Here is a 55,909-nt window from a genome sequence, read left to right on the forward strand (position 1 = left end):
TCTCCCAGGTGTGCTGGTGCAGGGGGTGCATCACCGGAACGGCCCCGGCGACGAGGACCAGGAATTGTGGCCGGTAGCGATCCACGAGGGTCCAGGCCGCCGCGGGATCGGCCCCGTCCGCGACCTCGGGGCGAATGTTCTCGTGTGCCGTGGCCACCTCGTCGAGGGCCACCGGGTTCCGGGCGACGGCCACGACCTGCGCACCACTCTCCGCAAACGCGACGGCGACGCCGCGGCCCAGGCCCCGGCTAGCTCCGACCACCACCGCCGTCTTACCGGTCAAGTCCTTCATGCTCGTGCTCCTTGCTCGCATGGCTGTTGCTAGGTGAGATCCACGCGAGGCCGGATTTTCATCGGTTCGTGGCCGGACCGGCGGTGTGGCCCGGACGACCCGAGGGCGGCACCTCCCCGAGAGTTCCGCGTGGGTCCCGGTCGCCGTCGTGCCTGTCGGCCGGGATCGCACGCGGGCGGAGCCGCCGCGCCCCGGGCCGCTCCCGGGCCGGCGGCCGGCGAGGGGAACTGCTGTACGGGCCCGTACGGGGCGCGGCGTGGGTGACGCGAGTTGTCGCGCGCCGGACCGGACTGGGGTGATGTGCGCCGGGGCGGATTGACGTGGGTCAGCGGCCGGGGCGGATCAGGCCGGATTCGTAGGCGCAGACGACGGCCTGGACTCGGTCACGGGCGGCGAGTTTGTGGAGGATGCGCCCGACGTGGGTCTTGACCGTGCCGGTCGAGACGAGCAGCCGCTCGGCGATCTCCGCGTTGGAGAAGCCGCGTGCCATCGCGACGAGCACGTCCCGTTCACGCTCGGTGAGCGACTCCACCGCCCGCACGGCGGCCGGATCCGACCCCGGCGCCAGCATGTCCAACAACCGCCGGGTCGTCGACGGGGCGATCACCGCATCGCCGGCGTGCACGGTCCGCAGCGCGGCCAGCATGTCCTCCGGCGCACCGTCCTTGAGCAGGAACCCGCTGGCGCCGGCCCGGATCGCCGCCAACGCGTTCTCGTCCAGGTCGTACGTGGTCAGGACGACCACCTTCGGCGGCTCGACGAGCGCGGTGATGCGCCGGGTCGCCTCGATCCCGTCCATGATCGGCATCCGGACGTCCATCAACACCAGATCAGGGCGCACGCGCTCGGCCTCGGCGACCGCTGCCACGCCGTCCCCCACCTCGCCGACCACGGTCAGATCGGGCTGCGAATCGATGACCAGCCGGAACCCCGCCCGCACCAGCAGCTGGTCGTCGACGAGCAGCACCGAGATCACGGGGACGTCGGGATTCGTGCGCACACCTCGTGCCCTCCCCACCGCCCCGGTCCGGTCCGGATCGTGCCACCGTACGCCGCGACGCGCTCACGCATCCCGACGACGCCGTGCCCACTGCCGCCGCCCCCGGGCCTGCTGTCAACGCCGCCGCGGTGCCCACTGCCACCGCCGCCGCGTTGCCCACTGCCACCGCCGCCGCGGTGCCCACTGCCACCGCCGCCGCGTTGCCCACTGCCACTGCCGCCGATGGCGCCTTGCCCGTCGTCGGAAATGCGTAGTTGTAGTTCGTTGTGGGACCAGCGCACCTCGACCGCGGCGCGGGCCGCCGGCCCGGCGTGTTTCACCACGTTCGTGAGGCTCTCCTGGACGATCCGGTAGACGGCCAGGCCGAGACCGGACCCGACCGGGGCCGGTGGCGGGTCGAAGCGGAGGTCGACGTCGAGGCCGTCGGCGCGGACCTGCTCGACCAGCTGGGGCACGTCGTCCAGGCTCGGCTGGGGAGTGCGGGGATCGGGCTCCTCGCGGAGGAGGCCGAGGAGGCGGCGGGTCTCGCCCATCGCCCGGCGGCCGGTCTCGCCGATCGTGGTGAGCGCGGCCTGCGCGGCCTCGGGCGAGCCTGCGTAGCGGCCACCGTCGGCCTGCGAGATCACGATCGCGAGCGAGTGGGCGACGACGTCGTGCATCTCGCGGGCGATTCGGGTGCGCTCGGCCGACACCGCGAGCCGCGCCTTCTGGTCGCGCTCGACCTCCAGCGCCGCGAGACGTTCCACCCGGACCCGTTTCAACGCCCCCAGCGCCCAGCCGGTGAGCACGAAACTGGCCATCGCGGCGCCGAAGAGCGCATGGCTGCCCAGCGTCGCCTCCGCCACCGGAGGCCAGGTGGAAGCGCCGAGACCGGCCCCGATCAGACCGGCGGTCAACATCGCGCGGGAGGCCCAGCGGGGGCCGTAGGCGGCGGTGGCGTGGACCGCGAGCGGCACCGCCAGATCGGCGACCAGCAGCACGATGTGCGGGAGCAGCAGCCACTGCGCGAACGCGATGACCGTGACCAGCCCGGCGCACCAGACCGGGCGCGTGCGACGCAGCAGCAGAGTGCCGGCGAGCAGCCCGGCGAAGACCAGGTTCGACCGGAGGAGCAGGTCGACCGACCAGAGCAGCAGCGCCACTCCGGCGTCGGCCAGCACCGGACGCCGGCGCAGCCAGGATTCGACACGTTCGGTCACCACGGCATCGAGCCTAGTTTTCGGGAGACCCCGTTTTCGTCTGTCCACAGGCGTAGTTGGGCTCGGCCCGGAGGCATACAGTCGGCGCATGGCCGACCTCACGGATGTCGCGCGTCTCGTCACGCGTGAGCACGGGCTCGTCGTGGTTTCGACGTCGCGGGCCGACGGGAGCATTCAGTCGTCGGTGGTCAACGCGGGCGTGCTCGCCCATCCGGTGAGCGGCGACGAGGTCGTCGGATACGTGGCCATCGGCGGCTCACGCAAGCTCGCCAACCTGCGCGAACGGCCACAGACCACGGTGGTTCTGCGGGTCGGCTGGGAGTGGGTCGCCGTCGAGGGTAAGGCTCAGCTGATCGGGCCGGACGATCCGCTCGGCGGCGTCGACGCCGAGCGGTTGCGGTTGCTGTTGCGTGAGGTCTTCACCGCGGCCGGCGGCACGCACGACGATTTTGACGAGTACGACCGGGTGATGACGGCGGAGGGTCGCACCGCGGTGCTGATCACCCCGTCACGGATCTACGCGAACCGGTAGCCGCGATGCTGATCGGTGACATCGACGTTCATCCGCTAGCCGACGGGACGTTCCGTGCGTCGCCGGAGTATTTCGGCGACCACGTGCGCGCTGAGGGGCACGAGGACCTGTTCGGCTCGGACGGGTTCGCGTTCCTGCCGATCGGGTGTTTTCTCGTCCGCACCGGTGACCGGACGATCCTGGTCGACTGCGGGATGGGGCCGCAGATGCGCGAAAGCGGCCCGCGGCGGCTGCTCGTGGGTGGGCAGTTGCCGGTGGGGTTGCGCGCGCTCGGGGTAGCGGTGGCCGACGTCACGGACGTGATCTGCACGCACCTCCATTCCGACCACACGGGCTGGCTCTTCGACCGTTCGGCGGCACCGACGTTCGGCAACGCGACGATCTGGTTCGGGGCTCCGGAGTGGGACCACTTCGTGCTGGACCCCGCGGTCTGGATGTTCGACCACATCCGGGCCGGGTTCCGCGGATCGTCGCGGTTGCGGCCGGTGTCCGAGGACATGACGATCGCTCCCGGAGTGTCGGTCACGATGACACCCGGGCACACGCCGGGGCATCTGAGCGTGATCGTGGCCTCGGGCGGAGCACGCGCGTTCCTGCTCGGGGACGCGATCGTGTGTCCGGTTCAGCTGGACGAACCGACCTGGCAGTCGATCGGGGACGCGGACCCCGAAATGGCTTCGCGGGTACGTGAACGGTTGTTCCGGGAGCTGGAGGACCCGGCGACGCTGGGCGCCGGAGCGCATTTTCCCGAGTTGCAGTTCGGCCGTGTGCTGGTCGGCCAGGGCCGCCGCTGGCTGAGCTAGACCTGACCGAATCGGAACGGCCGGCTCGGGTGGCCCGCCGCCGACGGTGCTACGCGGAAGCGGTCCCGGTCGGACGAGCCGGAGCCCGACGTGACGGGACCGCTTTCCGCCGACTCAGCGGTAGTTGACGAACTGCAGCGGGATGCCGAAGTCCTCGTTCTTGAGCAGAGCGATCACGGCCTGCAGGTCGTCGCGCTTCTTGCCGCTGACCCGCAGCTGGTCACCCTGGATCTGGGCCTGGACGCCCTTGAAGCCCTCGTCCCGGATGGCCTTGGCGATCTTCTTCGCCTTCTCGCTCTCGATGCCCTGGACGATCGTCCCGGACAGCTTGTAGGACTTGCCCGACTGCTGAGGATCCCCGGCGTCGAACGCCTTGAGGCTGATGCCCCGCTTGACGAGCTTGTCCTTGAACACCTCGAGCGCCGCGAGCAGGCGTTCCTCGGTGTCGGCCTGGAACGTGACCGCCTCTTCCCCCGCCCAGCTGACCGACGCGTTCGTGCCACGGAAGTCGAACCGCTGGCTGAGCTCCTTGGCGGCCTGGTTGAGGGCGTTGTCGACCTCCTGCCGGTCGACCTTGCTGACGACGTCGAACGACGAGTCCGCCACTGTGTGCTGCTCCTCCCGGTTGTGTCGGGTACCTGATTGGTGCCCGGGCTAGGTCATTGGCTATCCTCCCTCTTGGCAGTACAGCAAGTGCAAGTCCCCAGGCGGGTTGCCCGAGTGGCCAAAGGGAGCGGACTGTAAATCCGTCGGCTCAGCCTACGAAGGTTCGAATCCTTCACCCGCCACGCCTGGGTGAAACGGCCTCTGGCCAGCGGAAACGCTGGGCAGGGGCCGTTGTCGTGTCCGCTGGCTTTGCGGCCGGGGCGGGCGGGAGGGTGTCCGGTTGTGTCCCACTGTGTTCCACCGGCTATCACTGGGGCCGGACGCACGGCGGACAACGTCCGGACGGCGATCGGCGGGTCGTGGGCGCCGTGGCGGCGTGTCGCGGGGCTGATTCCGGCCGGCATCGCATGCCCTGGGGAGGCCTCCGTCACCGCGCGGTGGAAGGCTGGGCGGGTGGCACTACCGGACTGGATGTCGTACGGGTCCAGAAGTGGTGTGCCGATCGGGTCCCCGAGCGCGCCCTGCATCAGGTCCGGGTGGAGTGCGAGGTGGCGGCCCGGCACCTGACGATCGTGGAACGCCGGGCGCCGTATACCGAGGACGACTCGCCGTAGACGACGCTGCCGGTCGCCCGCTTGCGCTACACGATGGCCGACCGGACTTGGCAGCTCTACTGGCGCGACCGCAATCTCCGCTTCCACGCCTACGACCTGTTCCCGCCGTCTCCGCACGTTGCCGAGCTCCTCGAGGAACTCGACCGCGACCCCTTGCATCTTCTGGGGATGACCCGGGAAGGGCGACTCCCGCTCATCGCGGGCCGCAAACGGCAAGGGGCGGCCGGGCGCGGAGTCTGGCCGACCGCCAGCGCAGCGCGGCCTCCGACAGAAGCGACCGTTGAGCCCGGCGTGAGCCCGTGGATTCCTGAAGCGACGTCCGCCGCCTGCCCGAAATGACGTTTATGTACTTCACGGCTAACAGAAGATCGCAGTAGATAGCACTGGTTAACAGACCCGCAGATTAAAAGTGCCAGCGGCCAGCGGCGGATTTGCCTACGGCGGACAGCTAGGAAACGGCCGCCGAGGAGGATGGTGGCGTTGGCTGAGTGTTTCGCATCGGCCGCAGGGAGAAGGTGCCCTTGCCGCGAGCGTAAAGCCGAAGGCTCGCGAATGAAACATCAACTCGTCGCATAACGAACATGCGATGCGCTAGGGTCGAAGCGTGATCTCTCCGTTGATCCCGAGGAAAGTAGCTGGTCAGGTCGCTGAGGCGCTCGTTGACACCCGGGTCGTGCTGATCAGCGGAGCACGCCAAGCGGGAAAGAGCACCTTGGTTCGCGTGGTGGCCGGGGACCATGCCGGCGAGAGGCGGGATCTCGACAAGCCTCAGGACCGGGCGGCTGCTCTCACCGACCCAGTCGGATTCGTCGAGACCGAGTCCCTCCTAGTCATCGACGAGATTCAGCGAGCTCCTGACTTGCTGCTAGCAATCAAGTCAGCCGTCGACGAGGACCCCCGCCCGGGGCGCTACCTGCTGACCGGGTCGTCCCAACTATTCGGTATGGCCGCCGCGCCGGACGCACTACCCGGCCGAATGGAGACGATCGAACTCTGGCCGTTCAGCCAAGGCGAGATCGACGGAACCCCGGACCGCTTTATCGACGCCGCGTTCGATCTCGGCGCGGACTTGCGTGTCGAGTCAGAGGCAACTCGCGCCGATTACACCCAACGCATCGTCCGGGGTGGGCTGCCCGAGGCGGTGAGCCGCAGCGACCCGCGTCGGCGTGCCCGTTTCCACGATGCCTACGTGCAGTCCCTCATCGATCGGGACGTCAGCCAACTCGCGGATATCCAGCGCAAAGACGAACTAAGGCGCCTGGTCCGCCTGCTCGCCGCCCGAACCGGCACGATCGTGCACGCCGACGGCAAAATCGGATCCGACCTTGGCCTGTCCCGACCGACGATCAGCCGCTATCTGCAGGCCCTGGAGGAGATTTTCCTCGTCAAACGAGTGCCCGGCTGGTCCCGGAACCTGGGAACACGCGCGACCGCGTCGTCGAAGCTGGTCTTCGTCGACTCTGGCATCGCCGCGCAGGAACTCTCCGTCGATGCCCGGGCGCTGCTGCGACCCGGCGGCCCCTTCGGTCCGTTGCTGGAGACCTTCGTGCTCTCCGAACTGGCACGCCAACGCACCTGGTCGGAGACGATGGTCGACCTCTATCACTACCGTGACCATTCGAAGTTCGAGGTCGATGCCGTCCTCGAGGACCGGCGTGGTCGGGTGGTCGGCGTCGAGGTCAAGGCAGCCTCCACTGTCGGCCCGGACGACTTCCGCGGCCTACGCCGGCTCGCGGACCGGCTCGCTGACGATTTCGTGCTCGGCGTTGTTCTCTACACCGGCACAGCAACGCTGCCCTTCGGCGATCGACTCCGGGCGATGCCGGTCAGCGCGCTGTGGCAAGCCAAGCCCGACGAATAGTCTGGCCAAACGACGGACGATCCGCGGACGACCACGTCCAGGCCCTCGCCAAAAATCGGCGGAGTTGCAGGTCAGCGCCGTGAAGTCAGATGAACGACGGAGGACTGTAAATCCGTCGGCTCAGCCTACGAAGGTTCGAATCCTTCACCCGCCACACACAGTACGAACGGCCCGCTAGCTGCGGAAACACGGCGGATTCCAGGGGTCGTCGCAACACCGGTGATTAGCTGGCTTCGGCCAGGAGCTTAGCGAGACGCTCGGCTGGGGTTTCCCAGCCGAGCGTCTCGCGTGGACGGCCGTTGAGTTCGACCGCGATGGTGTCGAGGTGGTCGCGGTTGTGGATGGCGAGGTCGGTGCTCTTGGGAAAGTACTGGCGGAGCAGTCCGTTGGTGTTCTCGTTCGAGCCGCGTTGCCAGGGCGAATGCGGGTCGCAGAAGTAGACCGGCATGTCGGTGGCGAGGCTGAACTGGTGGTGCAGGTGCATCTCGCTGCCCTGGTCCCAGGTCAGCGACCTGCGTAGATGCGCCGGAAGCGTGCTCATCGTGGCGATCAGACCGTCACCGACCAAGCCCGGAGTCCGGCCGGTGGGCAGGTGCACGAGCATCACGTAACGGGTGGCGCGTTCGACCACGGTGCCGATCGCGGACTTGTTGTCTTTGCCGATGATCAGGTCGCCTTCCCAATGCCCGGGCACCGCCCGGTCCTCGACCTCGGCAGGGCGTTCGCTGATCATCACCATCGGCGTGGCCATCCGCGGAGTGCGCGCCTGGGCCTGACGGCGGGGCCGGCGCATCGCCCTCCCGGTCCGCAACGCCGCGGCCAGTTCCCGGCGCAGTTCGCCGCGGCCCTGGACGTCAAGGGTCTGGTAGATCGTCTCGACAGACACGTGCATCTCCGGGCGGTCGGGAAGTCCCGCCGCAACCGTCGCATGATCTGTTCCGGACTCCACCGCAGATCCAGCCCGGCCTGAATGACCTGCCGTAACGCCAGGATCGTCGTGATCTTGCGCGCCTTCGGCCGCGGCCGGCGTGCCTGTGCGCGGGCGTGAGCGGCGTGCGGCCGGTACTGACCATTCGTCGGATGCCTGCGGCGGATTTCCCGGCTGACCGTCGAGGGCGCCCGGCTCAGCTCCGCAGCGATCGCGCGGCCGACGCCTTCTCCCGGAGCCGGTCGGCGATATGAAGACGTTCGTCCTCGGAAAGAAACCGGGACCGGCCAGACGCTGCCGGCACCTCGATCGGCGCCGCGGCCACGTTCCGTCCGGTCGGGTTACGGCCGTTACGCCAGCGCCGGCCCGTCTTCATGTTGATCCCGACGATCTTGCATGCTTCGCGACTACTCACGCCCTGACACACGAGCGCAAGGTAAACCTCACGCTCGCGCGTCAGACGACGACCCTGATTGATCGAACGATCCCGGACCTCAAACTCCATCGCACCCCCCAAGCAGGGATGTTGCAACGACTCCTAGAACCCAAGCAGCTAGCGGGCCGTTCGATTTCCGCTCGCTTGTGATAGCGGGCGGCAGGGTATCCGTCGCTAGCCGTCAGCAGCCGTCACTGGTTCCGGACGAATACCGGATGACGCACCAGCCGTCCGTGGGCCCCGCGTGTGGGCGTGTGTGGCCCCGACACGCCCGACGCTCGGCTCGAATAGCGCTCACCAGGAACCGAGCTGGCCACCCGGCCAGCGGCGCGAGCCACGGCCCCCGCCCGAGTCGCCTGCACGGTCCCTGTGCGGAGAACAGGACCACCCTGGCCACGCGCCGGCAGCATTCCTGAGCTGGGTAGGTTTCGGGTGAGACTGATGGTCGGCGGAGGAGCGCGGACGTTGAGTGAAGCCCGGATCGACCTCCGAGGCGGTCCCGCGAGCTACACCAACCTCACCGTCTACCGCGACAACAACCACCAGCTCCCAGCCACCGTCGAAAGGGACTGCCCAGGCTCTAGTTGACTCCTTGCCCTGTGAGGCCTTGGCCTCGCTGGAAGGATCAGCGTCATGCCCAAGCCGTTCCCGAAAGAGTTCCGGGCTGATGTCATCGCGGTCGCCCGTCAGGGCGACCGCACGATCGCCGAAGTCGCACACAGCTTCGGCATCTCCGAGTCCTGCCTCAACCGCTGGCTGAAGATCGCCAACCGCGAAGATGGCTCGGCCGGAACCTCCTCGTCGTCGGCGAAGCCGGCCACCGACACGGATCTCGAGGCCGAGAACCGCGAGCTGCGCAAGCGGACTAAACAACTCGAGCAGGAGAACGAGATCCTGCGCCGGGCGACGGCCTACTTCGCCCGGGACGTGCTCCCAAAATGATGTTTCCGCTAGTCCTCGACCTTGCCGCTGATGGTGTTCCGGTTGCGGTGACCTGCCGGACGCTGGGTTTCTCCAAACAGGCCTTCTATCAGTGGAAACGTCAGCCGGTCACCGACCGGGACTGGGCTGATGCGCACCTGATCAACGCCGCAGTCGATATCCACCACGATGATCCGGAATTTGGATACCGGTTCATCGCCGCCGAACTCGCCGGCCAAGGCGTGACCGCGAGCCGCAACCGAGTCAACCGGCTCTGCACCCAGCAACGCCTCTGGTCGGTGCATGCCCGCAAACGCGGCCGCAGCCGACGGCCCGGACCGCCGGTCCATGACGATCTGGTCCGACGCGAATTCACCGCGGCCGAACCGAATCAGCTCTGGCTGACCGACATCACCGAGCATCCGACCGCCGAGGGCAAGCTCTATCTCTGCGCGGTCAAGGACGCCTGCTCGCGGCGGATCGTGGGCTACTCCATCGACGCCCGCATGACCTCTGACCTAGCGGTCAACGCGTTGCGCAACGCCCTGGACCTGCGCGGCCGGGCCGAGGTGATCGTCCACTCGGACCGCAGCAGCCAGTTTCGGTCCCACGCCTACCTTCACGTCCTGCGCGCCGCTGGGCTGCGCGGGTCGATGGGCCGGGTCGGGACCTGCGCCGATAACGCCGCGATGGAATCGTTCTTCGCGCTACTACAGAAGAACGTCCTCAACCGGCGCCGCTGGCCCACCCGTCAAGAACTCCGGTTGGCGATCGTGACCTGGATCGAAAAGACCTACCACCGCCGCCGGCGCCAGAACGCTCTCGGGCGACTGAGCCCGATCGAATACGAGACACTCCACCAGACCGCTCACGCGGTCTGACTCCACCTACCGAGCCGAGTCAACCGAAGTCTGGGCAGTCCCAAATGCTCGTCGCCGACGGCGTCCTGGACTACAAACTCACCAGCGCCGTCACCACCCCGGACGGCTACCCGATCTACCGCTGTCCCACGAACTGGCGACTTGCGGTACGGCCGACGCAACCGATTCCGCCCGGACACGATCCGGTGGAGACGCCGGCAGCGCCGGCAGGCGAGGTCGCCCCCTTGGACGCGCTGCTCGCCGCGCTCGACCAAAAGGACATTCACGGCCGTCACTGAACAGCGAGACGCGGGCAGCCAGCCACCCGAGCGGGTCACCAGGAAACGCGCGAGCACCTCGCATGGCGACATCACCCTCGCGACAAACCGCGGGCCATCTCATCGACACAACCAACACGGGCGAGAACGCACTACTTTGCCGATGAAAGTGCGTTCGCCTGCGTGCGCCACTCGCCGACGGATGACCACGGATTACTCGTGTCCTGACGCGAGTAATCCGTGATCGATCTTGATATTCGGGTGCCGCCGTGCGATCCGACAGCTCTTCTGCCGCGATCCGTCACCCAGGAGCTGGGGGTTGTGGCGACCATGAGTCGGGTACCGACGGCGGCATAACTGGAACGGTAGTGGCATGCTCGGTCGGTGCGCTGGTGTTGATCTTCCATCGTCAGCTGGCAGGAATCTTCGAGCGGCGACACCGGACGACCGGGCCGCTGCGTCACTACCCCCGAGTGTTCTTCCTCTTCTTCGGCCTGATGTTCATCGCGATGGGCGTCTACTCCCTCATCCGCACTCAGTGAACCGACCGATCGGCCCGCCTCGAACACTGTCACTCGGCCGTCGTCCTGGAAGCCACACCTCTTACGCACTCGGGCATGGAGGGTCATCATTCCCGCCCGGCTGGCCACGCCCTGTCATGCCGCAGGGTACGCAGAGCACAGGCTGAGCGTTCACCGGCACGACCGGTCGGCTCGCCAGGAGTCAGCCGACGAGGCGCCCTCGAGATGGTGCTGCACTAGGTGACGGCCAAGTCGCCCATCCCCAGAACGAGCCGGATCGGCAACTCTTTATCGTCTTGGCCTAGGCCGACGCATACCTCGCGCCCTTCCCGATGCCACGACTGCACGTTGGTAACAAAGCCTGCGAGATCATTCGTCAGTGTGCGGCGCTCGTCGTCCCACCGGATGTGCAGCTCCGCCCGCTGCGGCACGCCCCAGTGCTCGGTCAGTGCGTCGACCAGCCGCACGCGCTCGGCGTCCAGGCGCGCCCATGCGGCGCTGGCGGCGGCGCCATCATCGTCCTCGTAAAAGTCGCCACTCACCTCGATGTCGACGATTTGGTATCCAAGCTCCGGAAGGGGTGTCGAAATCAGTTGCTGTGTTAGCGCGACAGCCGCGGCCAGGTCCACGCCGAAGAGGTTAGCGGTGGGACGCATCTTTACGCGCCGCGAGGTCGCCGGCATGCCGACGTCCTCTCATGCCGCGCCGGGTGTGGCGTCCCGTCTCTCGGAGAGACCTCATAGATCTTCCCACTCGTGAGGCTCTTGGTAGACGTGCCACCCGTGAAAGAACCACGCGGCGAGCTCTTGCAGGCGAGTCGTGCACGCCTCGTAGTAGCTGGCCGGTTCCGGACGCGGGAAGTCGACATGCGCCGTGTGTACCGGCACCCAGGTCGACACGTAGTAGAACCCCTCGGCGAGCCATCGATCCAGGTGTCCCCGATCGGCGTAGACGGCGCACACGGCGCGCATCGCTCGTTCCATATCGCCGAACCCGGCGCGGTCCCACTCTCGATCCGCGTAGAGCTTCAACATGAACGAGCCCGGCGCTGACTCGAACTCGCGACGGAGAATGCCTAACGCACTACTCACCACCCGAGCCTGCCAGACCGCCAATTCATCCGCGAGTGGCTGGAACCGGCCATCCGCTCCTGCCGCCGAGCGCTGAGTTCGGTACGGAAGTTGAACGCTGACGCCGAATGGTCGGTGGTGGGCTCACTCGCCGGTCAGACCACCGGACAGTTCGACAGCCACGATCGTCAGGGCCGCAGCGCATCTGGAAGCCGACTCACCCACACCGTTCGTGTAACGCGGCCGCAGAGCGTCGCCGATCGATATGCTCGCGTTGGGGCGCTGGCAGAAGGGCAATCAGGTAGTGACGGCGACGGCGGAGGAGTTCGATCGCAGCATCGATCGGTACCGGCCGGAACTACTGGCTCACTGTTACCGGATGCTCGGCTCGGTCCACGACGCGCAGGATCTCGTGCAGGAAACGTACCTGAGAGCATGGCGCGCGAGGGACCGCTACGACGCGAGCCGCAGCTCTCTGCGGACCTGGCTGTATCGCATCGCGACCAACGCATGCCTCACCGCGCTCGAGAGCCGCAGTCGCCGTCCGCTCCCCTCCGGCCTGGTCGCGGAGAGCGATCCACGCGGACCGTTGGTTCCTGGCGGGGAAGTCACCTGGCTGCAACCGCTACCCGATTTCCTGCTGAGCACAGGCGGGCGAGGCACTGCAAGTATCGACCGCGCCAGCCTCCGGCTCGCCTTCGTCGCCGCCGTGCAGCACCTATCCGCGCGGCAGCGCGCGGTGTTGATCCTGCGTGAGGTGCTCGACTTCTCCGCCGTCGAAACGGCAGACATCTTGAGAGTCACGACCGCCTCGGTCACCAGTTCGCTGCAACGGGCCAGGGCCCGGCTCAAGGACGTGGGGATTCTGGAGGAGCAGGTCACCGAACCGTCCGACGCCGAGCAGCGCGCCTGGGTGGACAGATACATGAAGGCCTTTGAGAACGCTGACGTCGAAGGTCTCAAGCAACTGCTCACCGACGACGTGCTCATGGAGATGCCCCCGATGGTCAACTGGTTCATCGGACGCGAGAACTACGGCGTGTTCATGGACTGGGTCTTCGCCAAGAACGGCAACCAGTGGCGCTTCCTGCCGGTCGGCGCCAACTCGCAGCCGGCATTCGCCGCTTACAACCGCGGCCCCAACGGGACGTTCGAACTGAACACACTGCAGGTCTTCACGGTCACGAAGGGCGGAATCTCCCGCAACTCGGTCTTCCGGGACGCTGAGGTTTTTGCCTCCTTCGAGCTTCCCGCCACGCTCGAAGCCTGACGGGCCGTCGCTCCGGGCGCGATGAGTTTCGGCCCTGCCGCCGGTATGTAGTGACGAGTTCGCCGGAACACCTGGCGAACCGGTCACAAGAGGAGAACCGGTGTCCGACAGCCGCGCGGAAGACGAGGCCGCCGTCCAGGCCGTATTGGTCGACTCCTACAAGGCATGGGAGGCCGGCGACGCCGAAGGCATGGTCGCCAACTACACCGCGGATGCGACCGCCATCATGACCGGCTCGCTCCGCGACAGCCGTGATGCGATCCGCGAGAACATGGCCCTGGCCTTCGAGGGGCCACTCAAGGGCAGCTCGACCTACAACAAACAGCTCAGCCTCCGCTTCGTCGGAGAAGACGCCGCAATCGTCGTCACCGAATCCGGCATTCTGTTCGACGGCCAGACGGAGGTTCCCGACGCAGGGAAGGTCAACGCAACCTGGGTGCTCGAGAAGCGGGAGGGTCAATGGCTGATCGCCGCGTATCACAACAGCCCTATGTTGACGCCTGTCCAGCAATAGCTTCTAAGCGCGACTGAGCAGTAGCCGGGCAGGCGCGACAACCGGGGTGGACGAGCAGCGGACGCCACTGCCTCGCAACGCACGGACTTTCTCGTGAATCCGCAGGTCCAGACAGCTGCGGTTGGAGCGACGCCGGCGCACTGTAAATCCGTCGGCTCAGCCTACGAAGGTTCGAATCCTTCACCCGCCACGCCTGGGGAAACGCCCGCTACCAGCGGAGACGCTGGTAGCGGGCCGTTTCGTGTCCGCTCGCTTCGAGGCATGAGGGCTGGGTGGGGTCTCCGGTTGTGTCCCATCGTGTTCCACGGGCTATGAGTGTGGCCGGACGTACGTCGGACAACATTCGGGGGCGTCGGCGCCGTTCGGGGCCGGTTCGGGCGGAGCGATCAGGCTCACATTCGCCGCTGGCGGCGGCCGACACGGCCTCCGATCCACGTTGCTCCGACACCACGTCCGGTTTAACCACTGCCGCTCGTCGGCATAGACGCAGTGATCGGGCCAACAGATCGAGAACTGCGGGAACCCGCAGCGCTGTTCGGCCGGGCGCAGGACTGCCCGACGCGATACCGACTCCTGCAACTTCGCCACTCCAGCCTGGGATGCCGCACCCCCGATCAGGATCCGTCGCTCGATGTCCGAACTACCGATCGACCTCACCAAGCCGCTCCCGGCCCACCCGCCGACCCGGCGGCAACCGCAGCTGCGGATCTTTCAGCCCAGCCCCCGCCAACTGCGCCTGGATTTCTCCGGTGACGTCGACCAATGGTCCGAGCCGCTGCTCAACGCCGCCGAAATTGCGGCGGCATCACTCCCCCGAGCCGACATCCCCATCGACCTCGGCGACGTCACCACGCTCGCGCACCTTCGACCTCCACCGCTTCGCCTACTGGCACCACAGCCCACGGGTAGTGTGCTTCAGCCGGTGGTCGCGGCGTGCCGATCCATTCGGCCGTCGCGGGTGTGCTCAGGATCGGCCCACCGGTCCGTTCGTCGACGGCGCGGTCGAGCGCTCGCCCGGCACGAGAGGACGCTCGAACAGGCCCGTCGCGGCCGATCGATCTCGGGCTGCCCGACGGCGACGGGCTCGACCTGGTCCGCCCGGTCGCGCACCATCCGGACCTGCACCGGCCGCGGCGCACACTGGTGCTCACCGCGCGGGACGCGGTCGCCGACCGGGTCGCCGGTCTCGACGACCCGCGTGACCAGCCGGCCGGTCCCTCAACGTCTGCGACGACCTGGTCACCGGTCGGCCGACGGCGTCACCGGGGCCCACCCGTCCGCCGTTCCGTCCCCTGCCGGGTGGCGCGTCCAGGTACACCGCGGGCCCGTCACCCTGGGGGAGTCCGCGACTCCGCGGCGCCGGTGAACGCCGCCTCGGCTTGCCTGAGCCGTGGCTGCGGACCGCGTTCGGGGGGCAGGGTGAGGGCCGTGTGGGCCGGCCGCCCGGTGCTCGGCGGCAGGGTGGTGAGGCTCCGGAGCCGGTTGTTGCGTTTCTCCAGAGCTTCGACGGTAGTGGGGAAGAGCGCCGCACTGCCGTCACCGACCTGCGCCTGGTTCAGTTCGACGAATCCGCGGACGTCGCGTTCGTAGGCGGCGAAGGCCGCGGTGTGCCCGCGATGGGTGGCCAGCGCGTCCGCGAGCATGTAGGCGCCGACGAGGGCGAGGCTGGAACCTTGTCCGGTCAGGAAAGAGGGGGCGTAGGCCGCGTCACCGAGGACCGCGACCCGGCCGCGGGACCAGCGCGGCATGTGGATCTGGCTGACCGAGTCGAAGAAGAAGTCGCTCGTGCGGCGCATGGCGTCGACCATCGTCGGGACTTCCCACCCGTCGTCGGCGAAGGTGGCGGCGACGAGGTCACGTTGCGCCGCGGGGTCACGAAGAACCTCGTACGGCGGTTGCGGGACGGCGAAGTTGAAGAACCCGTGCAACTCGTCGGCGTCCTGGACCGCGTAGAGCACCGCAGCCTTTCCGGGAGTGTTCCAGACCACCCCTTCGTGCGAGAGCCCGAAGGTGTTCCCCATGGAGAACACCGCGAAGCAGTAGCCCAGATAGCGGTGGAACTGCTGCTCGGAGCCGAACACGAGCTCCCGGGTGCTCGAGTGCATGCCGTCCGCGACCAGGACGATGTCGAAACTGCGCTGAGCTCCGCTGCGGAACGTGACGTCGACGCCGTGCGTGTGTTCGGTGAGCCCTTGGACGGAATCGTCGAAGACGAACTCGACGTCGTTCCGGACGGATTCGAACAACAGTCCCGTCAGGTCCCCGCGGCGCACCTCGAGATCGCGTCCCTCGACCCCACCGACCAGCTGCTGCGGGTGTATCTCCACGATCTCGCTGCCATCAGCGTTGAGGAACGTCAACCGGCGGGAGGCGATGTGTGCTTCCTGGAGTCGCGGAAGGATTCCCATCCGACGAGCTACCTCTATCGCGGTGCCGCGCACGTCGATCGGGTATCCACCGCCGCGGACACCGGTGGACTTCTCCACGACGGTCACGTCGTATCCGTACCGGTGCAGCCAAAATGCCACGGCGGGGCCCGCGATGCTCGCACCGGACACCAGCACCGTTCCTCGAGGTGCGGTTCCTACTGTCATTCGTCCACTCCTTGCTTCGTGCTGGGGGTCGAAACCCGGGTGATCACGCCGCGCGGCGCGCAAGGTCCACCGAGGGCGAGTGGGGGTTACGGCCGACGGCTCGCCAGAGCAGGACGACCAGCACCGTGGCGAGCGTGAACGCACCGGAAGCGAAGACGACGTAGCTGTACACACCGGTGGCCGAGTTCGACGTTTCGCCGTCGACAACCACGTGGGTGTGCGTGAGCACGGCCGCGCCGACGAAGTCGAGGACCACTGATCCGATCGAGACCGAGACCATGATCAGACCGGACACGACGCCCTGTCGTTCGGCGGACGCCAGGGTTCCCGCGGTGTTGAAGCCGGACGTCAGGAGTGCTCCGGCCGTGACACCCAGGGCGAGTGAGCAGAAGAGCGCGATCGCGAACTGCGAGGCCCCGAGGAACATCCCGATCGTCACTACCGTTCCGAGCACGACGACCCCGGCCAACGCCGGAATCGGCCCGAGGCGCGCGGCGAGCCATCCCGCCAGCGGACCTCCGAACATGATTCCGAGGCCCGCGCTCCCGAGCAGCAGGGCTATGGATCCCTCGCCGGCCAGTCCGTACCCGAGTCGCTCGTCCGGCGAGACGTCGCTGATGAGCGAGATGAGCTGAAGCATGCTCTGGAACGCGCCGGCTCCGAGGGCGACGACGAGGAGCGTGAGCGCCAGTGGCTTACCGAGGTTCCGGACGTCGATCAGGGGGTCGGGCTTTCGGGTCGAGGCGACGTACCACCAGGTCAATGCAGCGATGCCGCCGATGAGGAGAGCCAGCGGACCGGCGGAGAGCCAGCCGACGCCCGAGCCCAGGCTGATGTAACTGAGCACCCCCGCGAGGCCGCCGCCGAGCAGTACGGCGCCGCTGAAGTCGATCGTGCCTGGCGTCTTGATCAGCGACTCAGGGATCAGGACGTGGACGAACAACGCCATCGCGGCGGCGACGCAGGCCGCCAAGACGAACAGGATCTGGAAGCCGTACTCGTTGGCCAGTTGCTCGATGAGGAACCGGGAGGCGATGTTGAGCACCGCGGAGCCCGAGGTCACGATGCCGACCACGATCATTCCGATGCGCGGTGCGCACAGGCTCCGCACGATCGCAACGGAGAGGAACACGGCCGCCAGAGCCGCTCCCTGCAACATGCGCCCGGGCACGAACACCCAGATGGTGGGGGCCACGGCACACAGGAGGGCGCCCGCGCAGCTGATGAACAACGTCAGCACCAGAATTCTGCGCCTGCCGTAGATGTCGGCGCTCTTTCCCAGCAATGGGGACCACGCCACTCCGGCCAGCGTCGCGCTGGCGTTGAGCCACCCCGCCTGGTCGGTGTCGAAGTGGTCGAGCATCTCCGGAAGGACCACCAGCGGTGCCGAGATGGCCGCGTCGGCCACGAAGCTCACCATCGCCAGGACAGCCACCAGGCCGAGGAGCCGCGCGTTCCATCTGGAGTGGAGTCGGGCCTCTGCGGTTTCGGTCGTGCTCTGCTGCATGAACGACTCCTTGGTGCGGGCGCGCCGCGATTCCGACGCGGCTGCCTCTCATCGGCGGAACGGGGCGAGGCACGCGGTACCACCGTCGAGGGCCGCGGCCGCAGGCTGCACCGCGACCGGTGAGATGCTCGAACATCCAATAAGAAACTGCATAGTTTCTTATTCCGACGGTAGAGTCTTCGATAAGAAACGTCAAGGTTTCTAAGGAGAACTCGTGGAGCGACGGCGCGGGGAAGCGCTCGAAGCGGCGATCCTCGAAGCGGCCTGGGACGAGTTGAGTGAGCGGGGATACGCGAACCTGACCGTCGACTCCGTCGCGCGCCGAGCCGGCACCAGCAAACCGGTGGTCTACCGGCGCTGGGCGGACAAGCAGCAGCTGGTCGAGGCGGCCGTGGTCCACCGCAACGTCACTCACCTGATCGCTCCGGCTGACACCGGATCCCTGCGCGGCGACCTGGTCGCCACCCTCACCGAGATGAGCGACAAAGGCGGTGCGTTCCTCGGCCAACTCAGCGTGCTGCTCGCCGGCTACTTCACCGAGACCCGGACCAGCTTCGTCGACCTACGCGAGGCGATCCTCGCCGGACGCAGCTCCGGGCGCGACGAGATCATGAAACGCGCCATCGATCGCGGCGAACTCGACCCGGCCAAGCTCACGCCGCGGATCGCCTCGCTCCCGTTCGACCTGGTCCGGGCCGAGGCGATGATGACACTACGGCCGGTCACCCGCGAGGTCGTCGAGGAGATCGTCGACACGATCTTCCTCCCGCTGGTCCGTTGACGCGCCCAAGCCCGCCGTTCACCGCCCCGCCGCGTAACCCTGTGCACCACGCGGGTTCGCCGCCGCCTGGAGAACGCCGCTGTCCGGATCCCGGGTGACCACGGACAGCCGGCCCTGGCTCCACGGTCCGGAGAGCGTCACGTCGTGGCCGCGGCCGCGCAGTTCGTCGACGACCGCCTCGTCCACTCGGTCCTCGATCACCAGTCCCCCCGGCGTCCACGTCCGCGGCCAGAACGATGTGACGAGGGCCGTGGTATGGAACGCGGGCGCGTCGATCGCCTCCTGCGGATCGAGGCCGAACGCCAGAGTGCGCACCAGGTAGAGCAGTTGCCACTGGTCTTGCTGGTCACCCCCGGGGGTGCCCAGCGCGGCCACCGGCCTGCCGTCGCTCAGCAGCAGCGTCGGGGTCAGCGTCGTGCGGGGCCGACGCCCCGGCGTCAAGCGGGAGGGAGCGGCCCGGTCCAGCCAGGTCATCTGGAGCCGGGTGCCCAGCGCGAAACCGAGCTCCGGTACGGCGGGAGACGACTGGAGCCATCCTCCCGACGGTGTGGCGGAGATGAGGTTCCCCCAGCGGTCGACGACGTCGATGTGGCAGGTGTCGCCCCGGGTCTCCCCTGTCAGTTGCACGGTGGGTTCCCCCGTCCCGTCACCCCCGGTCTCGGGCCGATCGGTGCCGAGCGGCGGTATGTACGGCGGAACGCCGATATCGCCGGGCCTGAACGCGGTCGACGCGACCGGATCGATCAGGCCGGCCCGCTCTCTGCTGTACCGCGGGGACAGCAGACGACGCAGCACGGTCTCCGCATCCGCGGGCTCCAGATGCCCGTAGAACGCTTCCCGGTCGGCCATGGCCAGCTTCAAGGCCTCGGTGATCGTGTGGATTCCGACGGCGGTCGACGGATCGATCCGTTCGTCGTCGAAATGGTCGAGCATGGTGAGGGCCTGCAGCAGGACCGGGCCCTGGGACCACAGGCCCGCCTTCGCCACCGTGGCTCCCCGGAACTTCGCGGTGACGGCCGGCTCGAGGGACGGAACGAAATCGCTGAAGTCGGCGGCGGTGATCACTCCGGCGTGGTCGCTGCCGGAGGAGTGCCGATGCGGAACGGCTGCGAACTCGGCCACGGCGGCGGCCACGAAGCCGGTTCGCCAGGTGGACCGCGCGGACTCGATCCGTGCCGTTCTCGACTGGCCGGCCCCCGCGGCGACCAGCCGGCGCAGCGTACGCGCATAGGCGGGGTTCGTCAGGGTCGTATACGGCTGCGGGACCGTCCCCGAAGGCATCCACAGCGCGTACGACGTCGGCCAATGGGTGCGGAAGAGATCCTCGATCCTGAGCAGGACCTGCGCCAACTGAGGCACGACCGGGACGCCGCCCTCCGCGTAGTCGATCGCGTAGGCGAGGACGTCGGCGAGCTCCCACGTGCCGAACTCGGCGAGCAGCCAGAGCCAGGAGTCGACAGCACCCGGGACGGCAGCGGCAAGGGCACCGGCACCCGGCACGTGGTCCAGTCCCTCGGCCACGAAGTGCTCGATCGTGGCTCCCCGCGGAGCGTGTCCCTGCCCCACCAGCACCTGCGGAGACGGGTTCGACGCGGTGGCGAGCACGGCGACGAGATCACCGCCCGGCCCGTTGAGGTGCGGTTCGGCCACGTGCAGCACGAAGGCGCCCGCTGTGGCCGCGTCGAACGCGTTGCCGCCTCGCTCGAGCACGGACTGGGCCGTCGCGGAAGCCAGCCAATGCGTCGACGCGGTCATGCCGAAGGATCCGCGCAGTGTGGGACGAGTCGTACGGGGCGGCTGCAGACCGGCCATTTACGTCACTATCCGTTCTGTGCGCCGAGGGTGGAATCAGCGCGCGTGGTGGGCGGCGTGGTGGGCGGCCAGGACGTCGCCGCCGAAGTCGGCCTCGGGGTCCCTCCAGACGGCGTGAGCGTGGTTGGCCCCGCGCTGGACGTTGGTCCACTCGATGAGCAAGCGTGGGCCCTGCAGGCGGTAGTAGTGCGGTTCACCCGCCCTGGTCGAGCCGGCCCAGGCGAGGTGCACGGCCTCCAGCGCAGCCGAATCGTCGTAGCGACGCAGCGGGGACACCCCGTCCGGGACACGACCGAGGTAGGTGCCCAGCAGAGCGCGCAGCAGCTCCCGCTGCGCGGCGTCGAGTTCGGCGCCCGGCACGCCCTTGGGCGGCGGGGTGAGCGCCAGCGCTCGCCGGTTCGCGCCGTCGAGGCCGGTGGCCGGTTCCTCGGCGCGGTCCGGGCGGTGCGGGCCTGGGCGCCAGAGTTCGCCGCGCTTCAGCACGCGGTCGTCGATCGTGCTGCTGTTGCCCGCGACGACGTCGTTCGGGGCGCGGGGCAGCAGCACCGCGCGAGTGGCCAACTCCGGGTGCAGGGAGCGGACCAGTTCGCGGGCCAGGTCCTCGGCCGTCCCCAGCGGGCGTAGCGTCGCGCCGCCCAACAGCGGTGACGCCGCCGGATCAGCACCCAGGAAACACGGGGTCGTGGCGACGACCCGCCCGTCCACCACGAGGTTGTTGATCGAGACGTGGTGCCCGCCGAACCTCCATCCCCACGGCTGCCGTCCGCCGGCTTCGCCGAAGATCCGCAGGTAGTACAGGCCGGGATCGCGCGTCCGCTCCCTCCCCCAGTTCACCGAGAAGTCCTCGACGCGGTCGAGCACGTTCTCCAGACCGAGCACCGTGGCGACGGTCGTGTACCCGGCTTCGGACAGTCCGCTCGCGACCAGCTGCATCACCATCCGGTGTTGAGCGGGGCGCTGCTGATGGAACGTCAGGCCGCCGTGATCGGTGGGCGTGTAGAACCAGCGGGTGCGTTCGGCGTCGGCGTCGGCGCCCGGTGGCGGCCCGACCGCCACCCCACGCTGGTCCGCGTCCAGGGAATCCAGCCATCGCTGGGCGGCCTCCGCCATCCGGGTCGCGACCTCGCGCCCGGCGTCACCCATCGGTGCCGAGCCGACACGCGCGCCACGGCCGTGGATCGCTGATGCGCCGGAGATAGCCGGCCGTTCCGACCCGGTCTGGTCGCGACATCATGACTGCCTCTCGCCGACGCGATCTGTGACTGCAGTATGAATTGAGATAAGTCTATCGCATAGCGCCAGCGTCAGCTGTCTTTTCGGAGCGCCCGAGAACGATCAGAGGCCGGCGCGCACGGCGGGTCAGCCCGCCCGTACCCACCCGCGCAGCGCGCCGCAGTACGCCTCGGTCAGCCGCGTGACGACCTCCCGGCGGGACAGGTGCCCGTGCCGCAGGAGGTCCAGGACCTCGCGCGGATCGAAGATCATGTTGTTGAGGAACAAGGCGTACTCGAGCATGTCGTCCGGGAGCCCGATGTCGTCGAGCAGCCCCCGCACCGGGCCGGCCCAGGCGTCCCGCATGAGGGCGATGATCGGATTCCCGTCGTGGAGCCGCTCCAGGTAACCCCGTCGGGACCGGAGCTGGACCAGCGCGGGGCCGTGCTCGGAGAGCAGGTCCACCCACTTGTTCACGACGGCATCGAAGAGCGGCCGCCCCTGCGCGGTCGACGTCGCGGTGAATTCGTTGAGCTGCTCGACGACGCTGAGCACGTACGCCGCGAGCACCTCCTCCAACGAGGAGAAGTAACGGTAGGCGGTGGCCGGACCGATTTCCGCGCGGGACGCGACCGCCTGCATGGTGAGTTCGTCGGGCGCTTCCCGGGCGAGCTCACCCACGGCCTCGAGGAGGCGTCGACGGTTGCGGCGGGTGTCACTGCGCAACTTGCGCCCCTCGCGGGGGACGGCCTGGCGATCGGACACGGGCCTCCTCCGCCTCGTCGAAACGCAGGTAGAGGTTAGCGTCTCCGATGCCGGTCGACACCGAGGTGACCGACGATGCGGGCGAGCCCGGTCCGCAGGTCGTCCACGGAGGTCGCGAACGAGATCCGGAGGTGTCCTTCGCCCGAGGGTCCGTACTCCGCTCCGGCCCGAACCAGCACCTTCCGTTCGGCGAGCTCACGGACGACCTCCTCGGAGGGACGAGGGGCGTCGTACCGAAGGAAGCCGTAGAACGCGCCTTCCGGGGGAATCAGGTGCAGGCCGGGGACGCCCGCCAGGTGCGTGATCACGAGCTCGCGACGCTGCCGATACGTCTCGACCATGGCCTCCACCGCGCGGTCCGGCAACTCGAGGGCAGCCACGGCCGCGCGCTGGACCGCCGTGTTCACCGAGCCGTTGAAGGTCCGGTGCAGGTGAGCCGCCGCGTCCACCACCTCGCGCGGCCCGGTCAGGTACCCCACCCGCCAGCCGGTCATCGCGTACGTCTTCGAGAACGTCCCCACGCACACCGCTCGCTCCCGCAGCGATTCGATCGTCAGCACCGAACGCGCCACGTGGCCCGGGTAGACCAGCCGGTGGTACGCCTCATCACTGACGAGCAGAACGCCGGAGCCGTCGAGGAGGGCTCCGAGGGCCTCGAGCTCCTCTTCGCGGTGCACGATGCCGGTGGGATTCGATGGATTCGAGAAGATCATCATGGTGGCGCCGGGAAGCGCAGCGGCCAGCGCGTCGAGGTCCCAGTGCAGGTCCCGGCCGAGTGGGACGAAGTCGACGGTGCCTCCGGCGAGTACCACGAGGTCGGCGTAGAGCGAGTAGGCCGGCTCCGGGATGACCACGCGGTCGCCGGGGCCGACCATCGCGAGCACGATCGCCGCCAGCGCACCAGTGGCTCCGTGAGTGACCACGACGTCGTCCGCACTCCACGCCCGTCCCGGATACGCGGGCAACCGACCCGCGAGTGCGGTGCGCAACTCGGGCAGGCCCTTCTGGTCCGCGTAGTGGGTGTCGCCCGCGCGCAAGGCGGCCACAGCAGCCTCGATCACCGGCGTCGGCGTCGGGAGGTCCGGCTCCCCCATGGCGAGGGACACCGCACCCGGCGGGGCCGGCCCGAGAGCCGGCCGCCGCGAGAAGCGGCGCAATTCCTCGATCCGGGGAGCGGGCCGCGCCGCGGTCATCGAGCCACGACCGGGCCGTCGGGGCGGGCGGCGAGGATGCGCTGCCGGAGCGTCTCCTCGTACTCGCCGATGGCGCCGACCGCATCGACGACCTCCTGCACCCGGCGCCGCGGAACGACGACGACCCCGTCGGAGTCCCCGACGAGCACGTCACCCGCCGCCACGACCACGCCGCCGACCGCCACCGGGCCACCGATGACGCCGGGACCGTCTTTGAACGGTCCGGCCGGCGTGACCGCCCGAGCGTAGACGGCCAGGCCCATCTCGGTCAGCGCCCGGACGTCACGGATCGCACCGTCGACCACGGCGCCGACGACCCCGCAGTTGACCATGATCTCGCCGATGAGATCCCCGATCAGCGCGCGGGTCAGGTCGCCGTGTCCGTTGACGACCAGGACGTCACCCGGTCGGGCGTCGTCGAGCGCTCGATGAATGGCCAGGTTGTCACCCGACCGCACGTCCACCGGCAGGGCGCTGCCCAGTAGCGCGGTGGGCCCGGTGAACAGTCGGATGCCGCCGTCCATCACGGTCATCCGCTGCAGTGCGTCACCGACGGTGGCCGCCGGGACTTCCCCCAGACGTCGGAACTCCGCCGTTGCTGCGCGAGACCAGCTCGGAGCGACGGTCACTCGATCGATCGAGGCGGTGATGTACACGTGAGATCGCTCCTGGATAGGGTGGCGCGGTCAGACGCCGTGGGTCCAGAAGTCCTGCGCCGACCCGGTGAACGACGCCGGGTCTCCGGCGAGAAAGAATTCGTCCCATTTCGGTCCGTCGGAGAGCTCCCAGTGCTCGACCGCCAGACCCTCGTGAAAACGCCACGCCCCCATGCCGACGCGAGTCCACGTCCAGTCGCCGCGCGATGTGCGGAACGTTCCGTGGACGATGCCGTAGTGGTCGTCGGCGAGAATCTGATCGAAGCCGACCGGCTCGACGTTGGCGTCGGCGAGACTCGCCCGCCGCTTCACGTAGCGGCGCAGGAAGTCCTGTCCCCCCGTCGCGGCGAGCCGCACGCCGCCGGTGTGGATGACCAGGTCCGGAGACATCCGCTGCATGACTTCCTCGGTGTGCTGCCGTTGCCGACGGAGCCGCTCGTCGTCATCGAGGCTCGAGTCGGTCGTGATCGCCGCGCCACCCCGGTACAGGTCAGCCAGCCACACGGCGTTCGGATGGGTTTCGGACAGCACGTTGTCTCCTCCTTCTGAGCGGTCCGAGCGCGTCGATCAGGTCGTGGCGCGTCGGGAAGCTTCGATCATTAGACCAGAGGATGGTCTTATTTGAGAAGGATCTATCAGATGATGGGGCGGGCTCCGCGACGGAGGCTCTGATCCGCGGAATCCGCTTCGATGTCGCCTCGGGACAAGCCGTGGCCATCGGCCGCCCTCGACTACGCGACCGGGCTACATCCGGGCCTGACCACGATTCCGCTGCGCGACATCGCAACCGGTCAGGTCGTCCTCGCCACCCGCGCCAACGACCGGAGCCGCCTGGTCAGGGCGGGTGCGGGCTCGGCCGCCGCTGGGTCGTGCGACTCTGATCCGACGCTGGACGGGGATGAACTGCGGGCTGTCGCCGCGGTGTCCGGCGGTCACGATCGGCGCGAGGACCTCCTGGCCCTGCTCGCAGGCCAGATGCGTCTTGGTCGTCAAGACCCGCGGGAACGCCCGAGGCCATGATCTGCGGGTTCGTCGTGGACACCGCCGGGCGGTTGTTTCTGCAGGTCCCCGTTCCTGGGGGCGCCGGCGGCGTGCTGGTGGGCGCGGCTGGTGGTGGAGTCCACACTCACCGTCCACCCGATCCGGCCGGCCGCGTCGGCGGTCGGCTGCAGCGTCGCGAGGATTCGGTCCCCGGTGCCGTCGCGCTGCCAGCGGCGGAACAACCCGTAGATGGTCCGCCAAGGCGCATAGTCCGCCGGGACGCCACGGCGCGCCGATCCGGATCCGGTCGATGAGCTGTCGTTTCTCCCACTTCGGCGGACGACCCGAGGACGAACGTGCAGGCAGAAGGGGAGCCAGGACCGCCCACTGCGCATCGGTCGGGTCATGCCGCCTCGTCACCGCTACGAGGGCCGGGAAGCGTGTGCTCCCCGGCCCTCGGTGGTGGTGGTGTACGTCAGCTGCAGGGGTTGTAGTCCCAGCAGTCGTTGTACCGCTTCTTGTGGTGGCGACGACGACGCGGCTTGCACTCGTTGTAGTCCCAGTCGTTGCACTGGTTGTAGTCGTAGTCGTAGCAGCCGCTCATGTCGTCCAGCCTCCTGAGTAAGTAAGTGTGTTCCCCCTGCTGTGCCACTACCTTCCCGCGAACCCGCGCCCCGCTCGATCGGCCTCGCAACCGACGAAACGTTCGGTTGCGAACACTGGTGTCAGGTGACGAGGAGCCTCAGATCAGTTTCTCGACGACCGAGAGATGCCGGATGGACTGTCCGCCCTTGCGGTCGTCCCTACGCCCGTATCTCCTTCGGTGAGGTCGCCCGGCGCTCAGCAGACGTCGCGGGGATCGTCGGTGACGTCGCTGACCTGGGTGTGGACGGCTACGTTCGACCGGGCGGGCCCACCGAGCACGTCGGTGAGGGTTCGGGCCGTCGCGGTGTGGATCTGGTCCGCGACGCCGAGCACGGGGCTGCCGTAGGCCACGACGACCTGGACGGTGAGCGATTCCAGCTCGTGGTGGGCGTTGGTGTCGCAGGTGATCCGGGCCGCGGCGGCGTGCGGTACGGCGTCGACCGCTTCGTGCACGCGGGCGACGACGACGTGGTCGGCCACGGAGAAGTCACCGGTCTCGTGCCGGCCGCGGACGGGCGCGGAGAGGCGGATGGCGTGCCCGGCACGGTGCAGGACGTCGGTGCTGATGGCGGTCCAACCCGCATCGGTGTGCAGCCGCAACAGGTGGGTGGCCCGGGTGAGCGTGTCACCGCCCTCGTGGTCGGAGGTCAACGCCACTCCTTCAAGGTGATCACCAGCGCGGCGCGGGCTCGTTCGAGCAGTCCGCGTACGGCATCGGGAGTGACAGCCATGACGGTCGCTATCTGGACGTAGGTGAATCCTTCGATCTCCCGCAGGAGCCAGACCGACCGTTGCCGCGGCGGCAGCATCCGCAGGGCCAGATCGAGGGCGACGAGAAGATCGTGTCGCTGGTGGGTTCCGGCCGGGTCGGCATCACGCGCGGGAAGCCGGTCGATGACGTCGTCGACGTCGACGTGACCGCGATGCCCCACCTCGGGCGCGTGCCGGTAGTGCGCATACACCCGTCGACGAGCAAGCGTGAACAACCACGTCTGAAGCGCGGCGTCGCCGCGGAAGCCGCCCCGGCCCTTCCAGGCGTCGAGGAACGTCTCCTGCAGGATGTCCTCGGCATCGGACGGATTGTCGAGCAGCCGGAAGATGTAGCGGTAGAGCCCGGGTCCATACCGGGTCACGACGAGGGCGAAGGCTTTCCGGTCGCCCAGCCCGGCGCGCCGGGACAGTACCCGGTCGGGCGTCCGGACGCGGTCCGCGGCCGGCCGCGCGTGCTGATGTATCGACTGCGCCGACAACGGCTGCGCCTCGTCTCCAGGCTCGGGGCGCGCTGGATGCCCGCGTCGCCCGGGCTCACCGGATTCCGTCTAGTGATCTAGCTCACCCGATTCTGACCGTGAGGTTGTTGCATTTCGGCTCTCTAACTAGGTGACACATCGTCGCGAGTCGACGGTGGGTTCCGCCGGTCGCTGTCGTGACCGGTGACGTACCCGAAGGAGATCCCATGACGGAGTCGACGACCATCACCCCGACGAAGACGAACGACCGGCCCGGGAACCTGGCCACCCGGGACCAGGGTCTGCAGACCACGCAGGGCACCACCTCGATCGCGGACACCGTGGTGTCCAAGATCGCCGGGATCGCCGCGAAGGACGTCTCCGGCGTGTACTCGCTGGGTGGTGGGGGATCGCGGGCCATGAGCGCCGTGCGCGAACGGATCCCGGGCGGCCGGGTCAACCACTCGCAGGGTGTGTCGGTCGAAGTCGGCGAGACGCAGGCCGCGGTCGACATCGACATGGTCGCCGAGTACGGCGTCGCGATCGCGGATCTCGCATCCGGCGTGCGGCGCAACGTGATCGCGTCGATCGAGCGGATGACCGGCCTGGACGTCACCGAGGTCAACATCGCGGTCGCCGACATCCACCTGCCCGAGGACGACGAGGACGACGACACCGACCGCACCCCGCGGGTGCAGTGAGCACGCCCGTCCCGGCCATCGAGGGGTGGTCCGGGACCGTCATCGATCAGGTACCGACGGCGGCTGACGACCTCGCCGTCCTCGTCCGGGCCGTTCCCGGTGTGGTGCGACTGCACCCGGGCCGCTTCGGTGAGGTGGCGACGTACCTGCCCGGCCGACGGGTGACCGGGATCAAACTGGGCGATCACCGCGTCGAGGTCCATGTCGTGCTGGCGGTGGACGCGCCGATCAGACGCACCGCGCAACTGATCCACGACGCGGTCACCCCGCTGGTCGCCAGGCCGGTCCACGTCTTCGTCGAGGACGTCGCGGCCGACTGATTCGCCGCGGGTCGGCGGTTCCGGTCACCCGGTGCCGTCGACCGCCGCTCCACCAGCCGTTTCTTCGCGCCATCCGATCGGGAGTTGACCATGTCCTATTCCGCCGTCGGCCTGTTCGCCGGGCTCCTACTCGCCTTGATCACCGCCACCGCCGGGTTCGCGTGGTTCCTGCTCGCCGTGTTGTTCGCGGCCGTCGGCTACGCCGTCGGCGCTCACCTGGAAGGCCGGGTCAACCTCACCGGTCTGGTCCCGGGACGTAGTCGTGGCTGACCGCCCCGTCGCCGGCCCCGCTTCCGCCGACGACGAGCCCGGGGGGCGCGGCCGCCTGGTCATCGAGGACCGTGCCGTGCAGCGCATCGCCGAGGCCGCCGCCACGCGGGTGGTCGGCGTGGTTCCGGCCGCGCAGAGCGTCGGCGCGCTGAGTTCGGCGTTGGGGCGCGCCTACCCGCGGGTGGACTGCGACGTCGCCGCCGGTCGGGTCCGCGCCGACGTCGAGATCGTCGCCCTCTGGCCGACCCCCGCCGCCCACCTGGGTGAACAGGTCAGAGACGCCGTCACCGACCAGCTCCATCGGCTGGCCGGACTGCAGGTGGACGCCGTCGACGTCACCATCGCCGACCTCGTCCGGGTGGCGGCACCCGCGCGCAGGAGAGTCCGATGACCATCGCACCCGAACCAGCCATGCGCGCCGCGCGGCAGCAGACCGGGGCCGGGCGCATCGGCGCCGTCGGCCCCGTGTTCGCGATCCTGCTCACCGCGACCGGCGTGGTTCTCCTCCACGACGCGCTCTCCGAGGTCGACAGCGCGCCCGGCCGGACCTGGCTGGCGGCGCTCGCCGACGGCCTCGACGGGTTCAGCGCGCAGTGGTGGCTGATTCCCGCCGGGGTCGCCGTCGCGCTGATCGGCATGTGGTTGATCGTCGCCGCGCTGCGGCCACGGTCACGCCGTAGCCTCGCGGTCGTGTCCGAGACCGGGGTGTTTCTCCGCACCCGCGACGTTGCCCGGCTGGCTTCCGCCGCGGCCGACGACGTCGACGGCGTGCTGGCCGCGCATTCCGTGGCCGGCCGGCGATCGGTCACCGTCACCGTCGACTCGGACGTTCCCGGCATCGCCGACCGTGTCCGGGAGACGGTCGACCGGCGACTGGACGCACTTGTCGAACCGATGGCCGTGAAGGTCCGGGTCCGTTCGCACTTCCAGCCTCGGAAAGGCGACTGATGCGTCGCTCCGTGCTTGCTCTCGACCGCGTGATGGCCGCTCTGCTCGGGCTCATCCTCTTCGTCGCCGGAGTCGGCGCTGCCGCCTGGTACCAGGGCGGACTGCGTCGGTGGTGGCCGAGTTCCCCGGGGACCCTGTCGTCGGCCGGCGTCGACGACGTCCTCGATTCGGGGTGGTGGCCGTGGGTCGCCGCGGGCGCCGGCGCCCTCGCCGTTCTGCTCGGCCTGTGGTGGCTGCTGGCGCACCTGCCGCGGCGTGGCCCTGGCCTCCTCGTGCTTCCGGGCTCCGGCCGGCCCGGGCGCCTGCTCATCGATCCCAGCGGTCCGGCCGAAGCCGCCGCCGAGGTCCTCGCCGACGCTCCGGGGATTCGCGCGACGCACAGCAAGGTGCGCCGCGACCGCGGAGAGCTCGTCGTCACCCTCACCGGGACGATCGACCCGCGGGCCGACCTGACCGAGGTCGTCGCCGCCACCGATGCCGTCGCCACCCAGCTCCGGACGGTCCTCGGACGTGACGACGCCCGGGCCCGCATCCAGCTCTCCGTCGCCCGCCGCGCCCGCCGCCCGGCCCGCGTGCACTGACCCGCCTCGACCCCCGGCCCGCGTGCACAGACGCGGCTCAACCGCCGGCCCGGATCGACAGCCGGCGCCAGTGTCGCTCGTCGTAGCGGTAGCGCTCGGTGGTGCGCAGGAACGTGTGGATCGCCGGGAGAAGCTGGCCGGGCGCGGTCTCGTGCGGATAGTGCCCGGCCGTCGCGATCTCCAGCGATCGCGCGTCGGGCAGCCGCTGGACGAGCGTCCGGTGGTGGTGCGTCGGGATCGTGCGGTCGCGGCCGCCCCAGGCGACCAGGACCGGAAGCTCGGCGAGAAGACCGAGCTGACGGCTCGCGCTGACCGTCTGACCTCGCCAGTCGATGACCGAGCGCGCCGTGCGCAGGAACGCTTGACGGTGACCGGCCCGGGCCATCCCGCGGACGTCCTCGGCCACCGCGCGAGCGTCCTGGCGAGCGATCATGCCCGGCACGACGGAGATAACGGGCAGGACCCGGCGGGTCACGCCGGCCGGGATCCGGCCGAGGCCGGCCACCACGGCCGCGGCGCCGGGCAGCGTCGCGGCGCGCAGCATCGGTGTCACCTCGGCCCCCAGACCTCCGCTGCTGATCAGCACGAGCCGGTCGACGCGCTCGGGGAACTGGTAGGCGAACTGCAGCGCGACGCCGCCCCCGAGGCTGTGCCCGACGAGCGTGGCCCGGGAGTACCCCAGCGCGACGAGCAGGTCACGCAGCGCGGACGCGTGGGCGCCGAGGGAGTAGTCACCGGCGGGCGGATCGGACTGCCCGTGGCCGGGGAGATCGACGGCGATCACGGTGTGAGTGGCCGCCAGCGAGTCGATCAGGTGGCGCCAGGTTCGCCGGGTTCCCCCCAGCCCGTGGACCAGCAGCACCGGTTCGCCTATTCCGGCTGTGGTGTACGCGAGGGTGCCGGCGGGCGTCGCGATGCGACCGTCCGCGCGGTCGCCGGGCATCGTAGAAATGATCACTGAGGAACTCTCTAGGTGGTTTCGCAGTTCCGAATGATTTCGGGCCGGGCGAGAAGATGAAAATGATTTGATCCACAGAGGATTGGCGGGATTACCGCCGGGCATCTCGCGGTGGCACGAGAAAACAATTCGTTTTCGTATTTCTTACTTGGAGTGCAATGACTACCGCTAACCCCACCGGTTCCTACGCGGCCGACACCGCTGTCGACCGGACCCCGCACACGCGGCGTCTGAGTACCGAGACGAAGGCCTCGTTCAAGACCAGCGAACTCGTCGCCTATGTGGTCGCCGTCCTCGGCGTGCTGATCGCTTCGCAGGTCGTCGGCAGCGACGACGGGCACAGCGACTCCTTCCGCGCCGACCGCGCCTGGCTGTTCATCGTCATCCTGACCGTCGGTTACATGGTCAGCCGCGGGCTGGCCAAGTCCGGCAGTCGCGACCCCTACGACGCCAAGTAATTCCGGCGTCCTCCCGGAACTCGGCCCGACGGTTTTCACCGTCGAGCCGAGTGCATGGTCAGGTCCGTTCGAGCAGGCCGGTGCGCAGATCGGCGATCGTCCGGGTCAGCAGACGGGAAACGTGCATCTGCGATACGCCGATTTCCTCGGCTATCTGCGTCTGGGTCATGTCGTCGACGAATCGCAAGCCAAGAATTCGTCGCTCGCGGTCCGGCAACTGCGCCATCAGCGGTATCAACGACTGATGATTGTCGACGACGGCGAACCCGTACTCCTCGACGCCGATCATTTCTCCGACGGACACGCTGTCGGGGTCGGTTCCGACGGGCCGGTCGAGCGACGCGGCCACATAGGAGTTGCCCGCCGCCATGCCGTCGACGACGTCCTGCCTGGAGACGCGCAGGTACCCGGCAAGATCGCCCGAGGTCGGGAAACGGCTGTTGCGCTGGGAGAGTTCGACGGTCGCGGCGTTGATCGCCATCGACATCTCCTGCAGGCGGCGCGGCACCCGGACCGACCACCCCTGGTCCCGGAAGTGGCGCCGGATCTCGCCCGTGACCGTCGGAACCGCGAACCAGAGAAATTCCGTTCCGCGGGCCGGGTCGAACCGATCGAGGGCCTTCACCAACCCCAGCGACGCCACCTGCAGGAGATCGTCGGACTCCGCGCCACGCCGATCGAATCGGCGTGCGATGTGACGGGCCAACGGCAGATGGATCACGATCAGGCGTTCCCGAACGAGCAGCCGTTCCGCCGAGCCGTGCGGAAGCGCGGCACAGTGAAGGAACAGCGGCTCGACGCTGGAGTAGGTTCCGTAGTCGTAGCGGTCGATCGGCTCGATCGGCGCCCTCCGGCGCGCGATGTCAGCGTCCAGGCTCATGGGTGACTCCTCGGCGCAGCCACACCTCACCCGGCAGACCGGCGGCGTGACACGAAGACAGGACACGGCCGCGGGGTCTGGACGACCACTACCGGTAACTCCCGGCGGAGACAACTACACCTGCCGTACCCGCACCACCGGTGCGACAACCATCCCGCCCGACGACGATCGTGACCGCTGTTCAGGTGGAGAGAAGGACCGAGCGGGGCACCGACCGCCGCAGGGCGCCGGTTCGGAGGACGAGGTCGGCACTGGGCGAGGATCGCCAGACGACCAGTTCGCCGTCGGCGGGCATCGCGTGGGAGAGGCGGCCGAAGAAGTTCAGCAGGGCCGAGCCGGCGAACGTCACCCCCGCGAGGTCGATCAGGACACCCGGCGGTGTATCGGCGGCCAACCAGTCGACGGCCTCGGACAGCAGGCCCGCTACGGCCGTGTCGACCTCACCGACCAGACTCACCCGTGCTCGACGGGTCCGGCCGGGAGGACGCCATGCGGAGACCGTGAGGCCCGCATCGGATCCCTGAAAATTGTTGCCGCGCGCGAGCATCGCTTCGCCTCCGACCAGAACGAAGAATGCCGGGGGCTGGGGCAGCGGACATCAGAGGGCCCGCGCATCTCATGCTACGGCCGATGATGCCGGGCAACCAGTAGACGAGGGCGGCGAGTACTCTCGAATTAGGACCGGTGCCTTCGGCCCTCGCTGCCCCGGCCCTCGGTGGTCGACTCGAGACACCGAGAGGACGCATCGTGCCCGACCAGAATGGTCCATTTCCGAGTTCCTGTCCTGCGCTTCCGTGTGAAAAGCGTGGTTGAGCGGGAAAGCGCAATCAGAAGACTCATCGATGCTCAACCCCCGGTCGCCGGGGCGAGAGGAACCCTGCTGCGCATCTGCCGGGCCGCCACGGGCGTGCTCGCGGCATCGGGAGCCGGGGTGAGCGTGTTCACCCCGGGGGACGTCCGCGGCGTGTGCGCTGCCTCCGACCCACGGAGCGAACGCCTCGAGGAGCTGCAGTTCGTGTTGGGGGAAGGCCCGTGCATCGACGCGTTCGAGAGCCGCCGCCCGGTCCTCGTCACCGACCTCGTCGCGTACGCGGAGGCGCGCTGGCCGATGTACACGCCCGCCGTGTACGAGCGCGGTGTGCGGGCCGTCTTCGCGTTTCCCCTCCAGATCGGCGGGGCACGACTCGGCGTCCTGGACGTCTTCCGTGATCAGGAAGGCGCCCTCTCCGCCGAGCAGCTCACCGACGCGTTGACGTTCGCCGACGTGGCGGTCGCGATGCTCCTCGACGAGCACGACGACTCCAACGGTGGTGTCGGTCAGGGCGTCATCGATGCGGTCGATTCCCGGGCGGAGCTCTTCCAGGCCCAAGGGATGGTGATGGTGCAGATCGGCGGCACGATCAACGAAGCCATGGTCCGCCTGCGGGCATACGCCTACGCCGAGAACCGCGCGCTGAGTGAGATCGCCCGTGACGTCGTCGCCGGGCGGCTGAGTTTCGACCAGGACGAGTCATGACCCATGAAATTCCACCCCCAGAAGCCGGGAGGCAGACATGACGACCGTTTCCGCCGAGCGGTTGGCGTCGGTTTTCGTCGAGGTCGCCGACACCCTGGTCGAACAATTCGACCTGCTCGAATTCCTGCACATGCTCACCGACCGCACCGCCGACCTCGTCAGCGCGGCCGCGGTCGGAATCGTCCTGGCCGACAAAGACGGCCGGCTGGAATTCATGGCTGGCTCCGACGAGAACGTCAAACTCCTCGAACTCTTCCAGCTGCAGACCCAGGAAGGCCCCTGCCAGGAGGCCTACCGCCTGGGAAAACCAGTGGTCAACGTCGACCTGAGCCAGGCGACCCCCCGATGGCCGCGGTTCGCACCCCAGGCCGCCGCCCTCGGATTCCGGTCCGTCCACGCCTTCCCGCTACGGCTACGTAACCACACCATCGGAGCGCTGAACGTCTTCGGCGGCGCCCTCGGCGGCCACTTCGACGCCAACGATGTCCCGGTCGTACAAGCACTCGCCGACGTCGCCGCCATCTCACTGCTGCAAGAGCGAGCGATCCACCGCGGCGAAGTGCTCACCGAACAACTCCAGGGCGCACTCAACACACGCATCGTCATCGAACAAGCCAAAGGCGCGATCGCCCAGATCCACCAGATCAGCGTCGACGAAGCGTTCATCCGGCTCCGCGCCTACGCCCGCAACAACAGCAAACGCCTCACCGACGTCGCCCACGCGGTGATCGCCGACCCCAGCAGCGTGCCCGGCCTGATCTGAGCAGACGGCGGACCGGCCCGGGGTTTACGGAGCTCGGCGGGGGGCAGACGAGGGAGCCGCACCAGCTCGTGCTGCGGCTCCATCACAATTGAAAACACCGGAGAGTCATGCCCACCTCGTTGCAATCCCTGGCTGACAGCGGGCAGAGTCCCTGGGTCGACTACCTGTCGCGTGTTTTCGTCCACGATGGTGACCTCGCCGGCCTGGTCGCCGACGGCGTCGCGGGTGTGACGTCGAACCCCACCATCTTCCAGGCCGCGATCGCCGACGGCGACGCCTACGACCAGCAGATGCGTGAGGTCCTGAGGTCCGAGGTCGACCCGAAGCAGGTTTTCCTCGCCCTCGCGATTCAGGACATCCGCGCCGCCTGTGACCTTCTCCGGCCGGTCTACGACCGGGGCGACTCCTCCCGGGACGGCTGGGTGTCGTTCGAAGTCGACCCGCACCTGGCCCACGAAGCCCAGGCCACCGTCGACGAGGCCGTCTCCCTGCATCGGCGCATCGACCGACCGAACTTGTTCATCAAGGTCCCGGGCACCGAAGCCGGTCTCGTCGCGGTCGAGGAGACGATCGCCCGCGGCATCCCGGTCAACGTCACGCTGCTGTTCTCCCTGGAGCGTCACCGCGCGGCGGCCCAGGCCTACCTGCGCGGCCTGCGGCGCCTCCGCGACACCGGCGGTGACCTGCGGTCGGTGGCATCCGTCGCCTCGTTCTTCGTCTCGCGCGTCGACGCCGAAGCCGATCGTCGGCTCGAGGAGAAGGGTGGCCCGGCCGAGCTGAAGGGCACGCTGGGGATCGCCAACGCCAAGCTGGCCTACGAGGCCTACGAGGAGATCTTCACCGGCGACGAATGGGCCGGGCTGGTCGCGATCGGCGCCTCACCGCAGCGTTGCCTGTGGGCCTCGACGTCGATGAAGAACCCGGACCGCCGCGACGTGACCTACGTCGAGCAGCTGATCGGGCCGAACACGGTCACGACGATGCCCCGCCCGACGCTCGAGGCGTTCGTCGACCACGGGTTGGTCGCCGGCACGCTGACCACCGACGTCGAGGGCGCCCGCCGCACGTTCGCGCGGTTCGCCGCGGCCGGAGTCGACTACGACGACGTCGTCGCCGAGCTCGAACGCCAGGGCGTCGCCGCGTTCGTCGACTCCTTCCAGCAGCTCTTCGACGGCATCGCCGACAAGCGTTCCGCGCTCGTCGGAACCTGATCGACACCACCGACGGATCGGGACATCCCATGACGCAGGACCTCTCCCTCGACCGGCGGGCGGCGGCACCGATCGCCGCTGTCGCGGGTTGGGACGCCGTCGACATCCGGGCCGTCGACACCGCCCGGATGCTGGCCGCGGACGCGGTGCAGAAGGTCGGCAACGGCCATCCCGGTACCGCGATGAGCCTGGCTCCGCTGGCCTACCTGCTGTTCCAGAACGTGCTGCGGCACGATCCGAACGACGACGAGTGGCTCGGCCGGGACCGGTTCGTGCTGTCCTGCGGCCACTCCAGCCTGACCCTCTACGTCCAGCTCTACCTGGCCGGCTACGGCTTGGAACTCAGCGACCTCCAGGCCCTCCGGACGTGGAATTCCGCCACCCCTGGGCACCCGGAGTACCGGCACACCCGCGGGGTGGAGATCACCACCGGCCCGCTCGGCCAGGGTCTGGCCAGCGCGGTCGGCATGGCGCTCGCGGCCCGGCGCGAACGTGGTCTGCTCGATCCGGACACCGCACCGGGCGCGAGCCCGTTCGACCACCACGTGTACGTGGTGGCCTCCGACGGCGACCTCATGGAGGGGGTCACCGCCGAGGCGAGCTCGCTCGCCGGCCACCAGCAGCTCGGCAACCTGGTGCTGTTCTACGACTCCAACCACATCTCGATCGAAAACGACACCGACATCTCGTTCAGCGAGGACGTCGCCGCCCGCTACGCCGCGTACGGCTGGCACGTGCAGACCGTCGACTGGACCGGCACCGGCGAATACGTCGAGGACGTCGACGCGCTGCTCGCCGCGGTGGAGAACGCCAAAGCCGACACCGGCCGCCCGTCGCTGATCCAGCTGCGGACGATCATCGGCTGGCCCGCGCCGACCAAGCAGAACACCGGCAAGGCCCACGGCTCCGCGTTGGGCGCCGACGAGATCGCCGCCACCAAGACCCTGCTCGGCATGGACCCCGACGCCACGTTCGCCATCGACGACGACGTGCTGACCCGGACCCGCTCCGCCGTCGTCCGGGGCGCCCGTCTGCACGAGGAGTGGCTGCCGCGGTACGCGGACTGGCGCGACGCCAACCCCGGCCGCGCTGCTCTGCTCGACCGGCTGCAAAAGCGGCAGCTCCCCGACGGCTGGACCGCGGCGCTGCCCGCGTTCCCGCCGGACCCGAAGGGCATGGCCACCCGCAAGGCGTCCGGCGAGATCCTCACGGCCCTCGCGCCGGTCCTCCCGGAACTCTGGGGCGGTTCCGCCGACCTCGCCGAGAGCAACAACACCACGATGAACGGCGAGCCCTCGTTCGTCCCGGCCGACCGGCAGACCCGGGACTGGAGCGGTGGCCCGTACGGGCGGACCCTGCACTTCGGTATCCGCGAACACGCCATGGGCGCGATCCTCAACGGCATCGCGCTGCAGAGCCTGACCCGCCCCTACGGCGGCACGTTCCTGGTCTTCAGCGACTACATGCGCCCGGCGGTGCGCCTCGCGGCGCTCATGCAACTGCCCGCCACCTACATTTGGACGCACGACTCCATCGGTCTGGGCGAGGACGGCCCCACCCACCAGCCGGTCGAGCACCTGGCCGCACTGCGGGCCGTTCCCGGACTCGACGTCGTCCGGCCCGCCGACGCCAACGAGGCCGTGGCCTGCTGGCGCACCATCCTCGAACACACCGACCGGCCCGCCGGCCTGATCCTCACCCGGCAGAACCTGCCCGTCCTCGACCGTGGCCCCGGCGGCTACGCCCGGGCGTCCGGTGCGGCACGCGGCGGATACGCGCTGACCGGGGACGCCGACCCGGCGGTCCTGCTGATCGCCACCGGTTCCGAGGTACAGATCGCTCTCGACGCCCGCGCACTGCTCGCCGCGGAGGGAATCCCCGCGCGGGTCGTCTCGATGCCGTGCCGGGAGTGGTTCGCCGAGCAGACCGAGGTCTACCGCGACGAAATCCTGCCGCCGAGCGTTCGCGCGCGGGTCAGCGTCGAGGCCGGAATCGGCCAGGGCTGGCGCGACGTCGTCGGCGACGCCGGCCGGATCGTCAGCCTCGAGCACTTCGGCGCCTCTGCCGACTACCAACGGCTCTACCAGGAATTCGGAATCACACCCGAGGCCGTGGCCGATGCCGCCCGCGACAGCATCAGCGACGCGCTGGTCGGCCCGATCCGGCCGGGCGGCAACCAACAGACCGCCGCACCCACCCACGGCGGTACCGGAGATCAGCGCTGATGGAGGTCACTCCACTGGTGTGGGGCCTGACGATCACCGCGATCGTCGGGCTCCTCCTGTTCGACTTCGTCTTCCACGTTCGCAAAGCCCACGTTCCGACGCTCCGCGAGGCCACGCTGTGGTCGGCGCTGTACGTCGGCCTGGCGGTGCTGTTCGGTATCGGCGTCTTCGCGGTCGGCGGCACCCAAGCGGGTTCGGAGTACTTCGCCGGCTACGTCACCGAGAAGGCGCTCTCCGTCGACAACCTGTTCGTGTTCCTGATCATCATGACGAGCTTCCGCGTGCCCCGCGAAGACCAGCAGAAGGTGCTGTTGTTCGGCATCGTGTTCTCACTCGTCGCTCGAACCGGGTTCATTTTCCTCGGCTCGGCGCTGATCAACTCGTTCGCCTGGGTCTTCTACGTGTTCGGACTGGTTCTTCTGCTCACGGCCGGGAAGATGCTCAAACCCGACGACGGAGAGTCCCGCACCGCGGACAACCTCGCGGTCCGGCTCGGCCGCCGGTTCTTCCACACCACCGACCACTTCGACGGGGACAAGCTGTTCACGGTCCAGGACGGCGTCCGGGTGATGACCCCGATGCTGCTGGTGATGGTGGCGATCGGCGGCACCGACGTCCTCTTCGCCCTGGACTCGATCCCGGCCATCTTCGGGCTCACCCAGAGCACGTACATCGTCTTCACCGCCACCGCGTTCTCGCTGCTGGGGCTGCGGCAGCTGTTCTTCCTCATCGACGGTCTGCTGGACCGCCTCATCTATCTCTCGTACGGCCTGGCGGCGATCCTGGGGTTCATCGGGGTGAAGCTGGTCCTGCACGCGCTGCACGAGAACAACGTGCCGATCATCAACGACGGCGAACCCGTTCCCGTGGTGGAGATCGGCACCGGCTTGTCGCTGAGCGTCGTCGTCGGGGTCCTCCTGCTGACGATCGGGGCGTCGCTGCTCAGCCCGGCGGGTAAGGCACGCACCGCGATCGCCGGCGCACGCCGGCACGCGGCGGCGTACCTGGACGCGGAGTACACGACCGACGCGGCCGAGCGGGAGCGGATCTTCCGCCTGCTGCTCGCCGAGCGCGACCACATCGTGGCGCTCGGGCCCGAGTACCGCCGTCAGGTCCGCGACGAAGCCGCCCTGATGGCCCTGCTCCAACGCGCCCGCGACAGTCACGAAGCCGCGGTCGACCGAGGGGAAGCACCACCGGCGGGCCCTTCGAAGCTCCTGCCGCGCCGCTGACCCCATCGATCGCTCCTGATCAGTTACGGAGTCCTCATGACCAGTCCGATGCCTGCCCTCGTCCGCCGCGCGACGCCCTCCGACGCGAGGGACACCGCACCGCACGCGTGCGACGTCTGCGGCCACGACGCCGCGGCCCACGACCCCATCTCGCGCCGCTACTGCGCGGCCACGCTGACAAACGCACTGTCCCGCGATTGCATCTGCACATAGCGGGGCGTCTCCGGCGGACGTCCGCGCTCTGGCGGCGGCTCCGCCGACGTGTCGGCTGGCTGGACCACTTCGCCCGCGCCGCGATCCGCTACGACGAGGCCGACGGTGGACGGCTCGCCGCCGCAGTGACCGGCCGGGTACTCACCGACCTCCTGGTGCTGATCGGCCTGGGGCTCCTGCTCGCGGCTTCGCTCGCGGTGGCGTACGGCACCACGGCCACCGCACGCTGGTTGGTGACCGCCACGGACGTGCGGAGGTCGCTGCGCCGCATCCTGGGACCGGCGCTGCTGGTGGCGACCGGCCTGGAGCTGCTCAAGACCCTCGGTCGGCTCTACGTGGAGCGCACGGAAGCCAACCCCAGCTACCAGCTGGTCGCCGGGTCGGTCGGACTGCTGGTCTTCCTCAACGCCATCAACCAGTTGGTCCCGTTCGCCGCCGCGCTGACGGCGACAAACACCGCCGGCCGTCCCACCGACCTCGCCGCGGCGGCCGGCGACGAGTCGCCGACGGCCTGACGTTTCTCGTCAGCGGGTGGGACCGTCCGGTACGACGCGTTCCTCGTGGTCGAGCTCGCGTTCGAGGACGCGCAGGCTCTCGTCGGGAAGGCGCCCGGCATCGCGCCAGCGCAGCAACTCGTCGCGCTGAGCGTCGATCGCGGCGCGGCGTACCCGGAGCGCCGACTCGTGTCCCCCGGACGCCGGGACGTCGTCGGGGTGGGCGTCTCGGAGCACATCAAGCCGATCCTGGTACCGGATCGCGCGTGCACGCAGACGTGCACGGGTCGACGCGATCGAGGCGAGATCGCAGTCCGGTTCCTCGTTCTTGAGCTCGTCCAGTCTGACCAGCGCCGCGTGAACGGATGCCTCGCGGGCCTCGTTACGCACCCGGGCCTGGTCGGTTCCACCGGCGCGGAGCCCGAGGGCACGAACCACGAGGGCGAAGGTCAGTCCCTGCCCGAGCAAGGTGACGAGGACCGCCACCAACGTGCAGAACACCAGCAGATCGCGGATCGGGAACGGCGCCCCGGTGTCGGTGGACGTCGGCAGCGTGAAGATCGCGGCCAGGCTGATCACGCCGCGGGTGCCGGCCCAGCTCAGCGCCACGACCTCCCGGCCGGTGAGCCGGTCGGCGATCCATCGCGACCCTCGGGAGACCGTCGCGCCCTCGTCGACGACCCGACCTGCGCCGAACTGCAGGTGCAGCGAACGCGGCAGCGACTGGGTCACGACCAGCCACACCGGACGGAGCAGGAGAACGACGCCCACCGTGATCACCAACGCCGGCACGACCACGCTCACGGAGTAGTTCCGCAGCCCGTCCAGGATCACCGGCACCTGCTGCCCGATCAGCAGGAACACGAACCCCTCGAGCAGGAAGTCCACGAGCCGCCAGACCGCGCCGGTCTGCAGTCGGCTCTCCCCCGACGCGAACCTCGGGGCGTCGTGGCCGACGATCAGGCCGGTGACCACGACCGCCAGGACCCCGGACACGTGGACGTTCTCCGCGGCCAGGTAGGCCACGAACGGAGTGGCCAGCGAAAGAGCGTTCGCGGTCAGCGGATCCCGGGCGACCCGGCGCAGCAGACGTACCCCGTACGCGATCACCACACCGACCAGAAGGCCGCCGGCCGCCGCCAACACGAACTGTCCCACCGCCGCGGGCGCTGAGAAACCGCCGCCGGCCGCGGCCGCCACCGCGACGCTGAGCAGGGTCAGCGCGGTCGCGTCGTTGAGCAGTCCCTCGCCCCGGATCAACGTGACCAACTTGACCGGCAGACCCACCGTGCGCGCCACGCCCAGCGCCGCAACCGGGTCCGGCGGTGCGACCGCGGCACCCACCGCGATGCCCACGGCCAGCGTCGCGCCCTCGACGAACCACTCGAATCCGATGCCGATCGTCAACGCGGTGGCGAGTACCAACGCCACCGACAAGCTGACCACGGTCGGCAGATTGCGCCTGATCGCGGTCAGCGAGGAATCCAACGCCGCGCTGTAGAGCAGCGGCGGAAGCACGAACGTCAGCACGACCTCGGGATCCAGGACGACGTTCGGCCCGGGCAGGAACGCGTAGCCGACGCCGGCCACCGTCAGCAGCGCGGCCGCCGGCAGACCGGTACGTTCGGCGACCCACCGGACGACCAGCACGACCGCGAGTCCGACCAGGACGAAGAGAAGCGCCACTTGGACGTTCACCGGCGGCACCGCGGACTCTCAGGCATTCGTCCGTCCTCCTCGGTGAGCGCCCCCGGTCCCGGTCGGCCCACGGCGGCGATCTCGACGAGAAGGACGTTCTGAAGCAGCCACGACGGGACCGCCGGAAGAACCGCCCGGCAGGCCCGTCGGATGGTCCTATCGGCTCGCGAACCGGCGGCGTGCGGTCCGGCTCGACCGCTTCGCCATACCGATCAACAGCTGATCGGGCTTCTGCTGCTCACCCTGCTGTGCACCCAGAACGATGAGTGTCCCGGTCAGCGCCGGGATCACCCACTGCACGACACGCAACTGCCGTTGCGTGGCCGCGACGTCGTCGGGGGTCTGCTCCCCGGGAACGACACCGCCCTCGGCCGGCACCTTCCCCGCGGTGGCCACCCGGGCCCCGAGCACCCCGCTGTAGGCGGTGGCGGCCACGGCCGCCACCGTGACGACGGTCTTGACGACCGTGTTCGCCGTGACACCGGCCTGACCCGCCACCCGGCCGCGGTTGGCGACCACGAGCCCCAAACCACCGACCAGGTGCGTACCGATCGAGACGGCCGCCACCGGCGACCACCTGGCCCACCCAGCGGCGGCGACACGCACCCGGTCCTTCTCGTCCCCCACCTCGTTCGCGGCGCCGTTCACGCCGACCGCCCCCATCAGCGACCCACCGAACCAACTGGCCAGACCGGTGTCGTGCATTGATCGGACCACAGTGTTACGAGATTGCATGAAAATCCTCCAGGAAAAGCCGGTCGACGACCGGCATCCGAAAATCGATCAGTGACCGACGCTGCGCTTGCCCGCCAGCCGGACCGGATCGGGCCACCGCACCTCCCACGCCCAGCCGAGCCGCTCGAAAAGCCAGATCAGACGCGCCGACGGGTCGACCTGTCCGCGCAGCACCCCGTGCCGTGCGCCGGTCGGATCAGCGTGATGCGAGTTGTGCCAGCTCTCCCCGAACGAGAGCACCGCCAGCGGCCAGAAGTTCGTCGCCCGGTCGGAGACCCTGCTCACGAACGGACGGCTCCCGACCACGTGACAGACCGAGTTCACCGACCACGTCACGTGGTGCAGCAGCGCCATACGCACCAGACCGCCCCAGAACAACCCGGTCAGCGCACCCGTCCACGACCACGTGACCAGGCCCCCGATCACCGCCGGGGTCAGAAGCGACACCACGATCAGCGGACCGAACATCCGATCCACCACCCGCAGGTCACGGTCGGCGAGCAGATCCGGCGCGAAACGGGCCCGGTTGGTTGTCGTCTCGTTGTCGAAAAACCAGCCGCAGTGCGCATAGAACATGCCCTTGGCCAACGCACCGGGGCTGGTCCCGTACCGCCACGGCGAATGCGGGTCGCCCTCCCGATCGGTGAACGCGTGGTGACGCCGATGATCGGCGACCCACTGAATGACCGATCCCTCCACCGCGAGCGAACCGGCGACCGCCAACGCCACCCGCACCGACCGACGGGTCTTGAACGACCCGTGGGTGAAGTAGCGGTGGAAGCCCACCGTGACGCCGAAGCCGGTGATCAGATACGCCACCACGGCCACCGTGGCGTCGAGCGGCGTGAGGCCCCAGCCCCAGGCGATCGGCACCGCCGCCAGCAGAGCGACGAACGGCACCGCCACGAACGTCCACAACGTAACCAGAGACCACAACGAGGCCTGCCCCTCGAGCACCACGGGCTTCGGTTGACGCAGACCGGGCGCAGGCCTGATCGGGGCGGTATCAGCGGTCATCCCAACGCTCCTCGCCCCCAGCCCGGCTACTCACACACACCAGCAACCCGGGAGGGCATGAAAAATGAAAAGACTGGACAGGCCGCGGAGTCCGGACGGCCCACCGCCGCGGACGCATCCACACGACGGGGCAACCCCGGACTACCCCCGATCAGCCGACCGAATCCTCCGTGGAGCGTCGAGCTGCCCGGCACGACCGCCGCGCACCATCGGGCGGCGGCCTCTCAGCTATCCGGCGAGCGCCTCCCCCGGCGCCGCTGCCGCCACCGTGGAGTCCAAAGCGGCGGAGCGGGACGCGTACAGGTTGAGGCTTCCGATGGTCCGGTGTTGCATCGGATCCGGTGCAGGCGACGGTGCTGGCATGGCCTCGGTCGCCCTCGGTGATCGACGCCCGTCCCCCGGCCACTCGGACGCGACGCTTCGGCCGACGGGTGGCCGCACCGAGGAAATAGTCCGTGCGGAATCCGCACAACCGGTCAAAGCGATCTACCATTCAGTCACCGAGGTCATATCGAGCGAGACCTCACCGATCCGACTCCAGCTCGACCCGGCTCTCGCCGGGCGCGGCATGCTCGACGGCGGATGGTGGCCGTACTCCACCGACCCACTCGCGGAGCTACCTACCTTGATCATGGCCACCGCGACGCGCGGCGACCACGGCTCGCACGCGACCGCGATCCTCGACGAGGACCGCAGCCCCGCTCCGGCGACGTAGGCCTCCGGACATCGTCCGCCAAGACGGGATCACCATGAATCAGCTGCCCCAGATGGACGCCACGGTGGATGGCAGCCTGCGTCAGGCGATCGCGGCCGCCGGACGAGCCCCTTCGATCTTCCGTACCGAGCCGTGGAGCTGGGATCTCCACTCGCACCGGCTGGAACTGCGGGTCGACGATCCCCGGCAGCTGGCTGGTGTCGACCCGCAGGGACGCATGCTGACGCTCGGCTGCGGAATCGCGTTGGACCACGCACTGGTCGCGCTCGCCGCCGCCGGCTGCTGGGCCTCGGTGGACCGGCTCCCGATCGACGGCGAGCCGGGACTGATGGCCCGGATCACCCCGGCCGGGACGTACGAACCGCTGTCGTCGGACGCCCGCCTCCTGCGGGCCATCACCGAACGCCGTACCGATCGACGCCCCTCCCCCGTGCCGATTCCGGACGGGACGATCGACCGCCTCAGCCGCATGGCCGAGAGCTGGGGCGTGTACCTGACCGACATCGCCCCGGAGTCACTCGTCGAGTTCGATGTCTCCGCGAACCGGGCAGGCGAATCGAGCCCCACCCGGGCCGGACCGACCGAAACGCCGGCTTCGACGCTACGACGGATACCGCTGCGCGCCTTGTGGCCGGAGGAGCGGGATCTCCTGCTACCGGGCCCCGGACGGGACAGCGGGGCCCGCTACCTGGTGCTCTGGAGCCCCCACGACGACCCGGCCTCCTGGTTGGCCGCCGGTGAGGTCACGAGCACGATCCTGCTGGACGCGACCGCGGCCGAGCTGAGTGTCAGCCCGATGAGCGACGTCGTCGAGACTCCGATCTCGCGCACGCTGGTGCACAGTCTGCTCGGCAACCGGGGCTACGCCCATGCCGTCCTGCGGATCGCGATGCCCGTCGCAGCCGGCTGATCACCGGGGCCGGGCGGCTCCGCGATCAGGGAGACACGGCGAGCGTCGCCCACACCGTCTTGCCGCACTCCTCGTTCTCCCAACCCCACTGTTGCGAGATCGGTACTGCACGACGAGCCGGAAGGGGGTCTTGGCGTGATCGATGACGTTCGCGATCAACTCTTCCACGACGAGCAGGGTGTCCTCGACGACCTGATCGCCTACCTTCCACACCGCGAGCAGCCCACGCAGGCGACGCCGGATACCGACCGTCACCGCGACGACCGGCTCGAACACCTCGTCGAAACGTCTCACGCCATCAGCGGCAACACCGTCCATCGAAGAATGCACCAACCCTTGCCGCGGTAGCGCGCGCGGTTCGCACACTCTTTGCAACGAGGGGTGGCCGAACCGAAGCGCGGCACCGGCGGCGACCACCCCGAGCAGAGCACCCCGGCCGAACGTTCCGATTCGCGTCACCACAGGTCTTCGAAGCTGCTCGCCGCCCGGATCGGTGCCCTCGTCAAAGCCAACCCCGATCATTCGGAGTTCAGGTCGGCGGAGCGTTCCCGGCCCGGATCGACGCGCGTTGATCGAGGCGGTGCGCGACCTTTAATACTGGCCTCAGGTTGGTCGGGGAGAGTTGGGCGGCAAAAGCATCGACCGGAGGGAGGGCGGCCCCGCGTGCGGATTCTGATCGCGGATGACGAGGCGGCCATTCGTGAGTCGCTGGAGCGGGTGCTCCAGGTCGAGGGGTACGACACCAGTAGCGTCGCCAACGGTCTCGCCGTGCTCGACGGGTTCAGCGGGGCCGGCGGTGACACGCTGGATCTGCTGATCCTCGACGTGATGATGCCCCGCCTCGGCGGGTTGGAGACCTGCCGTCGGTTGCGGGCCGAGGGCCGGGACCTGCCGGTGCTGATGCTGACCGCCCGTGACCAGGTCTCCGACCGGGTCGCGGGGCTGGACGCGGGCGCCGACGACTACCTGCCCAAGCCGTTCGCCACCGAGGAGTTGCTGGCCCGGGTGCGCGCCCTGCTGCGCCGACGCACGCCGACCGACGGGGAGGAGTCGCCGATCCTGTCGTTCGCCGACGTCCGCCTCGATCCCGACCGGTTCGAGGCGTGGCGGGGCGAGCGGCCGCTGCGCCTGACCCGGACCGAGTTCTCCCTCCTGCAGGTACTCCTGCGCAACGCGACCCGGGTCCTGACCCGCGACGCGCTGTTCGAGGCGATCTGGGGCTTCGACATGAGTGCCACCGCCAACAACCTGCAGGTCTACGTGAGCTACCTGCGCCGCAAGATGGAGGCCGCGGGTGAGCCGCGATTGATCTACACGCTGCGCGGCCTGGGCTACACGCTGCGCGAGACTCCTCCGTGAGCAGGTCCGGCCGCCGGGAACCGGGCCGGCTGGCCCGATGGTGGCACCGGCGTTCCCTGCGGACCAGGATGACGCTGATCGCGGCCACGGCCATCGCGGTCAGCGTGTTCGTGGCCTTCCAGGTAGCCAGCGAGCTGATGGGCGGAAAGCTGGAGGATACGACCAAGAAGGCCTTGCGCGCCGACGCACGCGTCCTGGTGACCAACGCGGAACGCGCCGATGCGGCCGAGCTCGCGCTACCGCCGTATCCCGGGTCCGGTCGGCTGGTGCGGGTCATCCGGCCCGACGGCTCGACCCGGACGCCGGTCGGCCAACCCGCGCTGCCCCACGTCAGCGAGCAGGCCGAACGCGTGGCGCGGGGCGCGTCGGGCGAGCTGATGGAGTCGAGCGACGGCGACGAGGACGCCTATCTCATCTACACGCTGCGAGCGGGCGACGGCGCGATCCAGGTCGCCGACGTCGCCGACGACAGCCCGATCAACCAGTTCGGGTTCGGCATGCTGCTGATCGGGTTGCTCTGCGTGGCCGGCGGCGCCCTGGTCGGGCGGGCCGTGGCGCGGACCGGGCTGGCACCGATCGATCGGCTGACCGCCGCGGCGGTGCGGGTCGCGCGCACCCGGGATCTCGACGCCGACATCCCGGACGAGGGCGGTGGGGAGATCCGGCGGCTCAGCCAGTCGATAAACGACATGCTCGCCGCGCTCCGGGATTCCCGGCAGGCCCAGCGGCTTCTCGCCGAGGACGCCGCCCACGAGCTCAAGACCCCGCTCACCAGCCTGCGCCTCAACGTCGAGCTGCTGATCCGGCTCGATCGGCGCGGCGCGCTGGAGAGCGCGCTGCCGGCCGGGAGCCGGACGCGGCTGCTCAACGATCTCGGCGTCCAAGTGGCCGAACTGAGCACCCTGGCCGCAGAGCTGACCGACCTGGCGCGCGGTGACGTCAGCGACGAGAGCACCGAATTGCTCGACCTCGCCGACGTGGTGGTGGCCGCAGTGATCCGGGCGCGTTCCCGCGTGCCCGACGTCGAGGTCACGCTCGAGGTGACGTCCGTGTGGGTGAGCGGCCGTCCGGCCGCGCTCCGACGGGCGGTGCTCAACCTCATCGACAACGCCGCCAAGTGGTCTCCCGCGGACCAGCCGGTCCACGTCCGGCTGCGGGCCGAAGGTACGTCGGGGGTGATCGAGGTCGACGACGCCGGGCCGGGCATCGCCGCCGTCGACGTACCGCGGGTGTTCGACCGGTTCTACCGGGCCGACAGCGCCCGGGCGTTGCCGGGATCGGGGCTGGGCCTGTCGATCGTGAAGCGGGTCGTCGACGCCCACGGCGGCCGGGCCACCGTCGCCCGCTCCGCCCGCGGTGGAGCGCTGCTCCGGGTCGACCTTCCCGCAGCAGCCCCGCCCGACCCGTTCGCGGAGCTCGTGGCCGCGCGCTGAAACGCCCGACGGCGCGGACGAGAGCCGGTATCTCGTCCGCACCGCCGCGCTCACCGTTGCAGTGCGGGCTGCTTCTCGTCGGCGAGCGACGTCCCGCCGTCCCGCCGTCCCGCCGGTCGCGACAGCCGGCTCGGCCACCACATCCGCCGGCCGATCAGCAGGGTCAGGGCGGGCACCAGGACCGACCGCACCAGCAGGGCGTCGAGCAGCACACCGAAGGCAACCAGGAACCCGACCTCGACCAGCATCACCAGCGGAAGCGTGACGAGGACCGCGAACGTGGCCGCCAGGACGAGGCCGGCCGAGGTGATGACACCACCGGTGGCGGAGAGAGCTTTGAGCATTCCTTCCCTGGTGCCCAGACGCACGGTCTCCTCCCGGGCCCGGCCGGCCAGGAAGATGTTGTAGTCGACGCCGAGCGCCACCAGGAACAGGAAGGCCAGCAGCGGCACCGCGTAGTCGATGCCCTTGAACCCGAGGATCGTCTCGAAGACGAACACGCTCCCGCCGAAGGCCGCCGCGAACGAGACGATCACGGTCGCCATCAGCACCAGTGGGGCCACGACCGCACGGAGCAGCAACCCGAGGACGATCAGGACGACGGCGAGTACCAGCGGGATCACCAGCTTCTCGTCGCGGCTGGTCGTCACCGCCGTGTCGAGGTGCTCCGCGCTCGGCCCGCCGACGATCGCCTCCGCGCCGTTCACCGCGTGCACGGCGGTACGCACCCGCTCGATCGTGTCGTACTCGGCCGCGGTGTCCGGCGCGTCCTTCGGGAACACGGAGACGTCGGCCCAGCCGTCGCTGGTCTGACCCGGGATGACCATGGCCACACCGGGGGTGCCCGTGACGACGTCGAGTACCCGCTGCTGCTGGGCCGGCCGCGTGAAGATCGTCATCGGCTGGCCGCCGAGCTCCGGGAAGTGCTGGCGGAGAACGGTGAAACCGGTGACCGACTCCGGCGCGGACAGGAACTGGTCCTGCTGGCGCAGGGCGCTGGTGTTGCCGGTCAGACCGACGGCGAGCACGGCGAGGATTCCGAGCGAGCCGAGCGTCGCCACCCATCGGCGGCGGCTGATCGCGGCGCCGAACCGTCCCCACAGCCCCGGCTTCTCCGTCACGGCCGCGCTGAAGCGCGGGACGGCCGGCCAGAAGATCCGCCGGCCGAGCACCACGAGCAGGGCCGGGAACAGCGTCAGCATGGCGACGAGCGCGCACAGGATCCCGGCCGCACCGATCGGGCCCAGCCCGCTGGTGCTGTTCAGGTCCGCGGCGAGCAGGCAGAGCAGGCCGGCGACCACGGTGGCCGCGGACGCGACGATGGCCGGCGCCGTGCCGCGCAGCGCGTGGACCATCGCGACCCGGACGTTCTCGTGGTGGTGCAGGGTCTCCCGGTAGCGGGCGATGAGCAACAGCGCGTAGTCGGTGCCGACGCCGAACACCAGGATCGTCAGCAGCGCCGAGTTCTGGTCGTTGATCACGATGCCGAAAACCTTGACGAGCAGGTAGACGCTCGCCATCGCGGTCAGTGCGGCCGCGCCCACGGCCACGAGCGGGACGAACCACAACACCGGGCTGCGGTAGGTGAGGATGAGCAGGAGCGTGACGACGATGACGGTGGTGAGGAGGACCTGCACGTCGATGCCGTCGAAGACGGACTCCAGGTCGCCGTCGATCGCCGCCGGGCCGGTCACGTCGAGTTCCAGGCCGGCGGGGCGGTCCTTCGCGGCGTCACGCAGCGGGCCGACGAGGGTCTCCGGCGCGCCGTAGGACTTGCTCAGCTCGAGGGTGAACATCATTGCCCTACCGTCGGAGGAGAGCCTCGTCGGTGGGCCGTCCTCCCCGTCGGCCGGTGCCGCCGCCGCCTTCGGCGGGAACCGCTCGGCCAGAGTGTCGTACTGACGCCGGACGGCCGCTCGGTCGGTGTCGGTCAGGCCGCCGGCGCGGTGGTAGACGAACACGAAAGTGTTCTCCTCGCCACCGGGGCGACCGTCCTCCAGTACCGCGACCTTCGTGGACTCCGCGCCGGCCGGCAGGGTGTCGACGGCGCGGTCGGTGGTGACCGAGCTCAACTTCGCGCTGAGCGGCACCATGACCACCGCCAGCACCACCCACAAGCCGATCACCAACCACGGCACCCATCGACCGGCCAGCCGACCGGTCGGCGCTTCTCCGGGCGGCGCTGCGTTGACTGCCATTCACTTGCCTCCCACAGACGAACTGCATCGCTTGCGTGACGCCGACTTGGTACCGAGCGAATCTGAGACGACCGTTAATGCGGTGCTCAGGCGAGTCGGCCGAGCTGCGAGCAGCACCGCGGTACCACCTGACCGCTGGGAATGACGACCGCGGTAGGACGAAATCGGGCGGAAGCGCCCCTAGCGTTTCCGGCCATGAGGAAACCTGACAGTCCGCTGTGGAAGTTCGGAGCGGCGAGCATGGCGCTGGCGGCGGTGTGCACCGTCGCCTCCGCCTGCGGGTCGGACACCGGCAAGCGCACCGCACCCGCCGCGTCCGGCACGCACAGCGCACACGGTGCGCACGCGGCCGTGTCGCCGGCTCCGTCGAAGCCGCTGCGCCCCGGCGAGCGGTTCGTCGACCTGACGATGGCCGAGGCCTACACGCCCGCGCCGCCGGCGGGAGGCACCGACGAGTACCGGTGCCAGGTCATCGATCCGGGCCTGACCAAGGCGGCGTTCCTGACCGGGACGCAGTTCACACCGGAGAACGTCGCGATCGCGCACCACGCGATCGTGTACTCGGTGCCGCCGGACGGTGCGGCCGCGGTGCGTGAGCATGACGCCCAGAGCCCCGGCCTCGGCTGGCAGTGTTTCGGCGGCACCGGCGTGAAGGGTGCCGAAGTCGAAGAGGGCGACGCCGCGTGGGTGGACACCTGGGCGCCGGGCTCCACGGAGACGCTGCTCGACGAGGACGCCGGCTACAAGCTGGAGCCGGGTGGCCTGCTCGTACTGCAGATCCACTACAACCTGCTCGCGACCGAGGGCAAGCCGGCCGGGTCGGATCGCTCGGCGGTACGGCTGCGGCTGACCGACGGCACGCCGAAGACCCGGGAACTCGTCACGTTGTCGCTCGACGCGCCGACCGACCTGCCCTGCGCTCCGGGCGAGTCGGGTCCGCTCTGTGACCGGGCGGCCTCGATCGCCGACGTGACGAAGAGGTTCGGGGCCGACGTCGGCGAAATGGCGGACCGTCAGGTGGAGGAGTGCGGCCAGAGCGCACCGAAGCCCGGCAACACCCAGACCTGCGACCACGAGGTGGAGGAGCCGATGACGCTGTTCGCCGGTTTCGGCCACATGCACATGCTCGGGCGGTCGCTGAAGGTCGAACTCAACCCGGGCACGCCGAAAGCCGAAGTCCTGCTGGACGTGCCGCAGTTCGACTTCGACAACCAGCGGCTGGTGGCGCTGCCGTCGCCGGTGGAGATCGGTCCGGGAGACACGCTGCGGACGACCTGCACGCACGACGCGGGGCTGCGCGAAAAGCTGCCGCAGCTGAGCAAATTGCCACCGCGTTACGTGGTCTGGGGCGACGGCACCAGCGACGAGATGTGCATCGGCATCATGACGGTCTCCACCCGCAAGTCCTGACGAAGCGTTGAACGTGGGTGAGCTCACCGAAGATGTCGAGCTCACCCACGGACGCGCTGGACCGGCCGGGTGAGCCGCAGATCGTAGGCGAGGATGACGGCCTGGATCCGGTCGCGCGCGCCGATCTTCGCGAAGACCCGTCCGACGTGGGTCTTGACCGTCGACTCCGACAGCGTGAACCGTTGCGCGATCTCGCCGTTGGTGAGGCCGTGGCCGATGGCGACGAGGATCTCGCGTTCGCGGCCGGTCAGGGAGCACAGCCGGGGATCCTCACGCCCGGACCCGCTGAGGTCGTCGTCGAGTCGGTCACCGACCGCGTCGAGCAGCCGCCGGGTCAGCGCCGGTGCGATCACGGCGTCCCCGGCGGCGACGGCCCGGATGCCGGCGAGCAACTCCTCCGGGCGGATGTCCTTGAGCAGGAACCCGCTCGCACCGGCACGCAGCGCGGCGAACGCGTACCGGTCCGCGTCGAACGTCGTCAGCACGAGGATCCGCGAACGCCCACCGGCGGCGACGGCACGCCTGGTGGCCTCGATCCCGTCGACGCCCGGCATGCGGATGTCCATCAGCACCACGTCGGGGCGCAGCTCGGCGATCCGCCGGACGGCCTCGGCGCCGTTCTCGGCCTCACCGACGACCTCGGTGTCGGGGGCGCTTTCCAGCAACATCCGAAACCCGAAGCGCTGCAGCGGTTGGGCGTCCACCACGAGCACGGAGATCATCGACGGCTGCCTTTCCGGGTCGCATGGACGGACCAGCCGCCGCCCGGTGCGGTGCTTTCCTACCGAGCGAACCTGAGACGACGATTAAGACGCCTCTTCCGTTTCCATCGTCCGCTCCCGCCGTCCGAGGCCGGAGCCCTGGTCCGCCGCCAGTCCGAAACGCTGGGTCAGCGGCACCAGAGCTGGCCGGGCTCGGCGCCCCCGGGAACACGGGGAACTACCAGACGCGCAACCGGGTGGTGCCGGAGCGCAGCGCGGTCAGCGGGCCGGCGGGGTACTCCCGCCCGCTCTCCTTGCGGACGCCGGTCACGTCGACGTCGATCACCGCCGGGCTGCCGTCGCGCTCCTCGAAGTCGGCGTCGACGAAGCGCACCCGCTCCAGATCCCGCCCGGTGACCACCCCGACCCGAACGCCGTCGAAACCCTCGGGCAGCTGGACCTGCAGGTAGACCTCGTCGCCCTCGTCCGAGAGCGCGACCGCGGCCGCCCCGTCGAGCACGGTGGCGTCCGGTTCGCGGTCGGACGGGCGCGCCCCACCGGCGTAGACGTTGTCACGCGTGTAGACGGGCTGCTTGACGCCGGGGAAGCGCTCGTGTTCGCCGTGGTCGTTCGACTGCGCCTCGATCAGCTCGAGGTACTCGGCGAACGTCGTCGGGTGACCCTGGTAGATCTCCAGGCCGTGGCCGGGCGCGCCCCGGAACCTCGCTCCGGGGGCGTAGGCGCGGTCGACGTCGCCGCCGAGGAAGACGTTGCCGACGTAGCGGTCGTCCGCGCCGTAGATCTGCGCGTAGCCGGCGACCTCGGTGCTGTGCGGGACGTGGTAGGGGGTGGGGCGGTCCATCACCGGCCGCCACTGCAGGGTGCCGCAGAACAGGTTGTTGACGAGCGCGCCGCCCTGGCTGAACGACTCGAACGACACCGCGGAGGCGAGAACGTTGTGGTCGACCAGGTACGGCCCGTGGCTGACCTCGACGAACAGGTCCCGGTTGTTGTCGTAGAAGACGTTGCGCGAGACGCGGACGCCCTGGGCCTGCCAGTCCAGCCAGGTGCCGAGCGTGCAGTCGTGGATCCGGTTGTGCCGGATCACCACGTCGATCGGCGCGTGCAGTTTGATGCCGCCGATCTCGTAGCCGTAGAACTCCCGCTTCACGGCGATGTTGTAGATGTGGTTGTCCTCGATCGTGGAGAACGCGCAGCCCAGGTGACCCACGATGCCGTTCTGGCCGCAGTCGTGGATCGTGTTGCGGCGGATCACGTGCGAGCCGATGTGCTCGGCGTCCCAGCCGATCTGCCGGGCGGAGAACACCGACTCCAGCTGGTACTGGTAGCCGGGCTTGTCGTTGCGGGTCGTCGCGTAGTTGTGCCCGGTCGAGGCTTCCTTGCCGATCGAGATCGCCGAGCACTTGGCGTCGTGGATGTCGTTGTCCTCGATGATCCAGCCCTTGGCCCAGTTCGGGCCGATCAGCCCCGGCTGGTCGGCGGTGGGTGGGGTCCAGGGACACGCGGCCTGCGCGAGCTCGAAGCCACGCACCGTGATGTAGTTCAGGTGGTGCTCGGTCGGGTAGAAGACCGACCGCCGCACGTTGATCTCGACCAGCTCGACGCGCGGATCCACGCCCTGGAAGTTGGCCCAGATCGTCGTCGAGTCCGCGCCCACCTCGGCGTACCAGACGTGGCGCGTCTGCTCCGGGTCGCGCACCCGGTCGGGTAGCTCGGTCCACTGATCGAGCACCTCGGTGCGGCGCGGCGGGTCGGACACCTCGGCCAGTGTCAGCACCTCGTAGAAGCTCTTGCCGTTGAGGTAGACGTCGCCGAGGTGCTTGCGGGGGGCGTCCTTGGCGGCGTGGACGACCCAGTCGCCGTCGACCGGCTCGGCGAACGGGTTGAACGACCCGAAGAGCGTGTTGGGCACGTGCGCCCTCCAGACCGTGCCCTCGACCGGCTCCCACTCGGTCACCGGCTCCGAACCCTTGACGACCACGTGCTCACCCGGCGCGGCCTGGTAGGTGATCCGCCGCCGATCACTCAGGCCACCTCGTCGCGGACGGACCCACTCCCGGTACACCCCCTCGTGAACGGTCACGGTGTCTCCGGCTCGCGCCAGCTCAGCCGCACGGTCGATCGTCCGTAACGGCCGGTCGGGCGTCCCCTCCCAGGAGTCCGAACCCGTGGTCGCGACGTGGAGGGTAGATGACATACCGGACCTTTCCCCAGCTTTCGACGAGCGTGCGACTTACTTCGTTCAGGTTGCTATACATCCGTCACGGTCGCGTCCGGAGTCCGGTTCCGAGCCGTACGTGGACGAAAACTCTCACCTGGGTACGGTTCAGGTGTTAGCCCAGACCGGTCGGAGGAGTACGGACGTTGAGTGAAGCCCGGATCGAGCTACGTGGGGGTCCGGCGAGTTACACCAGCCTCACCGTGTACCGCGACAACAACCACCAGCTGCCGCCCACGGTCGAGATGCTCGTCGCCGACGGGATCCTCGACTACAAGCTGACGAGCGCGGTCACCAGTCCGGACGGCTACCCGATCTACCGGTGCCCCACGAACTGGCGGCTCGCCGTGCGCCCGGCCGGCCCCGTCGCGCCCACGCGTGCCCCGGCCGAGGAACCGGCGACACCGGTCGACGAGGTCGACCCCCTGGACGCGCTGCTCGCCGCGCTCGACCAGGAAGACGCCGACCGCCGTCACTGAAACGCGGCGGCCAGGACCGCCGAGCGATCGCCGGCTCCACGTCGAAGGCCGACGGCGCGGTTTCGAGCCGCCCACCGTGAGGCCATTCTCCAAAGACAGGCGGGCCGGAGTTGTTCCCGTGTCTAATGTGGCTAGCTGTCTCGCTGATACGAACGGGGCAAGGCTTTGCGCGAGGGACTGGAACTCGAGACCGCCGACGTCATCCGGGAAAACTGGGCCCTGGCCTACAACCTCGTCGGCCGGGCAGTGGAGTCCACGCCGGCGATTCTCACCGTTCTGCATCGCACGGTGGCGGAGACGCTCGCCGGGCCACCGAGCGACTTCGGCCACCTCCGCGCGCGGCTGCTGATGACCGCGGTCCAGGTACTGCGCACAGCGGACCGGACCGCGCTCGCGCCTCGAACCGAACCGGTCGACAGCCTTCCGGGCTTCGCCGCGCGCACGATGCTCCAGGTGTGGCCCTCCGGTCAACGCCGGGAGGCCGTCGAAGCCACCCGCTGGATCGTCGACGACGAGCGGGCGCTGCTGTCGCTGTGGTGGCTGGAGGTCGCGGGCCAACTCAGCCGGTCCGAGCTCGACGCGGTCCTCGGGCTGCCCACGACCGAGACGGCCGTCGTCGTCCGCGAGATCGAGGCCCGGTTCGAGGACGCCAGGGCGGTGGTGCGTGCGCTCGGGTCGAACCCCCGCTGTCCCGGGCTGGCCGACGTGGTGGCCCACTGGGACGGCGAGCCGTCGGTCCGTTGCCGTCAGCGGATCGCCCGGCACGTGCACGACTGCGCGGCCTGCCGGGACACCACGTCCGACCTCATCCCGGCCGACCGGCTGTTGCGAGGCTTCCCGCTGGTGCCGCCGCCGCGATGGCTCACCGAACGCCTGGCACCGCCGTCGCTGCCGGCCGCACCGGCGACTCGCCCCTCGGCGTCACCGCTGGTCCGTCTCCGCGTCACGGGCGCGCTCCGGGTGGCCGCGGCCGCCGTTGTCGCCGCGGTCGTCACGATCGGCCTGCTCTCCTACGCCCGGGGCGACGCGGAGCCCACCACGCCCGCCGACGCCGCCCTCGACCGCGCCGCCCTCCCCTCGACGGGCCTGGCGGCGACCACGGCTCCGAAGATCACCACCCTCGCCGGGGTCGCCGCCACCCGGCAGCCCGCACCCACGAAGGCCG

General features: G+C 69.3%; 57 protein-coding genes, 2 tRNA genes and 3 pseudogenes (2 of these 62 only partly in view). 34 read left to right on the forward strand and 28 right to left on the reverse strand.

The window, feature by feature from the left end; translation table 11 throughout:
• The 3 genes from CRYAR_RS37420 to CRYAR_RS37430 all read right to left on the reverse strand — a co-directional run.
• Positions 1 to 292 carry the start of an SDR family NAD(P)-dependent oxidoreductase gene (locus CRYAR_RS37420; protein ID WP_035857902.1) on the reverse strand. It extends 455 nt beyond the left edge of the window, so 292 of the gene's 747 nt are visible here — the first part of the coding sequence; it begins with the start codon at positions 290 to 292; its stop codon lies off the left edge, out of view.
• A gap of 325 nt (positions 293 to 617) precedes the next feature.
• The gene (locus tag CRYAR_RS37425; RefSeq protein ID WP_245620589.1) at positions 618 to 1,292 is read right to left on the reverse strand and encodes a response regulator; all 675 of its coding nucleotides are present in this window, start codon (positions 1,290 to 1,292) and stop codon (positions 618 to 620) included.
• Positions 1,265 to 2,494, reverse strand: coding sequence for a sensor histidine kinase (locus CRYAR_RS37430; protein ID WP_035857903.1), 1,230 nt, complete (start codon positions 2,492 to 2,494; stop codon positions 1,265 to 1,267). Before CRYAR_RS37430 ends, CRYAR_RS37425 begins: the two co-directional genes overlap by 28 nt.
• Positions 2,495 to 2,579: 85 nt before the next feature.
• Between CRYAR_RS37430 and CRYAR_RS37435 the strand changes: the two genes are divergently transcribed.
• Positions 2,580 to 3,023, forward strand: a complete 444-nt coding sequence (locus CRYAR_RS37435; protein WP_035857904.1) for a TIGR03618 family F420-dependent PPOX class oxidoreductase — start codon at positions 2,580 to 2,582, stop codon at positions 3,021 to 3,023.
• A 5-nt stretch (positions 3,024 to 3,028) separates the two neighbouring features.
• Positions 3,029 to 3,826, forward strand: a complete 798-nt coding sequence (locus CRYAR_RS37440) for an MBL fold metallo-hydrolase (protein ID WP_051571446.1) — start codon at positions 3,029 to 3,031, stop codon at positions 3,824 to 3,826.
• 114 nt (positions 3,827 to 3,940) lie between these two features.
• Here the strand turns inward: CRYAR_RS37440 and CRYAR_RS37445 are convergent, their stop codons facing one another.
• The gene (locus tag CRYAR_RS37445; protein WP_035857905.1) at positions 3,941 to 4,432 is read right to left on the reverse strand and encodes a YajQ family cyclic di-GMP-binding protein; all 492 of its coding nucleotides are present in this window, start codon (positions 4,430 to 4,432) and stop codon (positions 3,941 to 3,943) included.
• Between the two features lie 100 nt (positions 4,433 to 4,532).
• On the opposite strand from CRYAR_RS37445, the gene CRYAR_RS37450 reads away from it, so the two are divergent.
• The 4 genes and pseudogenes from CRYAR_RS37450 (at position 4,533) to CRYAR_RS47790 (ending at position 7,061) form a co-directional block, all read left to right on the forward strand.
• A tRNA-Tyr gene (locus CRYAR_RS37450) sits at positions 4,533 to 4,614 on the forward strand.
• A 225-nt stretch (positions 4,615 to 4,839) separates the two neighbouring features.
• Positions 4,840 to 5,385: pseudogene (locus tag CRYAR_RS51435) on the forward strand (DUF3024 domain-containing protein).
• A 268-nt stretch (positions 5,386 to 5,653) separates the two neighbouring features.
• On the forward strand, positions 5,654 to 6,907 hold the full coding sequence (locus CRYAR_RS37460) for a DUF4143 domain-containing protein (protein WP_035869391.1): 1,254 nt from the start codon (positions 5,654 to 5,656) through the stop codon (positions 6,905 to 6,907).
• A 57-nt stretch (positions 6,908 to 6,964) separates the two neighbouring features.
• Positions 6,965 to 7,061: transfer RNA gene (locus CRYAR_RS47790), tRNA-Tyr, on the forward strand.
• 69 nt (positions 7,062 to 7,130) lie between these two features.
• Here the strand turns inward: CRYAR_RS47790 and CRYAR_RS49260 are convergent.
• Positions 7,131 to 8,340: pseudogene (locus CRYAR_RS49260) on the reverse strand (IS30 family transposase).
• A gap of 564 nt (positions 8,341 to 8,904) precedes the next feature.
• Here CRYAR_RS49260 and CRYAR_RS37475 point away from each other — a divergent pair.
• The 3 genes from CRYAR_RS37475 (at position 8,905) to CRYAR_RS47795 (ending at position 10,872) form a co-directional block, all read left to right on the forward strand.
• Positions 8,905 to 10,073, forward strand: a protein-coding gene (locus CRYAR_RS37475) for an IS3 family transposase (RefSeq protein WP_157018363.1) whose coding sequence is annotated in 2 segments (ribosomal slippage) — positions 8,905 to 9,202 and positions 9,202 to 10,073 — 1,170 coding nt in all. Because the reading frame shifts where the segments join, the coding sequence is not laid out codon by codon here.
• 44 nt (positions 10,074 to 10,117) lie between these two features.
• Positions 10,118 to 10,351 carry a hypothetical protein gene (locus CRYAR_RS37480; RefSeq protein ID WP_035857909.1) on the forward strand — a complete coding sequence of 78 codons (234 nt, stop codon included), beginning with the start codon at positions 10,118 to 10,120 and terminating at the stop codon, positions 10,349 to 10,351.
• 371 nt (positions 10,352 to 10,722) lie between these two features.
• Entirely contained in the window at positions 10,723 to 10,872 is a 150-nt protein-coding gene (locus CRYAR_RS47795) for a hypothetical protein (RefSeq protein ID WP_157018365.1), read from the forward strand.
• Positions 10,873 to 11,087: 215 nt separating this feature from the next.
• Here CRYAR_RS47795 and CRYAR_RS37485 read toward each other — a convergent pair whose 3' ends face one another.
• Positions 11,088 to 11,480: a hypothetical protein gene (locus tag CRYAR_RS37485; protein ID WP_157018367.1), complete on the reverse strand. Its 393-nt coding sequence runs from the start codon at positions 11,478 to 11,480 to the stop codon at positions 11,088 to 11,090.
• A gap of 108 nt (positions 11,481 to 11,588) precedes the next feature.
• The gene (locus CRYAR_RS37490; protein ID WP_051572362.1) at positions 11,589 to 11,885 is read right to left on the reverse strand and encodes a hypothetical protein; all 297 of its coding nucleotides are present in this window, start codon (positions 11,883 to 11,885) and stop codon (positions 11,589 to 11,591) included.
• Between the two features lie 301 nt (positions 11,886 to 12,186).
• On the opposite strand from CRYAR_RS37490, the gene CRYAR_RS37495 reads away from it, so the two are divergent.
• Both CRYAR_RS37495 and CRYAR_RS37500 read left to right on the forward strand, forming a co-directional pair.
• A complete protein-coding gene (locus CRYAR_RS37495) occupies positions 12,187 to 13,191 on the forward strand; it encodes a sigma-70 family RNA polymerase sigma factor (protein WP_051571448.1) in 1,005 nt (334 codons plus the stop codon).
• 100 nt (positions 13,192 to 13,291) lie between these two features.
• Positions 13,292 to 13,705 (forward strand): SgcJ/EcaC family oxidoreductase, encoded by a 414-nt coding sequence (locus CRYAR_RS37500; RefSeq protein ID WP_035857915.1) that lies wholly within the window; start codon positions 13,292 to 13,294, stop codon positions 13,703 to 13,705.
• Positions 13,706 to 15,033: 1,328 nt separating this feature from the next.
• Here CRYAR_RS37500 and CRYAR_RS37505 read toward each other — a convergent pair.
• Positions 15,034 to 16,299 (reverse strand): FAD-dependent monooxygenase, encoded by a 1,266-nt coding sequence (locus CRYAR_RS37505; RefSeq protein ID WP_084701476.1) that lies wholly within the window; start codon positions 16,297 to 16,299, stop codon positions 15,034 to 15,036.
• Between the two features lie 43 nt (positions 16,300 to 16,342).
• The gene (locus CRYAR_RS37510; RefSeq protein ID WP_035857917.1) at positions 16,343 to 17,806 is read right to left on the reverse strand and encodes an MFS transporter; all 1,464 of its coding nucleotides are present in this window, start codon (positions 17,804 to 17,806) and stop codon (positions 16,343 to 16,345) included.
• A gap of 214 nt (positions 17,807 to 18,020) precedes the next feature.
• Here CRYAR_RS37510 and CRYAR_RS37515 point away from each other — a divergent pair, with 214 nt between their 5' ends.
• Complete coding sequence (locus CRYAR_RS37515) at positions 18,021 to 18,587, forward strand: TetR/AcrR family transcriptional regulator (RefSeq protein WP_035857919.1); 567 nt, start codon at positions 18,021 to 18,023, stop codon at positions 18,585 to 18,587.
• A gap of 18 nt (positions 18,588 to 18,605) precedes the next feature.
• On the opposite strand, the gene CRYAR_RS37520 is transcribed toward CRYAR_RS37515, so the two are convergent.
• The 10 genes and pseudogenes from CRYAR_RS37520 to CRYAR_RS37560 form a co-directional block, all read right to left on the reverse strand.
• Entirely contained in the window at positions 18,606 to 20,399 is a 1,794-nt protein-coding gene (locus CRYAR_RS37520) for a gamma-glutamyltransferase family protein (protein ID WP_035857921.1), read from the reverse strand.
• A gap of 36 nt (positions 20,400 to 20,435) precedes the next feature.
• Complete coding sequence (locus CRYAR_RS37525) at positions 20,436 to 21,542, reverse strand: DUF3500 domain-containing protein (RefSeq protein ID WP_035857923.1); 1,107 nt, start codon at positions 21,540 to 21,542, stop codon at positions 20,436 to 20,438.
• 216 nt (positions 21,543 to 21,758) lie between these two features.
• Complete coding sequence (locus CRYAR_RS37530; RefSeq protein WP_035857926.1) at positions 21,759 to 22,376, reverse strand: TetR/AcrR family transcriptional regulator; 618 nt, start codon at positions 22,374 to 22,376, stop codon at positions 21,759 to 21,761.
• A gap of 35 nt (positions 22,377 to 22,411) precedes the next feature.
• Positions 22,412 to 23,569, reverse strand: coding sequence for a pyridoxal phosphate-dependent aminotransferase (locus CRYAR_RS37535; protein ID WP_035857928.1), 1,158 nt, complete (start codon positions 23,567 to 23,569; stop codon positions 22,412 to 22,414).
• Positions 23,566 to 24,225 carry an RraA family protein gene (locus CRYAR_RS37540; RefSeq protein WP_035857930.1) on the reverse strand — a complete coding sequence of 220 codons (660 nt, stop codon included), beginning with the start codon at positions 24,223 to 24,225 and terminating at the stop codon, positions 23,566 to 23,568. The genes CRYAR_RS37535 and CRYAR_RS37540 overlap by 4 nt, the downstream gene beginning before the upstream one ends.
• A gap of 30 nt (positions 24,226 to 24,255) precedes the next feature.
• A complete protein-coding gene (locus CRYAR_RS37545; RefSeq protein WP_035857932.1) occupies positions 24,256 to 24,756 on the reverse strand; it encodes a hypothetical protein in 501 nt (166 codons plus the stop codon).
• Positions 24,757 to 25,059: 303 nt separating this feature from the next.
• Positions 25,060 to 25,626 (reverse strand): annotated as a pseudogene (locus CRYAR_RS51080) (transposase); the annotation flags it as partial.
• Positions 25,627 to 25,681: 55 nt separating this feature from the next.
• Positions 25,682 to 25,810, reverse strand: a complete 129-nt coding sequence (locus tag CRYAR_RS50455) for a hypothetical protein (protein ID WP_281174598.1) — start codon at positions 25,808 to 25,810, stop codon at positions 25,682 to 25,684.
• 236 nt (positions 25,811 to 26,046) lie between these two features.
• The gene (locus tag CRYAR_RS37555) at positions 26,047 to 26,502 is read right to left on the reverse strand and encodes a hypothetical protein (protein ID WP_157018371.1); all 456 of its coding nucleotides are present in this window, start codon (positions 26,500 to 26,502) and stop codon (positions 26,047 to 26,049) included.
• Entirely contained in the window at positions 26,499 to 27,101 is a 603-nt protein-coding gene (locus CRYAR_RS37560) for an RNA polymerase sigma factor (RefSeq protein WP_051571450.1), read from the reverse strand. The genes CRYAR_RS37555 and CRYAR_RS37560 overlap by 4 nt, the downstream gene beginning before the upstream one ends.
• A 206-nt stretch (positions 27,102 to 27,307) precedes the next feature.
• Here CRYAR_RS37560 and CRYAR_RS37565 point away from each other — a divergent pair, with 206 nt between their 5' ends.
• The 6 genes from CRYAR_RS37565 to CRYAR_RS37590 all read left to right on the forward strand — a co-directional run bounded on the left by CRYAR_RS37565 (position 27,308) and on the right by CRYAR_RS37590 (position 29,900).
• Positions 27,308 to 27,781, forward strand: a complete 474-nt coding sequence (locus CRYAR_RS37565; protein ID WP_084701478.1) for an Asp23/Gls24 family envelope stress response protein — start codon at positions 27,308 to 27,310, stop codon at positions 27,779 to 27,781.
• Positions 27,778 to 28,101, forward strand: coding sequence for a hypothetical protein (locus tag CRYAR_RS37570; protein ID WP_211247827.1), 324 nt, complete (start codon positions 27,778 to 27,780; stop codon positions 28,099 to 28,101). Before CRYAR_RS37565 ends, CRYAR_RS37570 begins: the two co-directional genes overlap by 4 nt.
• A 90-nt stretch (positions 28,102 to 28,191) precedes the next feature.
• On the forward strand, positions 28,192 to 28,371 hold the full coding sequence (locus tag CRYAR_RS37575) for a DUF2273 domain-containing protein (protein ID WP_035857937.1): 180 nt from the start codon (positions 28,192 to 28,194) through the stop codon (positions 28,369 to 28,371).
• On the forward strand, positions 28,364 to 28,762 hold the full coding sequence (locus CRYAR_RS37580) for an Asp23/Gls24 family envelope stress response protein (RefSeq protein ID WP_035857938.1): 399 nt from the start codon (positions 28,364 to 28,366) through the stop codon (positions 28,760 to 28,762). Before CRYAR_RS37575 ends, CRYAR_RS37580 begins: the two co-directional genes overlap by 8 nt.
• Positions 28,759 to 29,319, forward strand: coding sequence for a DUF6286 domain-containing protein (locus CRYAR_RS44170; protein WP_157018373.1), 561 nt, complete (start codon positions 28,759 to 28,761; stop codon positions 29,317 to 29,319). Before CRYAR_RS37580 ends, CRYAR_RS44170 begins: the two co-directional genes overlap by 4 nt.
• A complete protein-coding gene (locus CRYAR_RS37590; protein WP_157018375.1) occupies positions 29,319 to 29,900 on the forward strand; it encodes an Asp23/Gls24 family envelope stress response protein in 582 nt (193 codons plus the stop codon). Before CRYAR_RS44170 ends, CRYAR_RS37590 begins: the two co-directional genes overlap by 1 nt.
• A 37-nt stretch (positions 29,901 to 29,937) precedes the next feature.
• Here the strand turns inward: CRYAR_RS37590 and CRYAR_RS37595 are convergent, their stop codons facing one another.
• Positions 29,938 to 30,858: an alpha/beta fold hydrolase gene (locus tag CRYAR_RS37595; protein WP_169745144.1), complete on the reverse strand. Its 921-nt coding sequence runs from the start codon at positions 30,856 to 30,858 to the stop codon at positions 29,938 to 29,940.
• A 158-nt stretch (positions 30,859 to 31,016) separates the two neighbouring features.
• On the opposite strand from CRYAR_RS37595, the gene CRYAR_RS37600 reads away from it, so the two are divergent.
• Complete coding sequence (locus tag CRYAR_RS37600; RefSeq protein WP_035857940.1) at positions 31,017 to 31,316, forward strand: hypothetical protein; 300 nt, start codon at positions 31,017 to 31,019, stop codon at positions 31,314 to 31,316.
• A 58-nt stretch (positions 31,317 to 31,374) separates the two neighbouring features.
• On the opposite strand, the gene CRYAR_RS37605 is transcribed toward CRYAR_RS37600, so the two are convergent.
• Both CRYAR_RS37605 and CRYAR_RS37610 read right to left on the reverse strand, forming a co-directional pair.
• The gene (locus tag CRYAR_RS37605) at positions 31,375 to 32,310 is read right to left on the reverse strand and encodes a SigB/SigF/SigG family RNA polymerase sigma factor (protein WP_211247828.1); all 936 of its coding nucleotides are present in this window, start codon (positions 32,308 to 32,310) and stop codon (positions 31,375 to 31,377) included.
• 67 nt (positions 32,311 to 32,377) lie between these two features.
• The gene (locus CRYAR_RS37610) at positions 32,378 to 32,653 is read right to left on the reverse strand and encodes an STAS domain-containing protein (protein WP_035857941.1); all 276 of its coding nucleotides are present in this window, start codon (positions 32,651 to 32,653) and stop codon (positions 32,378 to 32,380) included.
• A gap of 339 nt (positions 32,654 to 32,992) precedes the next feature.
• On the opposite strand from CRYAR_RS37610, the gene CRYAR_RS37615 reads away from it, so the two are divergent.
• From CRYAR_RS37615 to CRYAR_RS37640, 7 genes are all read left to right on the forward strand, one after another.
• Complete coding sequence (locus CRYAR_RS37615) at positions 32,993 to 33,712, forward strand: GAF and ANTAR domain-containing protein (protein ID WP_035857942.1); 720 nt, start codon at positions 32,993 to 32,995, stop codon at positions 33,710 to 33,712.
• A gap of 37 nt (positions 33,713 to 33,749) precedes the next feature.
• Positions 33,750 to 34,475, forward strand: coding sequence for a GAF and ANTAR domain-containing protein (locus CRYAR_RS37620; RefSeq protein WP_035857944.1), 726 nt, complete (start codon positions 33,750 to 33,752; stop codon positions 34,473 to 34,475).
• A gap of 107 nt (positions 34,476 to 34,582) precedes the next feature.
• On the forward strand, positions 34,583 to 35,686 hold the full coding sequence (gene tal / locus CRYAR_RS37625; RefSeq protein ID WP_035857946.1) for a transaldolase: 1,104 nt from the start codon (positions 34,583 to 34,585) through the stop codon (positions 35,684 to 35,686).
• Between the two features lie 29 nt (positions 35,687 to 35,715).
• Positions 35,716 to 37,911 carry a transketolase gene (gene tkt, locus CRYAR_RS37630; RefSeq protein ID WP_035857948.1) on the forward strand — a complete coding sequence of 732 codons (2,196 nt, stop codon included), beginning with the start codon at positions 35,716 to 35,718 and terminating at the stop codon, positions 37,909 to 37,911.
• Positions 37,911 to 39,143 (forward strand): TerC family protein, encoded by a 1,233-nt coding sequence (locus CRYAR_RS37635; RefSeq protein WP_035857950.1) that lies wholly within the window; start codon positions 37,911 to 37,913, stop codon positions 39,141 to 39,143. Before tkt ends, CRYAR_RS37635 begins: the two co-directional genes overlap by 1 nt.
• A 48-nt stretch (positions 39,144 to 39,191) precedes the next feature.
• Positions 39,192 to 39,356: an RGCVC family protein gene (locus tag CRYAR_RS51390; protein WP_425389407.1), complete on the forward strand. Its 165-nt coding sequence runs from the start codon at positions 39,192 to 39,194 to the stop codon at positions 39,354 to 39,356.
• Complete coding sequence (locus tag CRYAR_RS37640) at positions 39,341 to 39,871, forward strand: hypothetical protein (protein ID WP_035857952.1); 531 nt, start codon at positions 39,341 to 39,343, stop codon at positions 39,869 to 39,871. Before CRYAR_RS51390 ends, CRYAR_RS37640 begins: the two co-directional genes overlap by 16 nt.
• 9 nt (positions 39,872 to 39,880) lie before the next feature.
• Here the strand turns inward: CRYAR_RS37640 and CRYAR_RS37645 are convergent, their stop codons facing one another.
• The 3 genes from CRYAR_RS37645 to CRYAR_RS37655 form a co-directional block, all read right to left on the reverse strand.
• Positions 39,881 to 41,557, reverse strand: a complete 1,677-nt coding sequence (locus tag CRYAR_RS37645) for a Na+/H+ antiporter (RefSeq protein WP_051571453.1) — start codon at positions 41,555 to 41,557, stop codon at positions 39,881 to 39,883.
• Between the two features lie 147 nt (positions 41,558 to 41,704).
• Entirely contained in the window at positions 41,705 to 42,253 is a 549-nt protein-coding gene (locus tag CRYAR_RS37650; RefSeq protein WP_211247830.1) for a hypothetical protein, read from the reverse strand.
• Between the two features lie 78 nt (positions 42,254 to 42,331).
• The gene (locus CRYAR_RS37655) at positions 42,332 to 43,300 is read right to left on the reverse strand and encodes an acyl-CoA desaturase (protein WP_051571454.1); all 969 of its coding nucleotides are present in this window, start codon (positions 43,298 to 43,300) and stop codon (positions 42,332 to 42,334) included.
• Between the two features lie 361 nt (positions 43,301 to 43,661).
• Between CRYAR_RS37655 and CRYAR_RS37660 the strand changes: the two genes are divergently transcribed.
• From CRYAR_RS37660 to CRYAR_RS37680, 5 genes are all read left to right on the forward strand, one after another.
• Entirely contained in the window at positions 43,662 to 44,015 is a 354-nt protein-coding gene (locus CRYAR_RS37660) for a DUF5994 family protein (RefSeq protein ID WP_035857957.1), read from the forward strand.
• Between the two features lie 34 nt (positions 44,016 to 44,049).
• Positions 44,050 to 44,925: a hypothetical protein gene (locus CRYAR_RS37665; protein WP_051571455.1), complete on the forward strand. Its 876-nt coding sequence runs from the start codon at positions 44,050 to 44,052 to the stop codon at positions 44,923 to 44,925.
• Between the two features lie 135 nt (positions 44,926 to 45,060).
• Positions 45,061 to 45,273: a hypothetical protein gene (locus CRYAR_RS37670; protein WP_035857959.1), complete on the forward strand. Its 213-nt coding sequence runs from the start codon at positions 45,061 to 45,063 to the stop codon at positions 45,271 to 45,273.
• 315 nt (positions 45,274 to 45,588) lie between these two features.
• On the forward strand, positions 45,589 to 46,284 hold the full coding sequence (locus CRYAR_RS37675; RefSeq protein WP_035857961.1) for a response regulator transcription factor: 696 nt from the start codon (positions 45,589 to 45,591) through the stop codon (positions 46,282 to 46,284).
• Positions 46,285 to 46,352: 68 nt separating this feature from the next.
• On the forward strand, positions 46,353 to 47,717 hold the full coding sequence (locus tag CRYAR_RS37680) for a HAMP domain-containing sensor histidine kinase (RefSeq protein WP_211247831.1): 1,365 nt from the start codon (positions 46,353 to 46,355) through the stop codon (positions 47,715 to 47,717).
• Between the two features lie 50 nt (positions 47,718 to 47,767).
• Here CRYAR_RS37680 and CRYAR_RS37685 read toward each other — a convergent pair whose 3' ends face one another.
• Positions 47,768 to 49,915 carry an MMPL family transporter gene (locus CRYAR_RS37685; protein ID WP_035857966.1) on the reverse strand — a complete coding sequence of 716 codons (2,148 nt, stop codon included), beginning with the start codon at positions 49,913 to 49,915 and terminating at the stop codon, positions 47,768 to 47,770.
• A 195-nt stretch (positions 49,916 to 50,110) separates the two neighbouring features.
• Between CRYAR_RS37685 and CRYAR_RS37690 the strand changes: the two genes are divergently transcribed.
• A complete protein-coding gene (locus tag CRYAR_RS37690; protein ID WP_211247832.1) occupies positions 50,111 to 51,325 on the forward strand; it encodes a monooxygenase in 1,215 nt (404 codons plus the stop codon).
• A 41-nt stretch (positions 51,326 to 51,366) separates the two neighbouring features.
• Here CRYAR_RS37690 and CRYAR_RS37695 read toward each other — a convergent pair whose 3' ends face one another.
• Both CRYAR_RS37695 and CRYAR_RS37700 read right to left on the reverse strand, forming a co-directional pair.
• Entirely contained in the window at positions 51,367 to 52,047 is a 681-nt protein-coding gene (locus CRYAR_RS37695) for a response regulator (protein WP_035857969.1), read from the reverse strand.
• A 217-nt stretch (positions 52,048 to 52,264) separates the two neighbouring features.
• Positions 52,265 to 54,244: a right-handed parallel beta-helix repeat-containing protein gene (locus CRYAR_RS37700; RefSeq protein ID WP_035857971.1), complete on the reverse strand. Its 1,980-nt coding sequence runs from the start codon at positions 54,242 to 54,244 to the stop codon at positions 52,265 to 52,267.
• A gap of 167 nt (positions 54,245 to 54,411) precedes the next feature.
• On the opposite strand from CRYAR_RS37700, the gene CRYAR_RS37705 reads away from it, so the two are divergent.
• On the forward strand, positions 54,412 to 54,744 hold the full coding sequence (locus CRYAR_RS37705) for a hypothetical protein (protein ID WP_035857974.1): 333 nt from the start codon (positions 54,412 to 54,414) through the stop codon (positions 54,742 to 54,744).
• A gap of 165 nt (positions 54,745 to 54,909) precedes the next feature.
• Positions 54,910 to 55,909: the 5' portion of a hypothetical protein gene (locus CRYAR_RS44175; RefSeq protein ID WP_051571456.1), read on the forward strand. The gene runs 179 nt beyond the window's last position; the window shows 1,000 of its 1,179 coding nt (coding positions 1-1,000); it begins with the start codon at positions 54,910 to 54,912; its stop codon lies off the right edge, out of view.

The sequence above is a fragment of the Cryptosporangium arvum DSM 44712 genome, assembly GCF_000585375.1.
Lineage (GTDB): Bacteria > Actinomycetota > Actinomycetes > Mycobacteriales > Cryptosporangiaceae > Cryptosporangium > Cryptosporangium arvum.

Coding starts and splice junctions, on each gene's coding strand:
- CRYAR_RS44170 (WP_157018373.1), top strand. CDS start 28,759: ATGACCATCGCACCCGAACCAGCCATGCGCGCCGCGCGGCAGCAGACC.
- tkt (WP_035857948.1), top strand. CDS start 35,716: ATGACGCAGGACCTCTCCCTCGACCGGCGGGCGGCGGCACCGATCGCC.
- CRYAR_RS37655 (WP_051571454.1), bottom strand. CDS start 43,300: ATGACCGCTGATACCGCCCCGATCAGGCCTGCGCCCGGTCTGCGTCAA.
- CRYAR_RS37600 (WP_035857940.1), top strand. CDS start 31,017: ATGACTACCGCTAACCCCACCGGTTCCTACGCGGCCGACACCGCTGTC.
- CRYAR_RS37440 (WP_051571446.1), top strand. CDS start 3,029: ATGCTGATCGGTGACATCGACGTTCATCCGCTAGCCGACGGGACGTTC.
- CRYAR_RS37495 (WP_051571448.1), top strand. CDS start 12,187: ATGCTCGCGTTGGGGCGCTGGCAGAAGGGCAATCAGGTAGTGACGGCG.
- CRYAR_RS37575 (WP_035857937.1), top strand. CDS start 28,192: ATGTCCTATTCCGCCGTCGGCCTGTTCGCCGGGCTCCTACTCGCCTTG.
- CRYAR_RS37695 (WP_035857969.1), bottom strand. CDS start 52,047: ATGATCTCCGTGCTCGTGGTGGACGCCCAACCGCTGCAGCGCTTCGGG.
- CRYAR_RS37665 (WP_051571455.1), top strand. CDS start 44,050: ATGAATCAGCTGCCCCAGATGGACGCCACGGTGGATGGCAGCCTGCGT.
- CRYAR_RS37685 (WP_035857966.1), bottom strand. CDS start 49,915: ATGGCAGTCAACGCAGCGCCGCCCGGAGAAGCGCCGACCGGTCGGCTG.
- CRYAR_RS37620 (WP_035857944.1), top strand. CDS start 33,750: ATGACGACCGTTTCCGCCGAGCGGTTGGCGTCGGTTTTCGTCGAGGTC.
- CRYAR_RS37525 (WP_035857923.1), bottom strand. CDS start 21,542: ATGGGTGACGCCGGGCGCGAGGTCGCGACCCGGATGGCGGAGGCCGCC.
- CRYAR_RS37505 (WP_084701476.1), bottom strand. CDS start 16,299: ATGACAGTAGGAACCGCACCTCGAGGAACGGTGCTGGTGTCCGGTGCG.
- CRYAR_RS37690 (WP_211247832.1), top strand. CDS start 50,111: ATGAGGAAACCTGACAGTCCGCTGTGGAAGTTCGGAGCGGCGAGCATG.
- CRYAR_RS51390 (WP_425389407.1), top strand. CDS start 39,192: ATGCCTGCCCTCGTCCGCCGCGCGACGCCCTCCGACGCGAGGGACACC.
- CRYAR_RS37700 (WP_035857971.1), bottom strand. CDS start 54,244: ATGTCATCTACCCTCCACGTCGCGACCACGGGTTCGGACTCCTGGGAG.
- tal (WP_035857946.1), top strand. CDS start 34,583: ATGCCCACCTCGTTGCAATCCCTGGCTGACAGCGGGCAGAGTCCCTGG.
- CRYAR_RS37590 (WP_157018375.1), top strand. CDS start 29,319: ATGCGTCGCTCCGTGCTTGCTCTCGACCGCGTGATGGCCGCTCTGCTC.
- CRYAR_RS37680 (WP_211247831.1), top strand. CDS start 46,353: ATGACGCTGATCGCGGCCACGGCCATCGCGGTCAGCGTGTTCGTGGCC.
- CRYAR_RS37510 (WP_035857917.1), bottom strand. CDS start 17,806: ATGCAGCAGAGCACGACCGAAACCGCAGAGGCCCGACTCCACTCCAGA.
- CRYAR_RS37635 (WP_035857950.1), top strand. CDS start 37,911: ATGGAGGTCACTCCACTGGTGTGGGGCCTGACGATCACCGCGATCGTC.
- CRYAR_RS37520 (WP_035857921.1), bottom strand. CDS start 20,399: ATGGCCGGTCTGCAGCCGCCCCGTACGACTCGTCCCACACTGCGCGGA.
- CRYAR_RS37650 (WP_211247830.1), bottom strand. CDS start 42,253: ATGCACGACACCGGTCTGGCCAGTTGGTTCGGTGGGTCGCTGATGGGG.
- CRYAR_RS37435 (WP_035857904.1), top strand. CDS start 2,580: ATGGCCGACCTCACGGATGTCGCGCGTCTCGTCACGCGTGAGCACGGG.
- CRYAR_RS37480 (WP_035857909.1), top strand. CDS start 10,118: ATGCTCGTCGCCGACGGCGTCCTGGACTACAAACTCACCAGCGCCGTC.
- CRYAR_RS37535 (WP_035857928.1), bottom strand. CDS start 23,569: ATGACCGCGGCGCGGCCCGCTCCCCGGATCGAGGAATTGCGCCGCTTC.
- CRYAR_RS37660 (WP_035857957.1), top strand. CDS start 43,662: ATGGCCTCGGTCGCCCTCGGTGATCGACGCCCGTCCCCCGGCCACTCG.
- CRYAR_RS50455 (WP_281174598.1), bottom strand. CDS start 25,810: ATGAGCGGCTGCTACGACTACGACTACAACCAGTGCAACGACTGGGAC.
- CRYAR_RS37565 (WP_084701478.1), top strand. CDS start 27,308: ATGACGGAGTCGACGACCATCACCCCGACGAAGACGAACGACCGGCCC.
- CRYAR_RS37490 (WP_051572362.1), bottom strand. CDS start 11,885: ATGTTGAAGCTCTACGCGGATCGAGAGTGGGACCGCGCCGGGTTCGGC.